The 54,568-nt window shown below is 64.0% G+C and carries 61 protein-coding genes and 1 riboswitch (2 of these 62 only partly in view); of the genes, 21 read left to right on the plus strand and 40 right to left on the minus strand.

Annotated elements, in window-relative coordinates:
- Positions 1–329, minus strand: partial view of a TetR/AcrR family transcriptional regulator gene (locus LFT47_RS20220; RefSeq protein ID WP_236813542.1) — the start only. The gene continues 439 nt to the left of window position 1, outside the view; 329 of the gene's 768 nt are visible here — the first part of the coding sequence; the start codon lies at positions 327–329; its stop codon lies off the left edge, out of view.
- Positions 330–389: 60 nt separating this feature from the next.
- On the opposite strand from LFT47_RS20220, the gene LFT47_RS20225 reads away from it, so the two are divergent.
- Positions 390–788, plus strand: a complete 399-nt coding sequence (locus LFT47_RS20225) for a helix-turn-helix domain-containing protein (RefSeq protein WP_236813544.1) — start codon at positions 390–392, stop codon at positions 786–788.
- A 7-nt stretch (positions 789–795) separates the two neighbouring features.
- On the opposite strand, the gene LFT47_RS20230 is transcribed toward LFT47_RS20225, so the two are convergent.
- Positions 796–1,416 (minus strand): TetR/AcrR family transcriptional regulator, encoded by a 621-nt coding sequence (locus LFT47_RS20230; protein WP_236813546.1) that lies wholly within the window; start codon positions 1,414–1,416, stop codon positions 796–798.
- A 40-nt stretch (positions 1,417–1,456) separates the two neighbouring features.
- Here LFT47_RS20230 and LFT47_RS20235 point away from each other — a divergent pair, with 40 nt between their 5' ends.
- Positions 1,457–2,581, plus strand: a complete 1,125-nt coding sequence (locus LFT47_RS20235) for a flavin-containing monooxygenase (protein WP_236813548.1) — start codon at positions 1,457–1,459, stop codon at positions 2,579–2,581.
- 84 nt (positions 2,582–2,665) lie between these two features.
- A riboswitch (cyclic di-AMP (ydaO/yuaA leader) is annotated at positions 2,666–2,809 on the plus strand.
- A 21-nt stretch (positions 2,810–2,830) separates the two neighbouring features.
- Here the strand turns inward: LFT47_RS20235 and LFT47_RS20240 are convergent.
- Together LFT47_RS20240 and LFT47_RS20245 are read right to left on the minus strand one after the other, a co-directional pair.
- A complete protein-coding gene (locus tag LFT47_RS20240) occupies positions 2,831–3,838 on the minus strand; it encodes a hypothetical protein (RefSeq protein ID WP_236813550.1) in 1,008 nt (335 codons plus the stop codon).
- A 243-nt stretch (positions 3,839–4,081) separates the two neighbouring features.
- The gene (locus LFT47_RS20245; protein WP_236813552.1) at positions 4,082–5,296 is read right to left on the minus strand and encodes a PucR family transcriptional regulator; all 1,215 of its coding nucleotides are present in this window, start codon (positions 5,294–5,296) and stop codon (positions 4,082–4,084) included.
- Positions 5,297–5,516: 220 nt separating this feature from the next.
- Here LFT47_RS20245 and ald point away from each other — a divergent pair, with 220 nt between their 5' ends.
- Complete coding sequence (ald, locus tag LFT47_RS20250; protein ID WP_236813554.1) at positions 5,517–6,635, plus strand: alanine dehydrogenase; 1,119 nt, start codon at positions 5,517–5,519, stop codon at positions 6,633–6,635.
- Between the two features lie 73 nt (positions 6,636–6,708).
- Here ald and LFT47_RS20255 read toward each other — a convergent pair whose 3' ends face one another.
- From LFT47_RS20255 to LFT47_RS20275, 5 genes are all read right to left on the minus strand, one after another.
- Positions 6,709–7,464, minus strand: coding sequence for a hypothetical protein (locus tag LFT47_RS20255; protein ID WP_236813556.1), 756 nt, complete (start codon positions 7,462–7,464; stop codon positions 6,709–6,711).
- On the minus strand, positions 7,461–8,012 hold the full coding sequence (locus tag LFT47_RS20260; protein ID WP_236818729.1) for an RNA polymerase sigma factor: 552 nt from the start codon (positions 8,010–8,012) through the stop codon (positions 7,461–7,463). The genes LFT47_RS20255 and LFT47_RS20260 overlap by 4 nt, the downstream gene beginning before the upstream one ends.
- Before the next feature lie 133 nt (positions 8,013–8,145).
- Positions 8,146–8,808, minus strand: coding sequence for a hypothetical protein (locus LFT47_RS20265; RefSeq protein ID WP_236813558.1), 663 nt, complete (start codon positions 8,806–8,808; stop codon positions 8,146–8,148).
- 136 nt (positions 8,809–8,944) lie between these two features.
- Complete coding sequence (locus LFT47_RS20270) at positions 8,945–9,991, minus strand: Gfo/Idh/MocA family protein (protein WP_236813559.1); 1,047 nt, start codon at positions 9,989–9,991, stop codon at positions 8,945–8,947.
- A gap of 42 nt (positions 9,992–10,033) precedes the next feature.
- A complete protein-coding gene (locus tag LFT47_RS20275) occupies positions 10,034–10,645 on the minus strand; it encodes a TetR/AcrR family transcriptional regulator (RefSeq protein WP_236813561.1) in 612 nt (203 codons plus the stop codon).
- 123 nt (positions 10,646–10,768) lie between these two features.
- On the opposite strand from LFT47_RS20275, the gene LFT47_RS20280 reads away from it, so the two are divergent.
- The 3 genes from LFT47_RS20280 (at position 10,769) to LFT47_RS20290 (ending at position 12,697) form a co-directional block, all read left to right on the plus strand.
- Positions 10,769–11,335 (plus strand): NAD(P)H-dependent oxidoreductase, encoded by a 567-nt coding sequence (locus LFT47_RS20280; RefSeq protein WP_234751821.1) that lies wholly within the window; start codon positions 10,769–10,771, stop codon positions 11,333–11,335.
- A 90-nt stretch (positions 11,336–11,425) separates the two neighbouring features.
- Positions 11,426–11,824 carry a DUF1801 domain-containing protein gene (locus tag LFT47_RS20285; protein ID WP_236813563.1) on the plus strand — a complete coding sequence of 133 codons (399 nt, stop codon included), beginning with the start codon at positions 11,426–11,428 and terminating at the stop codon, positions 11,822–11,824.
- A gap of 180 nt (positions 11,825–12,004) precedes the next feature.
- Positions 12,005–12,697 carry a GerMN domain-containing protein gene (locus tag LFT47_RS20290; protein ID WP_236813565.1) on the plus strand — a complete coding sequence of 231 codons (693 nt, stop codon included), beginning with the start codon at positions 12,005–12,007 and terminating at the stop codon, positions 12,695–12,697.
- A gap of 9 nt (positions 12,698–12,706) precedes the next feature.
- Here LFT47_RS20290 and LFT47_RS20295 read toward each other — a convergent pair whose 3' ends face one another.
- Entirely contained in the window at positions 12,707–13,534 is an 828-nt protein-coding gene (locus LFT47_RS20295) for an isocitrate lyase/PEP mutase family protein (protein WP_236813567.1), read from the minus strand.
- Positions 13,535–13,648: 114 nt separating this feature from the next.
- Between LFT47_RS20295 and LFT47_RS20300 the strand changes: the two genes are divergently transcribed.
- The 3 genes from LFT47_RS20300 to LFT47_RS20310 all read left to right on the plus strand — a co-directional run bounded on the left by LFT47_RS20300 (position 13,649) and on the right by LFT47_RS20310 (position 15,875).
- Positions 13,649–14,956, plus strand: coding sequence for an aminotransferase-like domain-containing protein (locus LFT47_RS20300; protein WP_236813569.1), 1,308 nt, complete (start codon positions 13,649–13,651; stop codon positions 14,954–14,956).
- Positions 14,953–15,381 carry a universal stress protein gene (locus LFT47_RS20305; RefSeq protein ID WP_236813571.1) on the plus strand — a complete coding sequence of 143 codons (429 nt, stop codon included), beginning with the start codon at positions 14,953–14,955 and terminating at the stop codon, positions 15,379–15,381. Before LFT47_RS20300 ends, LFT47_RS20305 begins: the two co-directional genes overlap by 4 nt.
- A 155-nt stretch (positions 15,382–15,536) precedes the next feature.
- Positions 15,537–15,875, plus strand: coding sequence for a hypothetical protein (locus LFT47_RS20310; RefSeq protein ID WP_113990649.1), 339 nt, complete (start codon positions 15,537–15,539; stop codon positions 15,873–15,875).
- Here LFT47_RS20310 and LFT47_RS20315 read toward each other — a convergent pair.
- The 5 genes from LFT47_RS20315 to LFT47_RS20335 form a co-directional block, all read right to left on the minus strand.
- A complete protein-coding gene (locus tag LFT47_RS20315) occupies positions 15,872–16,486 on the minus strand; it encodes a phosphatidic acid phosphatase (RefSeq protein ID WP_236818732.1) in 615 nt (204 codons plus the stop codon). The two genes, LFT47_RS20310 and LFT47_RS20315, sit on opposite strands and share 4 nt — an antisense overlap.
- Positions 16,487–16,538: 52 nt before the next feature.
- The gene (locus tag LFT47_RS20320) at positions 16,539–18,098 is read right to left on the minus strand and encodes a dihydrolipoamide acetyltransferase family protein (protein WP_236813573.1); all 1,560 of its coding nucleotides are present in this window, start codon (positions 18,096–18,098) and stop codon (positions 16,539–16,541) included.
- A gap of 56 nt (positions 18,099–18,154) precedes the next feature.
- Complete coding sequence (locus LFT47_RS20325) at positions 18,155–19,135, minus strand: alpha-ketoacid dehydrogenase subunit beta (RefSeq protein WP_236813575.1); 981 nt, start codon at positions 19,133–19,135, stop codon at positions 18,155–18,157.
- Positions 19,135–20,343: a pyruvate dehydrogenase (acetyl-transferring) E1 component subunit alpha gene (gene pdhA / locus LFT47_RS20330; RefSeq protein WP_236813577.1), complete on the minus strand. Its 1,209-nt coding sequence runs from the start codon at positions 20,341–20,343 to the stop codon at positions 19,135–19,137. Before pdhA ends, LFT47_RS20325 begins: the two co-directional genes overlap by 1 nt.
- A gap of 144 nt (positions 20,344–20,487) precedes the next feature.
- The gene (locus tag LFT47_RS20335) at positions 20,488–21,606 is read right to left on the minus strand and encodes a histidinol-phosphate transaminase (RefSeq protein ID WP_236813579.1); all 1,119 of its coding nucleotides are present in this window, start codon (positions 21,604–21,606) and stop codon (positions 20,488–20,490) included.
- A gap of 89 nt (positions 21,607–21,695) precedes the next feature.
- On the opposite strand from LFT47_RS20335, the gene LFT47_RS20340 reads away from it, so the two are divergent.
- The gene (locus tag LFT47_RS20340) at positions 21,696–22,121 is read left to right on the plus strand and encodes a phage holin family protein (protein ID WP_236813581.1); all 426 of its coding nucleotides are present in this window, start codon (positions 21,696–21,698) and stop codon (positions 22,119–22,121) included.
- A gap of 54 nt (positions 22,122–22,175) precedes the next feature.
- Here LFT47_RS20340 and LFT47_RS20345 read toward each other — a convergent pair whose 3' ends face one another.
- Positions 22,176–23,546: a hypothetical protein gene (locus LFT47_RS20345; RefSeq protein WP_236813583.1), complete on the minus strand. Its 1,371-nt coding sequence runs from the start codon at positions 23,544–23,546 to the stop codon at positions 22,176–22,178.
- Positions 23,546–23,854 carry a hypothetical protein gene (locus LFT47_RS20350; RefSeq protein ID WP_236813585.1) on the minus strand — a complete coding sequence of 103 codons (309 nt, stop codon included), beginning with the start codon at positions 23,852–23,854 and terminating at the stop codon, positions 23,546–23,548. Before LFT47_RS20350 ends, LFT47_RS20345 begins: the two co-directional genes overlap by 1 nt.
- A 192-nt stretch (positions 23,855–24,046) precedes the next feature.
- On the opposite strand from LFT47_RS20350, the gene purB reads away from it, so the two are divergent.
- The 3 genes from purB to LFT47_RS20365 all read left to right on the plus strand — a co-directional run bounded on the left by purB (position 24,047) and on the right by LFT47_RS20365 (position 26,831).
- Positions 24,047–25,489 carry an adenylosuccinate lyase gene (gene purB, locus LFT47_RS20355; RefSeq protein WP_236813587.1) on the plus strand — a complete coding sequence of 481 codons (1,443 nt, stop codon included), beginning with the start codon at positions 24,047–24,049 and terminating at the stop codon, positions 25,487–25,489.
- Positions 25,490–25,543: 54 nt separating this feature from the next.
- Positions 25,544–26,203 (plus strand): histidine phosphatase family protein, encoded by a 660-nt coding sequence (locus tag LFT47_RS20360; RefSeq protein WP_236813589.1) that lies wholly within the window; start codon positions 25,544–25,546, stop codon positions 26,201–26,203.
- Between the two features lie 124 nt (positions 26,204–26,327).
- The gene (locus LFT47_RS20365; RefSeq protein ID WP_234751783.1) at positions 26,328–26,831 is read left to right on the plus strand and encodes a GNAT family N-acetyltransferase; all 504 of its coding nucleotides are present in this window, start codon (positions 26,328–26,330) and stop codon (positions 26,829–26,831) included.
- Positions 26,832–26,860: 29 nt separating this feature from the next.
- Here the strand turns inward: LFT47_RS20365 and LFT47_RS20370 are convergent, their stop codons facing one another.
- Positions 26,861–27,754 carry a cytochrome c oxidase assembly protein gene (locus LFT47_RS20370; RefSeq protein WP_236813590.1) on the minus strand — a complete coding sequence of 298 codons (894 nt, stop codon included), beginning with the start codon at positions 27,752–27,754 and terminating at the stop codon, positions 26,861–26,863.
- A 228-nt stretch (positions 27,755–27,982) separates the two neighbouring features.
- Between LFT47_RS20370 and LFT47_RS20375 the strand changes: the two genes are divergently transcribed.
- Positions 27,983–28,417, plus strand: coding sequence for an acyl-CoA thioesterase (locus LFT47_RS20375; protein WP_084784486.1), 435 nt, complete (start codon positions 27,983–27,985; stop codon positions 28,415–28,417).
- 103 nt (positions 28,418–28,520) lie between these two features.
- Here the strand turns inward: LFT47_RS20375 and LFT47_RS20380 are convergent, their stop codons facing one another.
- Genes LFT47_RS20380 through LFT47_RS20400 form a run of 5 tightly spaced genes read right to left on the minus strand, consistent with a single transcriptional unit; the run spans position 28,521 to position 33,247 of the window.
- The gene (locus LFT47_RS20380; protein ID WP_078107213.1) at positions 28,521–29,270 is read right to left on the minus strand and encodes an SDR family oxidoreductase; all 750 of its coding nucleotides are present in this window, start codon (positions 29,268–29,270) and stop codon (positions 28,521–28,523) included.
- Positions 29,271–29,326: 56 nt separating this feature from the next.
- A complete protein-coding gene (locus tag LFT47_RS20385; protein ID WP_236813591.1) occupies positions 29,327–30,667 on the minus strand; it encodes an MFS transporter in 1,341 nt (446 codons plus the stop codon).
- A gap of 57 nt (positions 30,668–30,724) precedes the next feature.
- A complete protein-coding gene (locus LFT47_RS20390; protein WP_236813592.1) occupies positions 30,725–31,738 on the minus strand; it encodes a biotin-dependent carboxyltransferase family protein in 1,014 nt (337 codons plus the stop codon).
- Positions 31,735–32,457 carry a 5-oxoprolinase subunit B family protein gene (locus tag LFT47_RS20395; RefSeq protein ID WP_236813594.1) on the minus strand — a complete coding sequence of 241 codons (723 nt, stop codon included), beginning with the start codon at positions 32,455–32,457 and terminating at the stop codon, positions 31,735–31,737. The genes LFT47_RS20390 and LFT47_RS20395 overlap by 4 nt, the downstream gene beginning before the upstream one ends.
- A gap of 1 nt (position 32,458) precedes the next feature.
- Positions 32,459–33,247 (minus strand): LamB/YcsF family protein, encoded by a 789-nt coding sequence (locus LFT47_RS20400; RefSeq protein ID WP_236813596.1) that lies wholly within the window; start codon positions 33,245–33,247, stop codon positions 32,459–32,461.
- Positions 33,248–33,760: 513 nt separating this feature from the next.
- On the opposite strand from LFT47_RS20400, the gene LFT47_RS20405 reads away from it, so the two are divergent.
- Positions 33,761–34,693 carry a LysR substrate-binding domain-containing protein gene (locus tag LFT47_RS20405; RefSeq protein WP_236813598.1) on the plus strand — a complete coding sequence of 311 codons (933 nt, stop codon included), beginning with the start codon at positions 33,761–33,763 and terminating at the stop codon, positions 34,691–34,693.
- 134 nt (positions 34,694–34,827) lie between these two features.
- Positions 34,828–35,049 carry a hypothetical protein gene (locus LFT47_RS20410; RefSeq protein WP_236813600.1) on the plus strand — a complete coding sequence of 74 codons (222 nt, stop codon included), beginning with the start codon at positions 34,828–34,830 and terminating at the stop codon, positions 35,047–35,049.
- Between the two features lie 182 nt (positions 35,050–35,231).
- Here the strand turns inward: LFT47_RS20410 and LFT47_RS20415 are convergent, their stop codons facing one another.
- Together LFT47_RS20415 and LFT47_RS20420 are read right to left on the minus strand one after the other, a co-directional pair.
- Positions 35,232–35,906, minus strand: coding sequence for a 4-carboxy-4-hydroxy-2-oxoadipate aldolase/oxaloacetate decarboxylase (locus tag LFT47_RS20415; RefSeq protein ID WP_059388748.1), 675 nt, complete (start codon positions 35,904–35,906; stop codon positions 35,232–35,234).
- Positions 35,907–35,951: 45 nt separating this feature from the next.
- The gene (locus LFT47_RS20420; RefSeq protein ID WP_236813602.1) at positions 35,952–37,160 is read right to left on the minus strand and encodes an aspartate transaminase; all 1,209 of its coding nucleotides are present in this window, start codon (positions 37,158–37,160) and stop codon (positions 35,952–35,954) included.
- Positions 37,161–37,453: 293 nt separating this feature from the next.
- Between LFT47_RS20420 and LFT47_RS20425 the strand changes: the two genes are divergently transcribed.
- Entirely contained in the window at positions 37,454–37,984 is a 531-nt protein-coding gene (locus LFT47_RS20425) for a hypothetical protein (RefSeq protein ID WP_236813604.1), read from the plus strand.
- Positions 37,985–38,087: 103 nt separating this feature from the next.
- Here the strand turns inward: LFT47_RS20425 and LFT47_RS20430 are convergent, their stop codons facing one another.
- The 7 genes from LFT47_RS20430 to LFT47_RS20460 all read right to left on the minus strand — a co-directional run bounded on the left by LFT47_RS20430 (position 38,088) and on the right by LFT47_RS20460 (position 45,247).
- Positions 38,088–38,522 (minus strand): hypothetical protein, encoded by a 435-nt coding sequence (locus LFT47_RS20430; RefSeq protein ID WP_236813606.1) that lies wholly within the window; start codon positions 38,520–38,522, stop codon positions 38,088–38,090.
- 117 nt (positions 38,523–38,639) lie between these two features.
- Positions 38,640–39,488: an HpcH/HpaI aldolase family protein gene (locus LFT47_RS20435; RefSeq protein WP_236813608.1), complete on the minus strand. Its 849-nt coding sequence runs from the start codon at positions 39,486–39,488 to the stop codon at positions 38,640–38,642.
- Entirely contained in the window at positions 39,473–40,258 is a 786-nt protein-coding gene (gene hpaH, locus LFT47_RS20440) for a 2-oxo-hept-4-ene-1,7-dioate hydratase (protein ID WP_236813610.1), read from the minus strand. The genes LFT47_RS20435 and hpaH overlap by 16 nt, the downstream gene beginning before the upstream one ends.
- 53 nt (positions 40,259–40,311) lie before the next feature.
- A complete protein-coding gene (hpaD, locus tag LFT47_RS20445) occupies positions 40,312–41,415 on the minus strand; it encodes a 3,4-dihydroxyphenylacetate 2,3-dioxygenase (protein WP_236813612.1) in 1,104 nt (367 codons plus the stop codon).
- 117 nt (positions 41,416–41,532) lie between these two features.
- Positions 41,533–43,059, minus strand: a complete 1,527-nt coding sequence (gene hpaE / locus LFT47_RS20450; protein ID WP_236813615.1) for a 5-carboxymethyl-2-hydroxymuconate semialdehyde dehydrogenase — start codon at positions 43,057–43,059, stop codon at positions 41,533–41,535.
- 54 nt (positions 43,060–43,113) lie between these two features.
- Positions 43,114–43,788, minus strand: a complete 675-nt coding sequence (locus LFT47_RS20455; RefSeq protein ID WP_236813617.1) for a GntR family transcriptional regulator — start codon at positions 43,786–43,788, stop codon at positions 43,114–43,116.
- Positions 43,781–45,247 carry a fumarylacetoacetate hydrolase family protein gene (locus tag LFT47_RS20460; protein WP_236813619.1) on the minus strand — a complete coding sequence of 489 codons (1,467 nt, stop codon included), beginning with the start codon at positions 45,245–45,247 and terminating at the stop codon, positions 43,781–43,783. Before LFT47_RS20460 ends, LFT47_RS20455 begins: the two co-directional genes overlap by 8 nt.
- Before the next feature lie 200 nt (positions 45,248–45,447).
- On the opposite strand from LFT47_RS20460, the gene LFT47_RS20465 reads away from it, so the two are divergent.
- A complete protein-coding gene (locus LFT47_RS20465) occupies positions 45,448–47,352 on the plus strand; it encodes an FAD-binding monooxygenase (RefSeq protein ID WP_236813621.1) in 1,905 nt (634 codons plus the stop codon).
- Positions 47,353–47,427: 75 nt separating this feature from the next.
- A complete protein-coding gene (locus tag LFT47_RS20470) occupies positions 47,428–48,132 on the plus strand; it encodes an alpha/beta fold hydrolase (RefSeq protein ID WP_236813623.1) in 705 nt (234 codons plus the stop codon).
- Here LFT47_RS20470 and LFT47_RS20475 read toward each other — a convergent pair.
- The 4 genes from LFT47_RS20475 to LFT47_RS20490 all read right to left on the minus strand — a co-directional run bounded on the left by LFT47_RS20475 (position 48,129) and on the right by LFT47_RS20490 (position 50,375).
- Positions 48,129–48,530, minus strand: coding sequence for a hypothetical protein (locus LFT47_RS20475; RefSeq protein WP_236813625.1), 402 nt, complete (start codon positions 48,528–48,530; stop codon positions 48,129–48,131). The genes LFT47_RS20470 and LFT47_RS20475 overlap by 4 nt on opposite strands.
- Positions 48,531–48,577: 47 nt before the next feature.
- On the minus strand, positions 48,578–48,883 hold the full coding sequence (locus LFT47_RS20480; protein ID WP_236813627.1) for a winged helix-turn-helix domain-containing protein: 306 nt from the start codon (positions 48,881–48,883) through the stop codon (positions 48,578–48,580).
- On the minus strand, positions 48,880–49,323 hold the full coding sequence (locus LFT47_RS20485) for a hypothetical protein (protein ID WP_236813629.1): 444 nt from the start codon (positions 49,321–49,323) through the stop codon (positions 48,880–48,882). Before LFT47_RS20485 ends, LFT47_RS20480 begins: the two co-directional genes overlap by 4 nt.
- A gap of 119 nt (positions 49,324–49,442) precedes the next feature.
- Positions 49,443–50,375 (minus strand): NAD-dependent epimerase/dehydratase family protein, encoded by a 933-nt coding sequence (locus tag LFT47_RS20490; RefSeq protein ID WP_236813631.1) that lies wholly within the window; start codon positions 50,373–50,375, stop codon positions 49,443–49,445.
- A 300-nt stretch (positions 50,376–50,675) separates the two neighbouring features.
- On the opposite strand from LFT47_RS20490, the gene LFT47_RS20495 reads away from it, so the two are divergent.
- Positions 50,676–51,713, plus strand: coding sequence for a hypothetical protein (locus tag LFT47_RS20495; RefSeq protein WP_236813633.1), 1,038 nt, complete (start codon positions 50,676–50,678; stop codon positions 51,711–51,713).
- A 62-nt stretch (positions 51,714–51,775) separates the two neighbouring features.
- Positions 51,776–52,219: a tautomerase family protein gene (locus LFT47_RS20500; protein ID WP_236813635.1), complete on the plus strand. Its 444-nt coding sequence runs from the start codon at positions 51,776–51,778 to the stop codon at positions 52,217–52,219.
- A 48-nt stretch (positions 52,220–52,267) separates the two neighbouring features.
- Here LFT47_RS20500 and LFT47_RS20505 read toward each other — a convergent pair whose 3' ends face one another.
- The 4 genes from LFT47_RS20505 to LFT47_RS20520 form a co-directional block, all read right to left on the minus strand.
- Complete coding sequence (locus tag LFT47_RS20505) at positions 52,268–52,582, minus strand: carboxymuconolactone decarboxylase family protein (RefSeq protein WP_236813637.1); 315 nt, start codon at positions 52,580–52,582, stop codon at positions 52,268–52,270.
- Positions 52,583–52,603: 21 nt separating this feature from the next.
- A complete protein-coding gene (locus LFT47_RS20510) occupies positions 52,604–53,479 on the minus strand; it encodes a helix-turn-helix transcriptional regulator (protein WP_236813639.1) in 876 nt (291 codons plus the stop codon).
- A 44-nt stretch (positions 53,480–53,523) separates the two neighbouring features.
- Positions 53,524–54,249: an SDR family oxidoreductase gene (locus tag LFT47_RS20515; RefSeq protein WP_236813641.1), complete on the minus strand. Its 726-nt coding sequence runs from the start codon at positions 54,247–54,249 to the stop codon at positions 53,524–53,526.
- Positions 54,250–54,363: 114 nt separating this feature from the next.
- On the minus strand, positions 54,364–54,568 hold the final stretch of the coding sequence (locus LFT47_RS20520) for a hypothetical protein (protein WP_236813643.1). 338 nt of this gene lie beyond the right edge of the window; only the last 205 of its 543 coding nucleotides appear in the window; its start codon lies beyond the right edge, outside the window; it ends in the stop codon at positions 54,364–54,366.

Here is a 54,568-nt window from a genome sequence, read left to right on the forward strand (position 1 = left end):
ACTTGATGCAGAAGTTCGTAGCGGGCAACGGAGGTCTTCCGGTTGCCCATGTGGTGGCCAAAGACCAAGAGCGCGGCATCCACGACGGCGTGCAACGGATCCGCCGTCGTTCCCGCAAGGAAGTCCTGGACCTGCGCCAGAATACGGTCGTGATCGGCGAAAACGATGTCCTCTTTGGATCCGAACTTGCGGAAAAACGTGCTTCGGCTGATCCCGGCAGCGTCGGCGAGGTCGTCCACGGAGGTCGCGTCGTAGCCTTGCCGCACCAGTAGCTCGATTGCCGCGGCCACGGCAGGGCCTGGATCCGGAGTGGCGGGGTAGTTGACCATAGGCGTGAATCTAACACGGCGGCGTCAGCGCGCAGCCTCGAGCGCGGCTAGGCTTCTGCCATGGCATTGATAGCTCCCCGCGTGACCCCTGGCTTGGCCGCGGACGACGCCCGGAACCTGGCGCGCTCACTCCAGGACAGCAACGACATCACCGTCTTCGTGGACGGCACGGTCCACCGGCTGCCGGATGAGGCGAGGGACGCCGTCGTCGACCTCCTCGGCAGGCTGGGCCGGGGCGACGCGGTGACCGTGAGCAGCGTGGAGGAAATGCTCACGACGTCCCGAGCGGCCGAGCTCGCGGGAATCTCGCACACCTACCTGCGGAACATGACCGACCGTGGCGAAATCCCGGTGGAATACCGCGGGACACACCGCCGCATCAGGCTCGCTGACATCATGGCATGGCGGGAAAACCAGAAGAAGACGTCCGCGATCAACGAGGAAACCACCGGCGAGTAGCCGCAGGCTACGCGAGGGCCGCCCTGAGCGCCGCGTGGACCCAATCCCGGTAGCGCTCCAGTCCCCAGGCGAAATCCAACACGAGTGACCGGTAGGTGTCCGGGTGACCCACCGACCAGATCACGGCAGCAGCTTGCTCGTCGCTCATGCCGGAAGTCAGTGCCCCGCGCCGCCTGAGCGCAGCCGCTGCTTCCGCATAGTTCCGCAGCCGGATTTCGGCCCGGTCCCGCTCCACTTTTGCCGCTTCGGCGTCGACGGCGGAGGCCTGCCTCATGACGCTGAACAATTGGCTGCTTCGCGGATGTACCTCGGCGAACCAGTCTGCCAACAACGCCAGGACCGCCACGGCGTCGGCGGCTGCGGCAGTCCGCTCGCGCATCGTCTCCGGGACCGAGCGGGGAGCATCCGGGCCCGCGGCGGTCGCGTCAACCACGGCCGAGAGCAGCGCAGCCTTGTTACCCACGGAGTTGTAGATGGTCTGGATAGCCACGCCTGCTTGCTCCGCAACGGCCCCGATGGTCGTGGCCACGTATCCCCTGCTCAGAAACAGCTGCCGAGCGGCCTCCACCACGGCGGCCTTGGTTGCGACAGCTTGAGCTAGCCGCCTGTCATTGTGCCGGATTTCCACGCAAAAAGAATAGCATTCTAGTGACTGGAATGCTATTCTAATGACCTCGAACACCTCAGGAGGCTTCGCGATGGACAGCAATGAGCCAGTGGACACCGTAGTTGTTGGCGCCGGGCAAGCAGGGCTCGCCACCGGATTCCACCTCAAGAAGCACCGGCAAGACTTCCTCATCCTGGACTCGCAGGCCCGCGTGGGCGACGTGTGGCGGAACCGGTGGGATTCCTTGCGGCTCTTCACCCCGGCGCAGCATGATTCCCTTCCCGGCATGCCGTTTCCGGCCGCCCGAGGCAGCTTTCCCGGCAAAGACGCCATGGCCGAGTACCTCGAGGACTACGCCAGCCGCTGGGAACTCCCGGTGCGTCACGGTGCCCACGTCGTCGGGATCGAACGGGAGGACGGCCGGTTCCGAGTGCAGTCGAGCTCCGGGTCGATCCTGGCCAAGAACGTTGTTGTTGCCACCGGTCCGAACGCACAGCCGAGGATTCCGGCGTTCGCAGAGGAGCTGGATCCCGGCATCCACCAACTTCATGGAGCCGAATACACCAACCCGGACTCGGTTCCGCCCGGAGATGTCCTGGTGGTCGGCTCCGGCACCTCCGGCGTCGAAATCGCCCTGGAGCTCGCACCTACCCACCGCACCTACATTGCCGGAACCCCTCCGTTCCACATTCCGGGCCCGGTGACGCGATACGCCGGCGGGGCTTGGTGGCTCTTCATCCACAAGGTGCTGAACAGGTCCACCCCTATCGGCCGCAAAGTCGCGGTCGGGTTCACCAAGCACGGCGCGCCGCTGATCCGGGCCTCCACCCGAGAGCTCGACGCCGCGGGAGTCACCCGCTTGCCACGCGTGACGGGCACGCGCGAGGGAAAACCCCGGACCGATCAGGGCCACGCGATCCCGGTGTCCACAGTGATCTGGGCTACCGGCTACCAACCGGACTTTGGTTGGATCCAAGGACTTCCCACGGATGGGGACGGCTGGCCGCTCACGTGCCGGGGCGCCGTGGAACAACTCCCCGGACTGTTCTTTGTGGGCATGCCCTTCCAATACGGGTTGACCTCTGGCCTCGTGGGCGGGGTCGGCCGCGACGCCGAACACGTTGCCGGACTCATCGCCGGGCAGGCCGGGCAAAAACGGGTCACTGCGCCCGTTATTCAAATGTGACTTTGCATTCCGGCTGTTGTAACGTCGAGGGGCGACCCAGTCCCCAACCGGGCCGCTTCCGGGTTGACGCCGAGCTCTGCCGCAACCCGGAATCCGCCAGACCCGCGGCAGAGACGGGGGACCCAGAGTCTCCGGGCCCAATTCGGGCCCTTGGGGTGAAGCCGCCATGCGCGGCCGGACGGCCTCGTCCGAACCCGACAGCTAACCTCGAAGGCGTTGAGAGGCAGTCACCATGTCCCCAACCATGGATCAGCCTCGCCGTGCCCAAGTGGCGGGCGAGAGCACCAAAGCAACCGGACGCCGTCGGGCCAAAGACAGCGAACCGTTCATCGCTGCACCGGCTTCTGAACCTTTGAGTTCGACGGCGGCACCCACCCCCGCGGCACCCACCCCCGCGGCAACCCCGACGACGGCGGCACCCACCACGCGCGCGGCCGCCCGCGCGGCCGAACGGAGGCGAGCTTCCCAAGCCAGCGAAACCGCAGCCATACCGACGGTGGCTGTCCCAGCAGTGGCCCCCTCGTCGTCAGAACCCGCCACCGCAGCCATTCCAACGGTGTCTGCTGCGACCCTGGCTCGCGCCACAGCTGAGTCGGCCAAAGCCGAGAACGCAGCCGCGACGGTACTTCCCGCGGCGCCCCGTCCCGGCGTCGGTCCGGCGTCGTTCACCGGTTCGTCCTTCAGCCGCGAACCACACGCCGTCCTCAAGAAGGCCGCCGCCGTCCGGACCATGAGCAACCGAATGGCAGTGGTGACAGGCGCGTTAGGCATCTTGTTGGCCGCTGGCTCCCTTGGCCAAGCCCTCGAGTTGCCCTTCTTCGGCCAGCAATCCCGCGCCCAGGACGCCGCCAGCGCAGATAGCCAAGGCTCCACCCAATCCGGCGCTCCGTCCGCGCCGGCAAGCACGTCCCCCAGCGCTGCGGCATCACCTTCAGCAGCTACGCCAAGTGCCAAGTCCGGCCAGACCGCCGCGGACCCGGCGCAACATTCGCCGCAAGGACCCGCCGCCGTCGAACCGTCGAGTGTCCCGGCGCCGTCGATCTCCGTCCAGGTCCCTGCCGTCCCGTCAGCACTGCCCCCAAGCCTCACCCCGGTGCCTGTTCCTTCAACGCCGGTTCCGGCCCAGCCTGCACCGGCTCCCAGCCCGGTTCCAACAGGGCCAACTACCCCCACGCCGACTCCACCCCAGACCGGCACGCCCTCCCCTGCGCCCACAGGTTCTTGGAAGCCGCGGACCCCGGCCAGTCCTACTCCCACGCCACAGCCCACGCAGCCAGGCGTTGATCTTGGGTCGATTTTGGACGCAGCAACCAAGGCCCTGCAATGAGGATGGGACAGCATCGAACATTCGCCGTCGAATGGCACGGGCGGTGCTGCCGACACACTCGGACGCAGATGATTCAGTACCGGCCGGACCGCTGGCGCTGCAGCCTTCAGTTGAGGCAATTCAACAAGTAGGCCAGCGCGCCTCCGCTACCAGCGGCTTCCGCTACCAGTGCTTCAAATCCGCGGGCGGCCCGCCCACCGGCGCGCTTTGAGCGTTGCGTGGAGTTCGAGGCGGATAGCGCCATTCAACGGATCAGCACCGATAAGCTGGCGGACCCTTGCCAGCCGGTTGTAGATGCTGCTCCGGTGCAAATGCAGCTTCGTGGCCACGTCCTGGACCGAACCGTCGCTGTCGTAAAGCAGTTCGAGCACGGGCAGCAGCTCGCCATTGCGGTCCGCGTCCTCGATCTCCTGAAATTGCGCCGAGCCCGAATCATCCCAGCCCCCGGGCGCCTGCAGCCGTTCGAACAATTGGTAGATCCCGGCCGAGCGGCTGTCCACGAGCTCGCCCAGTGGAGGATCGACGGCGGCAGCCTGGGCCGCGAGCTTCGATTGCCGGTACGCCCGGCCCAGCTGGCGGATGACCGAAAACGGCTCGCTGATGCCGAGAATGACCCGGTCCACCTTCCGGCCGGCGCGCTTGGCGAGTTCCAGCTGGTAGTGAACCAAGACCTGGGCATGCTCCGCCCGTCCGCCGGTTTCGCGGAACAACAAGACCGAGTGCGTCTCCGTGCCGGCGCTGAAAAGCACGGAATCGACACCGATAGTGGCCTGAAGCGCGGCGGAACGGTGCGTCAGGGTCGCCGCGATCGGATCCGAGACTCCGCCACTGTCCTCCGCGTCGAGCACGGTAACCAGCTGCCACGGTCCCCGGCCTTGGATCTCCTTCCATCCCGCCACGGCCGCCACCGCATTGGACTCACCCTGGCATGCAGCCAGGAATTCCTGCTCACGGCGGCGCCGGAACTCCGACTCGGCCGTATTGGAATCGAGCAGCAACCCCGCGAGGAGGTCCAACTCGTCCCGGACGCCCGGCAGCTCGGCGAGTATCGCCGTCGCGGTCTGCTCGTCAAGGTCCTGCTGGACCCAGAGGTATCCGACGCGGAATCCGCGCACCAGAAGCGGAACGCAGACACGCCCCACCATCCCGAGTTCCTCATTGGCGGGCACGACGACGGGACGCACCGCGGTAGCGATACCGTGCGAGAGCTGCCACGCACTGACGTCCACGGGAACCCGCTTGCTCAGGAGAAAATTCACGCGCACGCGGTCCGCGTGGGACTGGTTGGAACTGTAGGCGAGCAGTACGCCGTCGAGGTCTTCCAGGGAGAGGCCGCGGCCCAACTTGAGTGCGACGTCCTCGACGATTTTCTCCACGTCTTGCTGCATGGAGAAAACACTACTTTGCCCCACGAACATCAGGCGACACCTGACGCTCTCAATATCGACAAATGTCGAGTCGCGAGCGGCAAAAACCCCGGAATTCCGGGAATGTCAGCGACGGCGGCGATCGCCTTTCCTGTCGCCTGGCTCACAGCGGATTTATTCTGGAATCACAGTCCCCCGCAGAGAAAAAGGCCGTTGAAGCCTTTCGAAGATGGAGCCCAAAATGATCATCGGTGTCCCCAAAGAGATCAAGAACAACGAATTCCGCGTTGCCATCACGGCCGCGGGCGTTCACGAGTTCCGCACCCACGGCCACACCGTGCTGGTGGAACGCGGCGCAGGCCTGGGCTCCGGCATCACGGACGAGGAATACGCGGTTGCCGGTGCGGAGATCGTGGTTGAGGCCGACGACGTCTGGGCCCGCGCCGACATGGTCATGAAGGTCAAGGAACCCATCAGCGCCGAGTACCACCGCTTCCGCAAGGGCCTCATCCTCTTCACCTACCTGCACCTGGCCGCCGAGCCCGAGCTGACCCAGGAACTCATCAACTCCGGCGTCACCGCCATCGCCTACGAGACCGTCCAGGACGGCCGTGCCCTGCCCCTGCTGGCACCGATGTCCGAGGTCGCCGGCCGCCTGTCGGTTGTCGTCGGCGCTTCCTCCCTCATGGCTCCGGCCGGCGGCAAGGGCGTGCTGCTGGGCGGCGTCCCGGGTGTCCGCCCGGCCAAGGTCGTTGTCCTCGGCGCCGGTGTTGCCGGTACCAACGCCGCCGCCATGGCCCTCGGCCTGGGAGCCGATGTCACCATCATGGACATCAATATCAACCGCCTCCGCGAACTGGATGCCCTCTACCAGGGCCGCCTGAAGACCGTCGCGTCCAACGCGTACGAGATCGAGAAGTCCGTAGTCGACGCCGACCTCGTCATCGGTTCCGTGCTGATCCCGGGCGCCAAGGCCCCCAAGCTTGTCACCAACGAGCTCGTCTCCCGCATGAAGCCCGGCTCCGTGCTGGTGGACATCGCCGTGGACCAGGGCGGCTGCTTCGAGGACACGCACCCCACCACGCACCAGGAACCCACGTACAAGGTCCACAACACGATCTTCTACTGCGTCGCCAACATGCCGGGCGCCGTTCCGAATACCTCCACGTACGCGCTGACCAACGTCACCCTGCGCTACGCGGTGTCACTGGCCAACCTGGGGGTCAAGGCCGCATTCGACCGCGACCCCGCCCTGGCAGCCGGCCTCAACATCGCGGCAGGCAAGGTCACGCACCGCTCGGTCTCCGAGGCGCACAACCTGCCCCTCGTCGCCGACTGGCACAACCTGGTTTCGGCCTAGTTTCTCCATCGACTGCTCCGTAACTGTCGTTTTGAGCCTTCAGAACGACAGTTACGGAGCAATCGATCACCGGTTACGGTTTGACCGGGTTTCCCGGGAGGATCTCGGAGGGAACGGGCTGAGGCAAGGGAAGCGTGGGCGTTGGGACCGCCGGCGTCGGGATCGTGATAGGTCCCGGGCGGCCCTTGGCGATGTCCTGCAATTCTTTACGCGCATCCGGCTCTGACCCGGGGGTAGTGCTGGGCGTGGCATGCTGCGACGGACGTGTGTTCTTGTTTTGGGCGCCGGGGCTGGAGGACTCCGGCGAAGGCGACGCGGGATTGCCCGTCCCCTGGGTGGGCATCGGAACTAGCTCCGGGTGCGTTCCCTGCTGTTGCGGAGCGTTGCCGCCAGACCCAGGGGTGAGCTGGGAGACGACCGACCCCACTACGGCGCCCAAGTGTTCAATCGTTCCCGGAATGCCGCCCTCGGACGCAGCCGCTGCGGTAGCTCCGGCGGCAAGGGAAGCCGCAACGGCAACAGCGGCGAAGGTCAAACGGGCCTTTTTGCGGCGACGGGCGGCCAATTCGTCGATAGGTGCAGCCGCGGCGGCGGAAGCCGCCTCAAAAGGCGCAACAGCCTCAGCCGCCTCAACAGCTTCAACCGGCGCGGTCGCGACGCGGGCAGATACCATCAAGGCTTGCACAGCCGCCGAGGGCTGTGGCCGGGTGCTCGCAAGGGCGCGGAGTTCCAGCAGCTCGGTCCGGATCTCGTATGCTTCGTCGAGCCCGGCTTCAGCAAGCAGGCGGTCAACGCCTTGCTCGCCGCAGGATGCGGATTTTTCGCTCATGATGTGCCATTCCTTAGTAGTGCACGTTCTCTCAGTGCACTCAATGCCCTGCGCTGCAACTGCTTCACGGCTCCTTGGGATTTGCCCATGATGTCCGCTGTTTCTTCCAACGACAGGTCCGCCACGACCCGTAGTGCCAGGACCTCCCGATAGTCGGGGTTAAGGTCGGCCAGTAGCTCGGTTACGCCCAGGCCTTCCCCATGCCCGAATGCCTGGTCCTCGGCGGAAGGCGCGCGCCGCGAATCCAGATCGGATTCGTAGGGCGCGGAATCAGGGGTGCGTTCCCGCTTGCGATAGTGATCCACCATTCGCGCATGCGCTATGGAGAAGAGCAGGGTCTTGGCCCCCTGGAGACCTCCGTGGAGGGAATCCAGTTTGGGATAAAGCGCCAGGAACACGTCCTGGGTAACCGCCTCCGGATCGTCTACGCCGCGGGCGCGTAGGTATCCAAACACCGGTCCGGAAAACTCGTTGTAGGCAGCTGTGAAGAGCAGTGCGGGATCTTCCTCGTCCGCCTGCAAATATTCATCAGCCAAAGGGTCAAGCACCCGCGACCCCTCCATCCCACGCAGCGCGGTCATCGTCCCTGGCCTGGGAAATGACCACTGCCGCAGTCTGTTGCGTCGCGGGGCTCCCTGTCATTTAGCCAAGGAGCCCCGCCGTTCCAGCGTAGCCGCAGTGTTACGGGCGGACAGAATCGGACGGCACGTGCACAGGTACGGTCGGCACCTGGGACGGTACAGCAGGGACGGCCGGTGCGGACGGCACTGCGGGAACAGCCGGCACGGCAGGCGTAGCAGGCAGTGCGGCGTTTCCATCGGCGTCGGCCTTGGCGGAAGCGGATCCGTCAGCCTTCAGTCCGGCAGCCTTGCCTTCGCTAACTACAGTTGCGCAGTGAGCGTTGACGTTGGCTTCGCCGCCAGCGGCAACAACCAGTGAGGAGTAGCCGGGCACCTTGGCGTCAGCCTTCAGGCCGCCGTTGAGGAGAGCGGTGCAGAGGCCGAACGCCTCCGGTGAGGTGGCTTTGGCCGATTCGGCGGCTGCGGTGGCCTTGGACTTTGCGTCGTCGACGGCGTCAGTGGCCTTGGACTTAGCGTCGGCAGCGGCGTCAGTCGCCTTGGACGTGGCCGTCTGGGACGCCTCAGCCGTCTTGGACTGTGCGGACTCGGCGGCTTTGGAAACGACCGGAGCCGGGGCTCCGAGCAGCTCGTGGGCACTCTTCTGCATATCGTTGGGAAGCGCTCCGTTGAAGGCTGCGACGCCGGTTCCGCCAACCGCTACAGCTCCGGCGGCAAGGACGCTAGCGGCGATTTTGCTGGTGGCAAGGACAGTGAACAAGGACATGAAACCCTCCGACAAACGTTTTGGGACTGCTCCGGCAGCGGCTTTGTCGCTACCGGATGATCAGTGCGGACGTTGTCCACACTCCCCTTACATCGTTGAGGGTCCCGGCGAGGTTACGCCCGACCCAAAAAAACTTTCAGGCCAGCGCCCTGGCCTGCTCAATCAACCTGAGTACCTCGACGGGCCCGGCGGGATCCACGGGGAGCGGCAAGGCGGACGCGGCACCGCCGTCGGCGATCTTCTCGCCAAGGATCCGGTAGAACTCCTGGTAGGCGCCGCGCTCGGTGGGTACCGTGGTCCGCACGCCGTCGATTTCCAGGGTGCCGTAGTAGTGCGGATCGTCGACGCCGTAGGCACCGTCTGTGGGCAGCCCGCCCGCCAGGATGAACGGTTCCTGAGGATCGATCCCGAACTTCACGAATCCGCCCTTGCTGCCCAGGACGCGGAAGCGCGGAGCGCGAAGCTGGCTGTTGACGTTCATGGCGACGTGGCTCGTCACACCGGAAGCATGTTTCAGGACCAGGAAGACGTCGTCATCGGCTTTTTCTTGCGGCCGTCGCGCCAGTATTTCTGCGTGGATGACTTCGGCGGGACCGAACATCTGCACGGCCAGGTCCAACAGGTGGGTCCCCAGGTCGAAAAGCAGCCCGCCGCCGTCGTCTGCCGTGGCGCCGGCCTTCCACGCCTTGCTGATTTCGGGCGACCACCGCTCCATTGAAGCCTCGCAGCGCATGACGTCGCCCAGCGTCCCGGCGTCGAGCAGCTTCTTCACCGTGAGGGCGTCGCCGTCCCAGCGGCGGTTTTGGTACACGGTGAGTACCCGGCCCAGACTCGCGGCCAGTTCGATCAGCTCCTGCCCCTGCGCGCTGCTCACGGCGAATGGCTTGTCCACGACGACGTCGACCCCGGCTTCCAGCGCGGCCTTTGCGAGCGGGTAATGGGTCGCGGGCGGCGTGCCGAGCACCACGAGGTCCAGCTCCGCGGCAAGCGCCAAGACGTCTTCCGGAGTGTCCACGATCCTCGTGCCGGGATACCGTTCCTGCGCGCGGGCCTTGCGGCCCGCGTCCGAAGTAGCGATGACGTCAAGGGAATAGGCGGGATTGGCTGCGATGAACGGCGCGTGAAAGACGCTACCGGAAAGGCCATAGCCGACGACGGCGGTGCGGATCGCTTTGTGGGTCATGCCGCTACGCTACCGGGCCAAGGCAGCCCGGCGAAGGTTTTGTCAGCTGTCTTTCAGCAGGCGGGTAACGAGCTCGCGCCACGACGCCACCAGGCGCTCCGGCGCGATCCCGTGAGCGCGAAGGGAATGGAGCATGCGCTCGGGATCCAGGGTGGCGCCGAGGGAAAGAGCCAGAAGCCAAGGATCGCGGTCGAGACCCGCTTCCCGCAGCAGCATCTCGATGTGCCGGTGCCACAACACCACCGGCGGGGCGTCGTGCCGGTTTTGCGGGGAATGCTCCGCCGCGGCACGGGCCAGCTCGCCGTATTCTTCGACATATTTGATGCGCGCTTCACCGAAGGCAATGAGGCGTTCAAGCGGGGGCGCTCCCGGTCCCAGCGGCGGCGGACCGAAGATGAACTCGCGCTGGAATTCCGCTTCGGCGTCGCTCAAGAGAGTCATCATGAGTCCGGCCCTGCTGCCGAAACGGCGGAAGACCGTTCCCTTCCCGACGTCGGCCCTGCACGCGAGCATGTCCATGGTGACAGCGTCCACGCCATGTTCGGCGACGAGATCCCTGGCAGCTTGGAGAAGCCGTTCGCGGTTACGCGCGGCATCGCTGCGCTCAGGCTGCGCCCCGAAAGGCGACCCGGGCCGGATGGGGATGAGGCTCACAAAAACATTCTAGCCTTGGGAATATTAAGCGGACCGCAGTCCGTTTAGAATCTACGAAGGCAGCAAAAGCCTCCAAAACCGAGCGCCTGCGGCACCGTCCGCGGCCAGACCCAAGGAGTTCCCATGTCCAAGAACACCGTTCTCGCCCTTGTTGGCAGCCTCCGCGCCGATTCCCACAACCGCAAGCTCGCCGAAGCCATCCAGCTCAACGCCCCCGAAAACGTCGAAGTACAGATCCACGGCTCCCTCGGCAATATCCCGTTCTACAACGAAGACATCGACGTCGAGGGCCAGGTTCCGGCCGAAGCCGCAGCCCTCCGCGCTGCTGCCGCCGCAGCCGACGCCATCCTGCTTGTCACACCGGAACACAACGGCACCATGCCGGCATCCCTCAAGAACGCCATCGACTGGCTGTCCCGCCCGTTCGGCGCCGGTGCGCTGGCAGGCAAGCCGACCGCCGTCGTCGGTACCGCTTTTGGCCAGTTCGGTGGCGTCTGGGCGCAGGACGAGGCCCGTAAGGCAGCCGGCATCGCGGGCGCCAAGGTCCTCGAGGACGTCAAGCTCGCCGTTCCGGGCTCCATGATCCGCTTCGCTGAACTGCACCCGAAGGACGACGCGGAAGTTGTCGAGCAGATCAAGGGCATCTTCGAGCCGCTGACTGCCTTCCAGGAAGCTGAAGTAGCAGCCTAGTCCCTGCGGTTCGCCCCGCGCGACGCGAGAGTGCGCCTGTCCCGCCCTTGAGGCGTGGGCGGGGGCATTCTTTGTCGGTACGATGGCGGCATGGCCGACTACAACCGCCATCCCGACGTCGACGCCTACTTTGAGGCCCTCCCGGATTGGCAATGCGCGATCGCCGAGCAACTACGCGACCTCATCCATGACGCCGAGCCTGAAATCGTCGAGACCATCAAGCGCCGCACGAGGCCTTACTTCGTCCTTGACGGCAACGTTTGCGCGCTCCTCGCAGCCAAGGACCACGTCAACCTGTTCCTTTACGACGGCGCGATTGTCCCCGACCCGGACAACATCATCACATCGGGGCACGGCAACAAGACCGCCCGCACGATCGCCTTCCACCAGCACGACGAGATTCCCCGCGCACCTCTCACCACCATGCTCCGGCAGATCGCTGCGAACAACCGCGCCGGCGGCTGGCGGAAGGTCAAGGGAACGGACTAGCCGGAACGCCCCTCGAAACGGAAGCAAGGCGGCACCGCATCGCTACCATTCCGTGACTGAGCTGAGGCCGAACCGTCATGGACCGAGCGGTCCACACCCGGGCGGCCAGCCGTAACGTTGAGCTACAGGCACCAGGGGTCATCAGGGCAGGAGCGGGCTGTCATGCGGGTCGGACACGGCATGAAAGGCACGACGGAGGCGGTCGCCGCGCTGTGCCTATCCCTCGCGCTCTGCCTCGCTGGCTGCGCTTCCCCCGTCGGTGGCGCTCCGGGCGAGGCCCGCACCACACAACCGGCCTCACCAGGCTTCGTCCAGGCGACGCAGGAGCCTGTTACCGGGCCGATTCCGATGCCCCTTCCGGCTCCTCCCCCGCATGTCAACCCGCCTACCGCGGCACCGCGGCCAACCACTGCGAGCCCGCTGGCACCCGCAGCCCTTCCAGTTCCTGCACCCCTCCCGACCGCAGGCGAATCGACTGGAACCACTGTGTATTTCGTGGCGATCGGCGACGGCGGCAGCCGCGGTGTGAGGTTCGGCTGCGACGACAGCCTTGTAGCTGTGCACGTCGCCGCCCCTCCGGGCAGCGACCCACTGTCCGTGGCAATGGGTCAACTGCTGGCGCCCGATGGAACCGCGTCCCGGGCAGGTTTGTACAACGCGCTCTCGGGCTCGGCGCTGCGATACGTTTCGGGCTACCTCGACGGCACCACAGCCGTCGTGAACCTGAGCGGGTCACTTCGTCCCGGAGGCGTGTGCGACCAACCGCGGATCGAAACCCAGCTGGCGCAGACCGCGGTGGCGGCTACGGGAGCATCCCAGGCCGCGATCTACATCGACGGGAACACCCTGGCGGACGTCCTGAGTTTGCGCTGAGCTGGCCCGTCACTCGAAGAGCGCGTCCATGTCCGCATAACTCAGGGATCCGGCGAGGCCCGACCAGTTTCCGTCGCCGAGAACTTCCCTTGCCAGCCTGGAGACCTTCGCATAGGCCGCCCTGGCAGTACTGCCGCCGATGCTGATTCGCCGCACACCGACGTCGTGCAATTCTCCTGGCGACGGCGAACCCAACCCGGCCAGGGCATTGAGCGGCGCGCTGATCCGCCGGGAGAGATCGTGCAGAACATGGAGATCCGTCAAACCCGGCACGAAAATTCCGTCTGCCCCGGCCCGCTGATAGGCATCCGCACGGCGCAGCGTTTCCTCATACGCAGTGTCCGGAAACTTTCCAGACCAATAAGTGTCCGTACGCGCATTGATGAACAGTCCGACGCCCGCATCCTCGGCCGCCTGTCTGATCAGCGCGATGCGCCTGGATTGTTCAGCGATCTCGCTCAGCGGTTGGTCCGCCGAGTCCTCGATATTGATCCCGACGGCGCCCGCGTCCAGCACCGCTCGAACGGTGGCCTGGAGTTCTTCGTCTGTACGCCCGTACCCGGTCTCGATGTCCGCAGTCACGGGCAAGCGGGTGGCCTTTGCTATCCGGGACAGCGCTTCCATCGCGAGTTGCCGCGGAAGGTGGTCCCCGTCCCGGTACCCCAGGCTCCAGGAGACTGCCGAGCTGGAGGTCGCCACCGCCGTCGCTCCCGCTTCCTCAACCATCCGCGCAGATGCCGCATCCCACGCGTTCACCAGGACCAACGGCGCATGTGGCACGGCATGGAGCTCGTGGAAGCGGACAGCCTTGGATTCGAGCTCGGGATGTGTCGTCATGGCTCTATTCCAGCCTTCCTCCGTCACTACGTAAAGCGCTTCGCACCGCGAATCCAAAATTTGGGATGAAACATCCGTTGCTCAATTGGCAACTCCGGGGAGTATCCTTTCAATGTGACCCACGAAACATTGGATGCCGGGCCCGAGTTGCCCGCGGAAGCAATCGACGCAATAGAGCGAGCAGCAACTGCCGCCCACCGCCACGAGGAACTTTTCTCGGAGCGCGCCGCCAACATCAAGCAATCCGCCGTGCGTGACGTCTTCGACATTTCAATGCGGCCGGGACTCGTCTCCCTCGCCGGCGGAAATCCTTATCTGCAGTCCCTGCCCCTCGAGAAGCTCGGCCAAACCGCGGCACGCATCATCGCGGAAGAAGGCATGACGGCGCTGCAGTATGGTGGCGGCCAAGGCACCGAGGAACTACGCACCCAGATTTGCGAGATCATGGCCGCGGAGGGCATCTTGGACGCCCGGCCGGAGAACGTGGTGATCACGGCGGGTTCGCAGTCGGCCCAGGACGTGGCCACGAAGGTCTTCTGCAACCCTGGCGACGTCGTCCTCGTGGAAAACCCCACCTATGTGGGCGCACTGAACACCTTCGAGGCGTACCAAGTCCAGGTTGAGACAGTGGACATGGACGACGACGGCTTGGTCCCGGAGCTCCTGGAAGCGAAGATCGCGGCGCTTCAGGCCGAGGGCAAGACCATCAAGTTCCTCTACACGATCCCCAACTTCAACAACCCCTCCGGCATCACACTCGCTCCGGCGAGGCGTCAGCGAATCGTCGATATATGCCGCAATGCGAATATCCTTGTTCTCGAGGACAACCCCTACGGCCTTTTGCGCTTCGACGGCAACCCGCTGGAACCAATGCGGGCCGCGAACGAGCATGACGTCATCTACATGGGCTCGTTCTCCAAGATCTTTGCCCCCGGACTGCGAATCGGATGGGCCCTGGTACCCGAGCATTTGCAGCGGCGCTTCTACCTGGCCTCTGAAGCAGTGACGCTGTGTCCTCCCACCCTGAACCAGATGATCATCTCGGCATATCTTCGGGATTACGACTGGCGCGGGCAGATTGACACTTACCGGGCCCTGTACGAGGAACGCTGCAACGCCCTGCTGGTGGCGTTGGAAGAGCACATGCCTTCCGGCCTCAGCTGGACCAGACCCGAGGGCGGCTTCTTCGTCTGGGTCACCCTGCCCGACGGCGTCGACACGTATCCACTGCTCAAGAAGGCAATCGAGGCAGGGGTCGTGTTCATCCCCGGCGCGGCGTTCACGCACTCTGACGAACCATCCAACAAACTGAGGTTGGCTTTCAGCGCAGTGCCACCGGAGTCCATCGCCGAAGGCGTCCGCCGATTGGCGCCGGTTTTGCAAGAAGCCATTGATGTCATCAGCAAAGGAGCAGATATATGAGCGGAATAGTCCTCGTCGGAGTCGACGGCAGCGCAACAGCAAGGCGGGCCGCCGATTCGGCAAAGAATTTGGCGACCGCACTGGGCGCGGAACTGCGCGTCATCACCGCTTTTGAAGGCGCCCACGTGGAGGTCGTCGAAAGCGGAGGCGACAAGTGGATTCTCTCCGACGCCGACGCGGCGGAGAAGGTCGCCAGCAAAGTTGCCGCGGAACTCGCCTCCGAGCAATTGACCACCAGCTACGGAGCCGTCTTCGGAAAAGCCGGAGAGGCCCTGGTCAAGGAAGCCGAACGAGTGGGTGCCCAAGTGATCGTGGTCGGCAACCGCCGCATGCAGGGACTGGCCAGGGTCCTCGGCAGCGTTGCCAACACGGTGGCGCACAACGCGCCGTGCGACGTCTACATCGCCAAGACGGACGAACCTTAAGGGACTCCCCGGCCCCGGGGCTTTGACGGGGATCACGCGTTGTGGTGGGCGGTCTCACCCCGATTTTGGCCGTGCGGCTAGGACGCCGCCGGTAAAATTGAGGTGGCCCCCAAGGGCGCGAGCCGCCCATCACAACAACCCGTAGGGGATCCCTTTTGCTTACTCTGCAGCCGCGCCAACGCGTCGGACACGACATTCTGCTCGCCCGCCATGGCAACCACATCAGCTCCATGCGCTTCGACCGGGCAAATGACCGCATCGTGGCACTTCTCGACGACGGCTCGGTAGACAGCGCTCCGAACATGATCTCTCCGCTGCTCCAGATGCCGGAGACGTTCCGAAGCATCCTACGCTCCGACTGGAAACTGTTGCTCGTGGTTGCTTCCGCGATGCTCGCCGTCGGAGCCCTGGCCATGGTGCTGTCCTTTGGCATGATCGGCAGCATGAGCGACCAGCAACTGCGCGACCTCGCGCTCAGCTACACGTCCTACTAGCTCAACCAACCGCGGAGGACCCACCAAAGTCCTGCGATGACCACCCCGCCGAACAACGAACCGGCGATGACCTGGCCGCGGGTATGGTCCCGTAGGACGACGCGGGACCAGCCGACGGCCGGAACCAGAAGCAGTAGCGGCAACCAAGCCGGCCCGAACATGAGGGCCACCATGACTGCCGCCGCGGAAATTGCCGAGGCATGGCCGCTGATTTTCCACAGAAGGCTGACTGCGGCCAACACCGTGATGCCGCCAATCAGGGCAAGGATCATCACTGAAACGCTCGTCGGGGCGTGGATCAGATTGAGGACCAACAGCCCCACGACCACGGACACGAGCGCTAGCATCAGCAAGGGCGCACGTTCCTTGCGATCGCTGACGTGGTGGTCGCTGAGTTTGCCGAGCTTCACCATAAGCAGGACGTAGGCCAGCGGCAGCACACACACAAAGAGCGCCGCCAGGACACCGAACCATATCGTCCCCGGGAAACCCGGCTGCACCGCAGGGCTGATGAGCAGCAAGGCGGTCACGACGGCGGGCGGCTGGAAGACTTCCGTCAGGACCCTGGCAACACGGCGCCGGGCCCCAACGCCGCTCTGCTCTCCCCCAATGCCGCTCTGCCCTCCCCTTATGCCGCTCTGCCCTCCCCTTATGCCGCTCTGCTTAGTCAAGCAGCAGAGCCGGCTCTTCGAGAATGGACGCGACGTCGGCCATGAAGCGGGCAGAGAGGTCCCCGTCCACCACCCGGTGATCGAACGAGCCGCCGAGCGTTGTGATCCAGCGGGGGATGACCTCGCCGTCGAGCACCCAAGGCTTTTGCTTGATGGTGCCGAATGCGACGATCGCCACCTCGCCCGGGTTGATGATGGGCGTTCCGGTGTCGATACCGAGGGCGCCAACGTTCGTGATGGTCAGCGAGCCGCCCTGCATCTGCGCGGGCTGGGTCTTGCCCGCGCGTGCCGTACTGGCCAGCTCGTTGAGCGCGAGGGCCAGTTCCTTGAGGGAAAGGTCCTGGGCATCCTTGATATTCGGCACCATGAGCCCGCGCGGGGTTGCTGCGGCAATACCGAGGTTCATGTAGTGCTTGACGTGGATCTCCGCATTGCCGTTGCCGTCGGCGTTCTCTACCCAGGTCGCGTTAACGCTCGGATTGCGGGCGGCCGCCCAAATCACGGCCTTCGAGAGGATCAGCAGCGGCGATACCTTGATGCCCTCAAAGTCCCTGGAGGCCTTGAGCCGCTTGACGAATTCCATGGTGCGGCTGGCATCGACATCAACGAAGATGCTCACGTGCGGTGCTGTGAAGGCCGACTCCACCATGGCCTTGGCTGTAGCTTTGCGGACGCCCTTGACGGGGATCCGTTCCACCCGCTGATCCTGCGGCTTCTTGGACGCACCCCAGAACCTGTCTGCCTGGTCCACCTCGGCGTCGCGCTGCGACTGGTAGCTGACCAAGTCCTCGCGGGTCACTTCGCCGCGGGCTCCCGTGGGAACGACGTCGGCCAGGTCAATCCCGAGTTCACGGGCGATCTTGCGCACCGGAGGCTTGGCCAACACCCGATTGACGAGGCCACTGACCGTTGCACCAAGGCCGGTGAGACCCGGTGCTTGGCTTGCAGGTGCCTGGCTTGCGGCTCCCCGGCTAGCCGCGGGCTGCTGGGCGGCAACAAGCGGTACCGCCGGAGCAGTGGGCTCGACGACGGCGGCAGCTGCGGGTGCCGAGCTCGGGGCGGCCGCGGTGACGGCGGTAGCGCCTTCCGGGCGCTTGCGCGGGCGGCGCTTGACGGCGTCGGCCTTGGGGCCTGAGCCGACCAGCGGGCCGCCGGCTAGACCGCCGTCGGAGGTTCCGGCGTCGGCGGGCAACTTGCCGTACATCGAGGCTTCGAAGACCTGTTCCGCTGCGGGCGCGGCAGGCGGCGCGGAGGATGACCCGGCGGCGCTCGGAGCCGCCGGCGCCTGGGTGGGCTCCGGTCCTCCCGGCGCATTGTCCGAAATACCGATAATCGCGGTCCCTACTTCAACCGTGATGCCTTCGGCAACGAGCAGCTCCGCCACCGTCCCGGCATACGGGGACGGCAATTCCACGAGGGACTTGGCGGTCTCGATCTCGCAGATGACGTCGTTGATGGCCACGGTGTCGCCGGGCTTGACCTTCCAGGAGACGATTTCCGCCTCGGTCAGGCCTTCGCCGACATCCGGCAGGTTGAATTTCTTAACAGTCACTTGTGTCCTCGATCTCGGCTGGCCCGTCCGCTTGGCGGCGGGTGCAATCAGGGCGGCTAGTAGGCCAGGGAACGGTCCAGGGCTTCGAGGATCTTGTCGATATCCGGCAAGTAGTCCTCTTCCACCTTGGCCACGGGATACGGCATGTGGAAGCCGCCCACGCGGATTACCGGAGCCTCAAGGTGCAAGAAGGCACGCTCACTGATCCGGGCAGCGATCTCGCCGCCGATCCCCCCGAATGTCGGGGCTTCATGGGCAACGATCAAGCGGCCGGTCTTCTTGACGGAAGCGGTGACGGTGTCGAAGTCGATGGGGGAAATCGAGCGCAGGTCGATCACCTCGATGCTTCGCCCGTCCTCTTCCGCGGCGGCTGCGGCGGCCAGGGCGACCGGCACCAGCGGACCGTAAGCCACGATGGTGGCGTCGGAGCCTTCGCGCAGGACGTGCGCCTGGAACGGGTCCGACGCCGGTCCCGGGTTTTCGATGTCCACCTCGCCCTTGAGCCAGTAGCGGCGCTTGGGTTCGAAGAAGATGACCGGGTCCGTGCAGTCAACGGCCTGCTGGATCATCCAGTAGGCATCGTGGGCATTGGACGGGGTGATGATGCGCAGGCCCGCGGTGTGGGCGAACAGCGCTTCCGGTGATTCCGAGTGATGTTCGATCGAGCCGATGCCGCCACCGTAAGGAATGCGGATGACCACGGGAACAGTCAGCTTGCCTCCGCTGCGCGAGTGCATCTTGGCCAATTGCGTGGTGATCTGGTTGAAACCGGGGAAGACAAAACCATCGAACTGGATCTCGCAGACGGGACGGTAGCCCCGCAAGGCCAGACCAATGGCAGTGCCGACGATACCGGACTCAGCCAGCGGGGTATCAACCACCCGGTCTGCGCCGAACTCCCTAATGAGTCCGTCGGTCACGCGATAGACACCGCCCAGCGGCCCGATGTCTTCGCCCATGAGCAAGGACTTGGGGTTGTTGGTGAGCGACGCCCGAAGGCCTTCGTTGATGGCCTTGGCTATGGTCATGGTGGTCATCAGTTGCCTGTCCCCTCTTCCTCGTCGCCTTCGAATCCGGCGGAGTATTCCTCGAACCAGGCAAGTTCCTCGGCCACCAGCGGGTGCGGTTCGGCATAGACCCCGGCGAACGACTCACGGAAGTTCGGGCCCCGCAAATTTTGGGTGGTGCTACGGACATGGGCAGCGAGTTTGTCGCCGTCGGCCCTGACTTGCTCAAAGAAAGCTTCGTCGGCCAGGCCCTCGTTGCGGAGGTACTTCTCCAAGCGATCCAAGGGATCCTTGCCCCGCCACGCGGTTTCTTCGGCGGATTCACGGTACTTGGTGGGGTCGTCCGCCGTGGTGTGGGCACCAACACGATAGGTATATGCCTCAATGAGCACCGGACCGCGGCCTTCGCGTGCGTGTTCAAGCGCCCACTCAGTGACCGCATGGACGGCGATGACGTCGTTGCCGTCCACCCGGATACCCGGGAAGCCGTACCCCTTGGCCCTGTTGAACAGCGGAACCTTCGTCTGGACTTCGGTGGGGACTGAGATGGCCCAGTGGTTGTTCTGGCAGAAGAACACCACGGGAGCGTTGTAGGACGCCGCGAACACCATGGATTCGTGGACGTCGCCTTCGGAGCTGGCACCATCGCCGAAGTAGGCCACGACCGCAGCCTTCGGATCGTTGGAACCATTGGCTTCCGCGAGCTTCTGGTCCCGCTGGATTCCCATGGCATAACCAACGGAATGCAGGGTCTGCGCCGCAAGCACGAGGGTGTAGAGATGGAAGTTGTTCTCGGTCGGATCCCAGCCACCATTGGAAATTCCGCGGAACAGCTTCAGGAGTTCCGCCAAGTCCACATCGCGGGTCAATGCAACGCCATGTTCCCGGTATGTGGGGAAAATGTAATCCTGCCGTTGAGTGGCGCGTCCGGAACCGATCTGGGCTGCCTCCTGGCCGGTGAGGGGAACCCAAAGCGCCAGCTCGCCCTGGCGCTGAAGGGCTGTGGCCTCCTGGTCGAAGCGGCGGACCTTGGCCATGTCGGCGTAGAAGCCCCGGAGCTGCTCAGGATCAAGGCGCTTGGCGTAGTCCGAGAAGACGGGATCTGTCCCTAGCTTGCCGTCCGGCCCCAGCAGCTGGATCATCTCGGCAGCGGGATCGCCTGAAGCGCCTCCCGCAGGAGACTGCTGACCCAGTCCTGTTCCGTTGATCCCGGGGGTGGGCAATTCAGTTGCGCCCATTCCGTCTCCTTGCCTGCCGCAGCCCGATGCTGAGCAATATTCGCTGATATATGCCGATTTCGGAATGCATTCCGGAATCGGCATATCTTGGCTTTCGTCCCTTACTTTATCCGCAGTAAGGGACGCAGGGGCATTTGTTAACCGCTAGGAAGGTTGCGGCGCTTTTGTATAGGACGCACAGAGTTCCAGGAATCGGGTATTGGCCTCGACTTCTCCGATGCTGACCCGGACGCCTTCGTTGCCGAAGGCCCGTACGGACAACGCCCGCTCGCCTGCTAGTCCGGCAAATTCGGCGCTATTCTCCCCAAGATTCAGCCACACGAAGTTGCCTTGGGCCTCGGGCACGAACCATCCCAGCTCCCGGAGTCCTGCGGTAACCCGGTCCCGCTCGTCAACCAGGCTTTGTACCCTCTCCACAACCTGGTCGAAATTCTCCAACGAAGTAATAGCGGCACGTTCGGCAATCTGCGAGACGGCGAACGGTGTGGCAGTGACGCGCAGGTGCTGGGTGAGGTCCGGACCGGAAACGCTGTATCCAACGCGCAGCCCCGCCAGGCCGTGAGCCTTGGAAAACGTGCGGAGGACCACGACATTGGGGTACTTGCGGTACAGCTTGATGCCGTCAACGGCGTTCTCGTTCCTGACGAACTCCTGGTAGGCCTCATCGATAACAACGACGACGCCCGCCGGCACTGACTGAATGAACCGCTCGGTTTCCTCGGCGGTGAGGATGGGACCCGTGGGGTTGTTCGGCGTGCAAAGCAAAATCACCTTGGTGCGGACGGTGACGGCGGCCGCCATCGCCTCGAGATCGTGGCGCCCGTCGGAAAGCAACGGGATCTGGACGCTGTCGGCCCCGGCCAGCCCCACGCAGATCGGGTAGGCCTCGAACGAGCGCCAGGCATAGATAACCTCATCGGCCTTGCCGTCGTGGTTTTGGCCGGCGAAGGTGGCAAGGATCTGGTTCAGGGCACCGAGGCTTCCGGCTCCGGTGACGACGTCGTCAGCGGGGATTCCCAGGAAGTCGGCGAGCGCCGTGCGCAGCTTGGTGGACAAGGGGTCCGGGTATCGGTTGATGTCCGACTGATCAGCGATTGCCTGCAGCACCGCGGGAATCGGGGGTAGCGGGTTTTCATTGGACGACAGTTTGTAACTGGTCAGGCCCTCTATTGCTACGGGAGGCTTCCCTGCAGCATATTTGGGGAGCCTGTCCACAACCGGGCGGGGACGCACGCCCTCCGGTGCGTTGTCAGAAGAATTCATGGCACCAGCCTACTTGCAGGGCTTCGGGCCGTGCTGGAAGCCCTCCGGCCTGTGCACGTGAAAACCGGCGCATGTGAAAGCATGGGCGTATGGGTTCATTCATTGTGCGCGTCCTGATCAACGGGCTGGCCCTCTGGGTTGCCAGCTGGATTCTGCCTGGGATGGATATCTCCACTTCGGCAACCACCAACGCAGTAGGCAACGCGGGCGTGACTCAAGGCGGCGACACGTTGGGCGTGATTCTTGCCTATCTCTTCATAGGACTCATTTTTGGCATCGTCAATGCCTTTGTCCGGCCTTTGGTCAAGCTACTCTCCCTTCCGATCACGATCCTCACTCTCGGCCTGTTCACGATTGTCATCAACGCGGCCATGTTGTCCCTGACAGCATGGCTCAGCAGCTACACGCCGGTACACCTCACCATCGACCGTTTCTTCTGGACCGCAGTTCTCGCCGCGATCATCATCAGCCTGATCTCCATGGTGGCCAGCTGGATTCCAGGTGGTAGGCGGTAAGGAGCGTTGGCAGGCGGTAGCAGGCATCCCACCAGCATGTTCGAACGCTTATTGTCACCTCCCTCCCGGCGGCGCCGGGGGTGCTTCGCGGTTCAGCTTGAAGCGACTCACCTTGACCGCTCCTCCAGCGCCCAGGATCCCGCCCAGGGTGGCTGTGGAAGCGGCTAGTGAAGGATCGGAACTGAGCTGCACCAGCCTCGCCCCTTCCTCATAGCGTGAGAGCTTATGCGCCGGCCCGATTCCCGGGTCTTCGCCGGGTTCCAGGATCACCGGGTTAGTCATGGTCACCGTGACCCTGTCCTTGGTGTCCGGATTCGCTTTGCCTTCCGCACCGGGAACCCAATCCTGTTCGTGTTCCAAGTGCAGGCTCCCGATGCCGGCCTGCGGGGTGATCCCGCCGACGGGTGATCCAGCTGTCACAACAAACTTGAGGTCATACTCCGCGAGGAACGCCTTGTCCTTGCTCAAGTTCATGGCATGGATTCCGCCTTGGCTGTGGCCGACTGCCACCACCGCCTCGCCGGCCGCGGCACCTGCCTCAAGCAACGCCTGACGGATGGCCTTGCTGGTTTCCATCGAGTTGTAACCCAGCGCTTCGGCAATCCCGGCTTCATCCAAAGGATTGCTGCCTCCTGGCGGATTGCCCGGCTGGGTGCCCGGAATCAAGACCACCCACGCCCGCGCTCCGTCCCGATCTACCTGCACCACTTCTATTTCGGCATCTGAAGTGGCAACGACGTGATCCAGTTCCCTGAGCATTCCTGCTGCCGACAGGTCAACGCTCTTGGTGGCGATCTCTCCCCGGCTGACCGAAACAGGACGGGGCCTGAGGAAAGCCAATCCGGGGACCGCCACGATCGCTCGCAGGACGGCACCGACATCAGTAGGCCCGACCGTCGCCCCTGAAAGGTTCGCCGCTGCCGGGGGTAGCCCCATCATCAGCGCCAACATCCGGGTCAGATCCCGGACGGCTCCTTCCGTGGCGCCCCTCTGGCCAAGGTCCAGGGGATTCGGACCAGTCGCAAGGACTGGCATTCCCATGCCCATCCGAAGCCTGATCGCCGCGTGTGATTCGGCAAACTCGTATTCACGATGGCTTGCCCTCACATCGTTGCCGATCCGCTGAAGCTGTTCGCGGACCCGTCCAATGTCCCGGCCGCTCTCACCGACGGCAATGATGGCGTTGCTTCCACCCGTGTAGGACGAGGCCTGATGCGGGAAGAGAGCCACCCGCACAGCTTCAGCCTCGACTTCAATTGCCTGCAGCTGAAGCACCAGACCGTCCATCGCGGCAGCGCCAGCAAGCAGCTCTTCGAATTGAAAGCGGATTCCGCCGACTCCGCCGCGTATCCGCAATGTGCCATCCGGCTCGGGTGTTCGAGGGTGGGGAGTTCCGCCCGCCCCGACAGGAGCGACCTCGGCCATCAGAAGCCAGGGTGGAGTTTCGTCGCCACATTCTGGGCATGGCGGAGGGTCACTGCAGCGGCCTCACGCAAGGCATCACGCCCCCTTCGAAGGGAGGCGGCCTGCAAGGCCAGCGTGGTCCGGTAGGCGCGGCCGGCCGGCGACTCCCATTGCTCCAGTTGCAACTGCGCCAGCCTGGCAAGGACGGCGTCGGCTTGGTCAGCGCAGACGCTCATCCGCCATCCGAGCTTCTGGATCTCCGCGCCTTGCGAAATACATTGCAGCGAATCCAGGTCCGCGCCTCCGGCCGCCATAAGAATGCCGCTCATGACGTTGTCCTCCTCCGTGTCCATTGATGTTGTGGCAGCGACGCTACGTCGTGCTCCGGTGATGCGGAACCGCCGTGATCGGCTATGTGGATAACCTGCCGGAAATGCGGCCGGGAAGAGGATGCCGCGATGTTATGCACATAGTGAAGTCCGGCTTAATGGCGCGAGCCGAGTTCATGAAAGAATTGCCTCATGCCTGAAACCGTCGCCGCCGCTGTTCCCCGTACGCCCTCTGGACGCCTGGCTCTCGCCGCGTCGCCGGAGCCGATCGCCCTGGGCCCGCTGGACGGCCGGTACCAGTCCGCCGTCGCTCCCCTGGTCGACTACCTGTCAGAAGCCGCCCTCAACCGCGACCGCGTGGCCGTCGAAGTCGAGTGGCTCATCCACCTGACCAGCAACAACGTGCTTCCTGGCGCCGGCCCACTGACCAGCGAACAGCAGGAGAAGCTGCGCGCCATCGTCACCGAGTTCGACGCCGCTTCGGTCACCGAACTCGCTGAAATCGAAGCCGTCACGGTCCACGACGTCAAGGCCGTTGAGTACTACATCGGCCGCCGCCTCCCCGCGATCGGTATCGAGAACCTGACCGCCATGGTGCACTTCGGCTGCACATCGGAAGACATCAACAACCTTTCCTACGCCTTGGGCGTCAAGGGTGCCGTGGAAGATGTCTGGCTCCCTGCAGCGCGTGCCTTGGTGAAGCAGATCGAAGCGATGGCCGAGGAGAACCGCGCCGTCCCGATGCTTTCCCGCACGCACGGCCAGCCGGCCACTCCCACCACTCTTGGCAAGGAACTGGCAGTCATCACGCACCGCCTGAGCCGCCAGCTGGACCGCGTTTCCAAGACCCAGTACCTGGGCAAGATCAACGGCGCTACCGGCACGTATGCCGCACATGTCGCATCCGTTCCCGGTGCCGACTGGGAGGCCGTAGCCCAGTCCTTCGTTGAAGGCCTGGGACTGACGTGGAACCCGTTGACCACCCAGATCGAGAGCCACGACTGGCAGGCCGAGCTCTATGCCGACGTCGCCCGCTTCAACCGCATTCTGCACAACGTCTGCACGGACATCTGGAGTTACATCTCGATTGGCTACTTCCGCCAGATCCCGGTTGCCGGCGCCACCGGCTCCTCCACCATGCCGCACAAGGTCAACCCGATCCGCTTCGAAAACGCCGAGGCCAACCTGGAGATTTCCAACGGGCTGTTGGACACCCTGGGCGCCACGCTCGTTACCTCCCGCTGGCAGCGAGACCTCACCGACTCTTCCTCGCAACGCAACATCGGCGTCGCATTCGGGCACTCGCTCCTTGCAATCTCGAATGTTGCCAAGGGCCTGAAGGCCCTTGACGTTGCCGAGGAGGTACTGGCCGCCGACCTCGACACCAACTGGGAAGTCCTGGGCGAGGCGATCCAGATGGTCATGCGCGCCGAGGCCATCGCTGGCGTCGAAGGCATGGAGAACCCCTACGAGCGACTCAAGGATCTCACCCGCGGTCAGCGCGTCGATGCCGTCCGCATGCAGGAGTTCGTCTCGAGCCTGGGATTGTCTTCCGAAGCCGAGGCACGCCTCCTGGCACTTACTCCGGGCAAGTACACCGGTATCGCGGACCAGTTGGTGGACCACCTGAAGTAGAACGCGGCGCTGCGGACCCGGCGTTTCCGAATCGATGTAAGGAACTGTGTCAGCATGAGGCTCTTGCTTATCCGCCACGGGCAGACCCCCGGAAACGTCCTGGGGCAATTGGACACGGCGTTTCCCGGTCCGGGACTGACTGAACTCGGCGAACGTCAGGCCGCTGCGCTCCCGGAGTCCCTCGCCAACGAGGACATCACGGCGATCTATGCGTCCACGCTGGTTCGCACCCAACTGACGGCCGCCCCGCTTGCAAAAGCCCTAGGGCTCGAGGCCACCGTGTTGCACGGCCTGCAGGAGATTGAGGCCGGGGCCTTGGAGAAGCTCACCGACCACGAATCGCACCACCGGTACATGAGCACCGTTTTCGCCTGGACCGACGGTGAACTCGACCTCCGCATGCCGGGAGCGGGTGATGGCCACGAGTTCTTCGCCCGCTACGACGCTGCCATTGCCAAGGTGGCAGCGTCAGGCGACGAAACCGCCGTCGTGGTCAGCCACGGCGCAGCCATCCGCTGCTGGGCAGGTCGCCGTGCCGCGAATGTTGGCCGGGAGTTCGCCGCCACCCACCAGCTGCAGAACACCGGAATCGTGGTGCTCGAGGGCGACGCGGAGATCGGCTGGCGCCTGCTCCACTGGGACCAGACCCCGGTAGGCGGACTTGGCTTGGCCGACCGGACGGTCGAAGATCCCACCGGCGACGCCGTCGAATGACGGCTGCTTGAGACGAACGCCAATGCACCGGTATTTCTCCGGACGCTTACGCGTAGGAAACACCGCGGTAACCCCCGCTTCTTAGGCTTGATAGGCATAACCCCCTCCGGCGAAAGAGGTTCCGATGCAGACCAATCCGCGGCTAAACATCAGACAGGTCACCTGGGCTAACCCGGTGGGTGCAGACCTCCGCGCGGCTCAGCAGGCTGAATTGGACGCACGTTTCGGCAACTCGGACCACGAGCCCGGACCCGCACCATCGGAAGCGGATACTGCTGTTTTCGTCGTTGCCTACGAAAAGTGCTCCGGCCAGCCCCTGGGTTGCGGAGGGCTAAGGATTCTGGATGCCGAAACGGCGGAAATCAAGCGTCTATACGTCGTCCCCTACGCGAGGGGCTCAGGAGTGGCCAGCTCCATCCTTGCGGCGCTGGAAGCGCAGGCACATGCCCACGGGTTCAGCATGATCACAGCGGAAGCCGGTTCGGCCCAATCGGACGGCCGCAGCTTCTACGAGAGCGCGGGCTTCGCCGCAGTGCCCAATTTCGGCCCCTACATTGGCGTCAGCCACTCGCAGTGCTACGCCAAGCCGATCGATTCACACAGCGCCTCGCACACGGCGATGGCGTAAGGACAGGCTGCCCCACCGGCCACGCCGGATCACTCCAGGCTGCGTCCGCCCTGCCCTAGATGGGCCCGGTTCAGGGCTTCGATTTCTTCATCGCTCAAGTCGTCGAAGCTCTTGGCCTCGTGCTTGTCGCTGCGGGAAAACCGGACGAACATCAGGATGATGAGGGGAAGATCCACGATCTCTGCGAGGAACCACATCAGGTCTCCCGCTAGTTGCTGGTCGCGCAGTGGCGAGGGGAACCAGGCTGGCTGATTGCCCAATACCGACGTGGCGCCGTCGAGAATTCCCGGGCTCAGTCGCATCAGGACCCCAGGCACCGCGTCAGCAAGAAGCTCGATAAATACAAAAATGAACTCGACCACAATGAGCGACGAGGTGCGCCCAGCGCCGTCTTCCATGATCGGTACGGTCATGAGGAGTCCCATGACCGGTACCAGCAAAGTCAGGATGACGTCGGAGGCCGGACTGGTCCGGAGCACGTAGAAGAACGGGGTCAGGAACAGCGTGAACATGGCGAGCCCCAGCAGTGCAGCCACGAGCGTGTTGCTCAGCATCCTCACGAGCCGGTGCCCGAGGACTGCTTCCACCCTTGCAGCTCCCACGGGCCCAAGGGTCTGCCGTGCAAGGGTTAGTGGCTTGCCCAAGCCAATCAACAGCGGGACCACAAACAGATAGGACGTCACCTTGAGGGTGAACGCCCACCGCAGATCGTGGCTGTAGGTTCCCGGGAATCCAAAGCTCAGGGCGGCGAAACTGCCCAGGCCAAGGACGAAGAAGGCGAACGAATTCCACAAAGGCCAGCGGATATCCCGGCGCTTGGCGGCAATCAGGCCCTTTGCATAGAGGGCGACTGCGGCAACAAGAATGACAAGGGCGGGCCAGTTCATCGACCACGCGCCCAGCACTGCGTCCAACGGCGGCATGGTCAGTGGTCCATGTCGGAAGGCCGGGCGCCGAGCCCAGCGCTACGGTGGGTTTTTTCGATCTTCATGGTGTTCCTCCAGCGCGTTCCCGGCGTGCCGCATATGGTGCGCGAATCGGCGTGTCGTGTTGTGCCCTGAACCGGGTGCACCGTATCCATGTTACGGAGTCGCGCCGAGCATGGCACGCCGCAGGAGACGCGGGCGGGCGGCCTCGGCTAATCTCGCATTATGGAAAAGGCTGACATCACGTTCCGGACCCGCAAATGGATACGTCCGGAGGACCTCAATGCCAACGGCACGCTGTTCGGTGGAAGCCTGCTGAAATGGATCGACGAGGAAGCGGCAATCTACGCCATCCTCCAACTTGGCAATGGCCGCGCCGTCACCAAGTACATCTCCGAAATCAACTTCGTCAGCTCAGCCGTCCAGGGCGATCTAGTGGAGATGGGCCTGACCGCAGTCCGCTTCGGCCGGACGTCACTGACCATGCGCGCGGAGGTGCGCAACATGATCACCCGCGACAGCATTCTGACCATCGAGGAAATCGTGTTCGTCAACCTCGGGCACGACGGCCGGCCGGAACCGCACGGCTACACGGAAATCACCTATGACCGTGACCGCATCCCCACGCACCACTTGACCCAAGCGCTCCACGAGGACTGAGCGCCCGACGTCGGGCCCCTCCTAAAGCGGCAGGCCCCCTAAAGCTTTCCCCCGGAGACGGGTGCTGGCGGCCGCGAAGTTCGCGGCCGCCAGCTTGCTGCGATCAGCGCCTGTCGAAGGTCAGACCTCCGGGGACCTGGAACGTCGGCATGAGTTCCAGCATGCCCACATTGACGTGGCGCGGGGTTTCGATGGCGTAGTCGAGGGCGTTGACGATGTCGTCAGTGGTCAGCGACTCGTAGCCTTCGTAGTAGGTCTTCCACGCTTCTTCCATGGCTTCAGGCGTGCCGCCCATGTTCCGGCCGAAGATCTCGGTTTCCACCCTGCCGGGGCAGATCTCGGTCACGCGGATACGCTTGCCGACCGTGTCGTTCCTCAGCTGGCGGGAGATCTGGTGCACGGCTGCCTTCGTGGCGTGGTAGACCGTGTGGCCGTAGAAGTTGTACACGCCTGCGATCGAGCTGATGTTGATGATGTGGCCGAGATCGCGCTCCACCATGCCCGGCAGGACCAGCCGCGTGAGCTGAAGCAGGCCGCGAAGGTTGACGTCGATGAGCTCATCGATGTCCTGCTCGGACGAGTCCAGGAGGTTGCCTGGCCTGGAAACTCCGGCGCAGTTGACCAGGACGTCGACCTTCAGTTCGCTCACGACGGCGGTCAGCGCCGCTGTGTCGGTCAGGTCAACTACGTGCGGGATAGCACCCGTACGATCGGCCAGTTCGCTGAGGCGTTCCTCGTTGCGCGCCACGGCGTGAACGGTCAGGCCTCTTTTGGCCAGGCGCTCCGTGATCGCGGCGCCCATACCGGTTGACGCTCCGGTGACGAGGGCGGTGTTGTAGTCGGAAAAAGACATCGGTTCTCCAAAGAGTGGAAATGGAAGGCACGAAGCGTGCCGGAGGTCAGCGGCGCCTAAGCGTCGCGCAGGGGTTCGTGGGCCCGGTCCTTGACCGTGCTCACGGCCGCAAGCGTGCCAAGTGCCGTGATGACTGCGTAGAAGGCGGGCATGTAGATGTTGCCGGTGCTGCTGATGAGCCAGGTCATCAACAACGGGGCCGTTCCGCCGAAGAGCGCGGAGGAGATGTTGTAGCCGAGGCCGTAAGCGGAGTACCGGACCCGGGTGGGGAAGAGTTCAACGATCAGGATGTGGATGACGGCCGTGTGGCCGGCGAAGACGATGGCCATGATCGAGGCGCCAAGGATAGCCAGACCCATGTTTCCCGTTGCGATGAGGGCGTAGGACGGGATGCCCAGGATAGTCATGGCGATGGCAGAGCCGGCGATGACCTTCTTGCGGCCGATGCGGTCGGACAGGGCACCCATGAAAGGAATGGCGATGCAGATGACAACCAGGCTGCAGGCGGTGATGAACAGTGCCTCGCCGATGGTGAAGTTGAGCTGCTTGCCCTTGAGGAACGTAGGCATGTAGGAGAACAGGACGTAGTAGCCGGAACCGTTCATGAGCGGGATGAAGAGGGCCAGAACCATGGCCCGGCGGTGCTCAGCTGACTGGAAGGCTTCCTTGAGCGGGTTCTTGGACAGGCCGCCTTCTTCCTTGAGCTTTGTGAAGTTGGGGGTGTCCGCGATGGCCTTGCGAATGTACCAACCGATGACGCCCATGGGGATGGCGACCAGGAACGGAATGCGCCATGCGAAAGCGCCGAAGCCGCCGCCGTCGATCGCCGACTGGGTGAGCCACGGGGACATGGAGAACGCGACAAGGGTACCGGTGAGCAGTGCTGCGAAAGAAGCGATCTGTGCGTAGGAGGTGATGATGCCGCGCTTGCCTTCAGGGGCGTGTTCAGCGAGGAAGGTCATGGCGCCGGCGGCCTCGCCGCCGACCGAGAAACCCTGCAGGAGCCGCAGGAGGACCAGCAGTATCGGCGCCGCGATGCCGATAGCCGCGTAGGTGGGCAGGATTCCGATACCTGCCGTGGCAACACTGATCAGCAGAATGACGAAGACCAGTAGCTTTTGCCTGCCGATCCGGTCGCCCAAGTAGCCACAAACAACTGCGCCAAGGGGCCGGACGAAGAACGAGACTGCGTAGCCGGCGAACACGAACAGCAGGGCGTTGTCCGGGTTGCCCGGGGCAAGGAACACCAGGGCAAGTGTTCCGGCCATGAAGGCGAAGATGCCGTTGTCATAGAGTTCCACGAAGATGCCAACGCAGCCTGCGGTGACAACCTTGCGCGTTTGACGGCCTGTGAGCCGTTCATGCTGCACTTGCGCAGCGTTGGTGTTAGCGGTCATGACATTTCCTTCTTGATGTTGAGCGTAGCAACGCCTCTTGGTTTTGACGACGGGTTTTTAGCTGCATGCCGCAACCGGGAGGTCCTGCCACTGGGGTCGGCATCCAATGCCAAGTAGTCCGAAGACTGTGTTGACGGATTCGCGGAGGGTTTCAAGCTGCGCCCGCGAGCGCCGGTGGCCTGAAGTTGCCTCCACCACTGTTGTTTTCCTGAAGCGGACCTTGTCGCCCGGGCGGGCTTGGGCAAGGACGTCCAGGCCATTACTGGTGACCACTGCGAGGACCGGATATCCGGCCGTGACGCCGCGTCCCCGATGCAGTACCAGCAGTTCTTCCCGCGAAGGAACCTCAACGGCGCCCACCGGGACCCCGCGTGAAAGCACTTCGCCACTCGCGGTTCTTTCCGGAAGTTCGCCGCCTAGCCTCAGGCCGATGTGATTGCTCCGGCCACTCACGGCGTACTCCGAGGTGAAGAGCAACTCGGCGGAATCGCCAAACTCGGCGACATCCGGACCGTCGGTCACATCGACCATCAGTTCCTGCCCCATGTCCGGCCGTTCAAGACCAAGCCGGAAGAGCGGAAGGTCGAAGTACGGTTGGCGAACCGGGCGCACGCTGCGGCGGGTGAGGAGTGTGGTTCCCTCCTTGAGCTGCAGGCCGAAGCCCACAACGGTGTCCGGAGCACAACTACCCAGCAGCATCGGCGCCTCCACGGAGCCGTGGATGGCCAGGTAGGCACGGAGGCCCCGGTTGATTCCCCGGATGGCTACCGTCTCGCCCGCACGGACCGAAACCGGTTCCCACTGGCTGCTCGGACGCCCTCCGACGGTGAGTATCAGGGGTGCCCCCGTGACGGCGATCAGGATGTCGGACTGCGCCTTCATCCTGAAGTCGAGGGCCGTGATCTCCACCAGCGGGTCATTGTCGAGGTTGCCGGCCAGGATGTTGGCGGCCCGGGCTGAGTACTGGTCCAAGGCGCCGTTGACCGGCAGTCCAAAACGCGGTCCCCGGAAACGGCCAAGGTCTGTGACCACGGAGTTACCCGGTTGCTGGATGAGGATGTGCCCGTTCATGGCCTTGCTTCCAGTTCCATGCCGAGGTATGAGTCGAAATCTCCGGCTTCGATCCGCCGGAACCGGAGAATATCTCCGGGCTTGTAGGGGACCAGTGGTTCGCGACGAATGTTCAGGACGGTCAACGGGGTTTGGCCGATGACGCACCAGCCACCGGGTGCCACAGCGGGTGCGATGACGGCCTGGCGGCCTGCCACTGCCACTGCCCCTGCCGGGACGCTGAGCCGGGGATCCTTGAGGCGCGGCACGGGCTTGGGGAACGCGGGGCCGTCCATCATGGGCGAGCCGGCCGGCGCACCCAGGCAGCGAACGGTGTAGGTCTTCTCCGTGTGGAGGCGGATGACTTCCCCAATGGAGATGCCCTGTTGCTCGGCTACTTTCTCCAGGTCGGGACCGTATTCGCCGCCGTAAACCACCGGGACGTCAAATTCACGGGGTGCTGCTGCGGTGCCTGCTGACCGGCCCATTTCAAGGAGTCCCAGCTTCACGAACGCGCGCACCTGGCGGGCAGACACCAGGACGGAGTCGAATTCCACCAGCACGGAATCGTAGGTGGGTACCGCGCCATGAAGGCCCTCGGCGCCACAGCTCTCCAGCCAGTCGGCAAGACGGTGGACCGTGAGCCAGTTGTCCTCGCTTGCTTCAGCGAGGGCGACAACGCGCAATGCGGAGTCTCCGGATTCGTAGATCTCGGTGGGAGCCGCAGTGTGAACGGACATGTCAGGCCGCCTTCCTCTTGGCATCCATGACTTCGGTCAACGGGGCGATACGGACCCCGGCCGAAATGAGCTCCGAGCGAACGAGCCGGGCGAGCTCGACGGCGCCGGGGTTGTCTCCGTGAAGCAGGACGGTGTCCGTGGAGATGTCGATGTCAGTGCCATTGGCGCACCGGATCTTGCCCTCGCACACCATGCGGACGGTTCGCTCGACAATGGCCGAGGGATCGTGCAGTACGGCGCCGGGCTGGCTGCGCGGGACCAGGGTTCCGTCTTCCTGGTAGGCACGATCGACGATGCCGACAATGGCTACATCCAGGCCGGCGGAACGTGCCGCCTTGGCCAACTCGCCCTCCTGGGCGACCACGATGAGTTCGTTGTCCACGCGGGCGGCGGCCTCGGCTACGGCCTCAGCGTAGTCCGCTCGGACGGCGACGAGATTTCCCAGCCGGCCGTGCGGCGCAATGTGGGTCACCTTGGTTCCGTGGAAGGCCGCGAAGCCGTTCAGGGCCCCCAACTGGTACAGCACATCCGCGCGCACCTCGTTGGCAGTGAGGCCCATGTCCCTGCGGCCGAAACCACGCAGGTCCGGGAAGCTCGGGTGGGCTCCAATACCCACCCCGCGGCGAACGCATTCAGCAACGGTCGCGTCCATGATGTCGGGATCGCCGGCGTGGAACCCGCAAGCGATATTGGCGCTTGAAACGATCTCCAGAAGATCGGTGTCGCTGCCCATGGTGTAGGCACCGAATCCCTCTCCAAGATCCGCTACAAGATCAATTATCGGGTTCACGTGGTTCTCTTTCCGTGGTTCTGCATCGGGGTCCGGTAATTCCATACGAACGGCAGGAATATCCGGTAAAATCAGTCGCCTTTTCGATTGAAAGTGTTTAGCTAAAATTCTTCAATCCGGCGAACTGTCGGTAATTCTTTGGTGATAGAAGTCTCGCACCCACGAACTTCGGGCACAAAGACCTATTCGCTATCACGGGATAGCTCCCGGTTATGACCTAGGGCACACATGCCGCCGGCAGGGACCGCGTGGCGCCGGACCGCCGTCGTCGTCCTCCTTGTTGGAGGTCGACGACGGCGGGTCGTCAAATGCGTCTATATTTGGGTATCGGGACAATTTGGTTGATGGGGAGTCAACGAACTGTCAGTAAATGGTTGGGAAACGCCACCATGGGGATGTGGATCTCAAATTAGTCGCTGAGAGACAGGTCACACAAAGACGGATTGTGTGTCCCTACATAGAATTTCCTTATGGCATCCAGGCCCCAATGAGGACCTGGAGGAAGGCAGACCCATGGATACGCGGAAGCTCTCGTATTTTGTAAAGATCGTCGATTCGGGGAGCATCACCAAGGCCGCCGCAGCGCTCCACGTTGCCCAACCCGCCCTCAGCCAGCAGGTGTCGGCGTTGGAAAGCGACTTGAAGCAGCGCCTGCTGATCCGCAGTAAGCAGGGAGTCGAGCCAACCGCCGCGGGACACACCCTCTATCGCCACGCCCAGACCATCCTGCGGCTCGTGGAACAAGCCCGGCTGGACGTAGCGGCGTCCGGGGCCGCACCGTCGGGCAGGGTGTCCATCGCCATCGCACCGTACAGCATGGCCTCGAGCCTCACGCCGCAGATCATCCGCGAGGTTGGCCGGCGTTACCCGGACATTGTGGTGCACCTGACGGAGATCTTCGGCGGCGTGCTGAGCGAGGCAATCAAGAACGGCCGCCTCGACATGGCCCTGATCTACGAGCCGGGGAAGATCCGTGGAGTGCAGTTCACCACCATGATTGTGGAAGACCTGCACCTGGTGACCCATGAGGACGTCGATGTGGCCCAGGGTCGAACAACGGTCACCCTCGAAGAAGCCAGCAGCCTTGGGCTGTTCCTCCCCGAAAAAAACCACACCCTGCGCCAGATCATCGAGAAGGGACTGGCTGACCACGGGTTGCCCCTGCGCCTTGTTGGGGAAGTGGAATCGGTTCCGTCACTGGTTCGACTCATCCGCGCAAACCTCGGGGCAACCGTGCTGCCGAAATCGGCCGCTGATGCGCTCTTCCCTGATGAGAACTTCAAGGTCCTGCGGATCGTCGAACCGGCCCTGCAGAGCAAGATTGCCCTGTGCACCCCTGACCATGAGCCGCTGTCCGAGGCAGCCTCTGCCGTGCTCATCCTGGTCAAGGAGATGCTCCAGCAACAATTGATCAGCAAGTACGCGGCCGATCCAGCCGAAGCGTGATCGATCCATAACATTGCCTTATCCGGACAGACATCTTTGGTCTTATTCACCGACGTTTTTATTTCCTACTATCGAATTAGCAAGTAATTCGAAAGCGGTTCGCGGACTCCGTGAACCCAATCAAAGGAACAGCGGTGAAAAAGATCAGCCAGACCCGGTGGGCTTCGAATCCAACCCTCGGAGCGATCAGTGCACGGACCGGATTCCACTGCCCAAGGAACGGTTTCTGGCGTCCAGTAGGCGGGCTGGGCGAACCCCTCTTCGTCTTCGAAGGAAGCCTCATGCCGGCCCACGCTGGACACAGCATCGAGTGGTACCTGGTCGACGCACGGCCAGGACACCCTGGGCTGGACTGACTCGGCTAACCACGCCGTACCGCTGCCCCGGCAGCCCGCCGTCGTCGGCTTCCCGCTCCATCGCACCACTCAAGGCGCCTTGCCCCAGGCAAGGCGCCTTCGTCGTGCGCGGAAACGTGCCTCGGGCAAGGCGCGCAAAAGGCCGGCCACCGCATTCGGTGACCGGCCTTAGAGCAACACAATCAGTCTTCGACCAGGAGCCCCTTGGCCTTCAGCTTCTCCGTTAGCCCGCACAACTCGATGGTGGTGCCTCCGGCGTGGTAGGCCTTGATGAGCTCGCGTTCGGCGTCGTCCCGGGCCTGGGAGAGCGCAATGACCTCTTCAGCTTCTTCACGGCGGACCACCACGACGCCGTCAGCGTCACCGCGGAGGATGTCGCCGGGGTAGATGATCTCATCGCCGAAGACGAGCGGGTGGTTGATCGGCCCAAGGGTTTCCTTGACCGTTCCCTTGATACACACGCTGCCCGAGAACACCGGGAGGCCGAGTTCGATGAGGTCCTGGGTGTCCCGCACGCCGGAATCCGTCACCATCGCCGCGATGCCCTTGGCTTTCATGGCATTGCCCAGGACGTCGCCGAAGGTTCCGGCGTCGGAAAATTCCTGGGCACCGACCAAGACGACATCGCCGGCCTGGGCGTAGTGGATGGCGACCTGGAGCATGAGGTTGTCCTGCGGGGCACAAGCCACCGTCACGGCCGGCCCACAGAAGGACATGGAGCGGTCGATCGGCTTGATCTTGGAGCTCAAGGCGCCCCGGCGGCCTTGGGCTTCGTGGATGGTCGCGGAGGAGAACGCCGCAAGGCGGCTGACGACGTCGGCGTCCGGCCTCTGGAATTTGGTCTTAACGTGGATCATTTCCTGAATCTTTCTCTTGGCTGGCTGCTGGGGTGCCCGTAGGGCTTAGTTGAGGGCGCTGACTGCCTTGCGGATTGAGTCCACGCCGGCGTTGATGGTCTCCAGCGATGTGGCGAAGGAGATCCGGAAGTACGGGCCAAGCCCATAGGCCGAGCCCTGGATGACGGCAACCGCGGCCGCGTTGAGGAGGTACAGCGTGAAGTCCTGGTCGTTTTCGATGACGGTGCCGTCCGGGGCGGTCTTGCCGATGACACCGCTGCAGTTCACGTAGGCGTAGAAGGCGCCTTCGGCAGGGGCGACGGACAGTCCGTCAATGGCGTTGAGGCCTTCGACGGCGACGTCCCGGCGCTTGCGGTACACCTCCACGCTGTCCCGGACGAACGATTGGTCACCGTTCAGCGCGGCTGCCGCGGCCGCCTGGCTGACCGACGACGGGCAGGACGACGTCTGCGACTGCAGCTTGTTCATAGCAGCGATCAAAGGCGCCGGGCCTACGCCGTAGCCAAGGCGCCAACCGGTCATGGCGTACGCCTTGGAGACACCGTTGACCAGCAGGATGCGGTCACGCAGGGAAGGAACCGCCGTAACGAGGCTCGTTACCCGCCCGTCGCCGAAGTGGATTTCGTCGTAGATTTCGTCGGTGAGGATGTAGACGTGCGGGAATTCCTCAAGCACGTCACCAAGTGCCCGCAGTTCTTCGCGTGAGTACACGGCCCCCGTCGGGTTGGACGGAGCGTTGAGGATAAGCCACTTGGTCTTCGGTGTGATGGCTTCGCGGAGTGCGGCCGGGGTGAGCTTGAAGCCGGTGTCTTCTCCGCAAGCGACGATCACGGGCGTGCCGTCGTTGGCGAGGACCATGTCCGGGTATGAGACCCAGTACGGTGCCGGGACGATGACCTCGTCGCCCTCGTTGAGCGAGGCCATGAGCGCGACGTAGATGACTTGCTTGGCTCCGCCGCCGATGGTCAGCTGGTTCGCTTCGTAGTGCACGCCGGTGTGGCCTTCAACCCGGCGGAGGATAGCGGTCTGCAGCTCAGGCGTTCCGGTCACCGAGGTGTATTTGGTCTGGCCGGCGTTGATCGCTTCGATCGCGGCCGCCTTGATGTGGTCAGGGGTGTCGAAGTCCGGCTCGCCGACGGTCAGGTCGATGATCGGAATGCCTTCGGCTCGTAGTTCACGGACGCGGGCGGCGGCCGCAACGCTCGCTGAGGACTTGATGCGTGTGACCCTCGACGCCGGCAGGTACTCGGACATTGTCTTCTCCAGAATCGTGAAACCCAGGATTCGGGTGTCGAATCCCCAATTTCGAGACTAGGCACTGACGGGCGCCGTGGATAAGACCTAATGTGCGTGGATCAATAAGAGACCCTTATGACCGCCTGATGCATATAGGCATTCTGTGGTCATTTAGGGACATTTCAACTCCATTTAGGAATCTTCCATGCACTTTCCTTATGGGTTCACGCGGTATTGGTATTTCCGCGGCTCTGCGGATGCCGCCTAGATTTCATAGATCAGAAGTTCGCGAAGAGTCCGAAAGGGATCCAATGCCAGCCCAATCCGGGTCCCTTCGGGGCACGTCAGCCACCGGCAGGTACACCTACCGGGCCAAGGTTCCAGTCCGGCCCCAACCCGTGGGCAAAGGAGATCGTGCCAAGCTCATGCACGCCCTCGCAGCCCATAAGCAACTCCTATCTCAAGCGACAAGCGCCATCCGCTCATTGACCGCTGTCCGCAACGAGATGATCGCCCAGGCCCTTGAAGACGGGCTCGCCCTGGCCACAATTTCCGCGGTGACCGGGGAGAACATGCGTGCCGTCCGGACTATCGGTTTGGCTTATGACGACCTTCACCCGAGTGGGCTTCCGCGAGGCGCACATGTGGATGGCCTGAGGGCGAAAAGCGAGCAACTCAAAGCAGCCGAAAGGCACCGCGACCAGATCGTTAATCAGCGGGAAGCGTTGATTGTCACGGCGCTCCGCACCCAAGCTTGCGATGACCTTGAACTTGCCTCGCTGACCGGCCTCACGCCCGAGCATATCCGCAGGTCAACGAGGGGCGTCGCGCGCTCCGCCTAGCTTCCACGGGCCAGCCCAGACGGCGCATCTAACCCAACTGACTGACAGTTGTTGTCGTTATGAGGCGTCAAAACGACAACAACTGCGAGTTAGTTGGGAGTGCTTACTTCGTTGCCTCTTTCCTTGCCGGCGGCGTCCTGCAGCTAAACAGTTCCTGTGTTCCCGTTTTCCTGGTGATGAGCACCGTCAATGCGCGGGCGGACGCAGAGATCGGTTCAAAATGTTGGATCGACCGCGCACCAACGTTCCAGATGCGCTTCACACCCAGCACCCGGTCGTGCTCATCCGTGGCAACCAAGGGCGGACTTCCCTGCCCTGCCATGGGCCTGCGTTTCCAGCACAGACTGACTACCGTCGCGTGCTCCCAGAATTCCACGGCGGTGACAAAGAATTCGCGCCCCTCATCATCCAGGAACAGCCCGGACTGCGGGACGTAAACAGCCCGCAGATCGTACTCCACGGGGCCTGGACGCCTTGCAGCCGGCGATTCGGCGATGGCTGCGGCTTGTTGAGGATTGAGATCTGGTTGCGGGACCACGGCATGCTCCATTGAAATTGCGGTCGACCCCCTCCTCGACCGCCCCCGAGCGGCCTCGGGATATCCAATGTAGCTCCGTCCAAGGACCTCCGGAAGAGTACCGACTACCTACCTAATTCAGTAGCTCGACGGCGTGTCACCTGTCCCGCCAGAGGGCGCTCCGCCGTCGGGGGCTGCCGGGATGAACTTGTCCGCGAGGGCTTCCGTGCCGCGTGCCAGCAGCGCGACATCCGCGCCGACCAACACGAACGACGCCCCGGCGTTCATATAGGCGCGCGCCGTGTCTTCGTTGAAGGCGTTCACGCCGGCCGGCTTGCCCGCGGTCTTCGCCGCGGAAAGGCAGTGCTCGACGGCGGCACGCACCTTCGGGTGTTCCTGCTCGCCGAGAAGGCCCATGGACGCGGCGAGGTCGGAGGGCCCGAGGAAGATGGCGTCGACGCCGTCGACCGCCAGGATCTCCTCCACGGCGGCGACGGCGGTCTCGGTTTCGATCTGGACCGTGACGCTGACGGTTTCGGCGGCCCGGGCGAGGTAGTCAGGGATGCGGTTCCAGCGCGAGGCGCGGGCCAGGGCCGAGCCGACGCCCCGGACCCCGTGCGGCGGGTAGCGGACGGCGGCGACGGCGGCCTTGGCTTCTGCGGCGGAGTTGACCATGGGGATGAGCAGGTCCTGCACTCCCATGTCCAGGTATTGCTTGAGGAGCACGGTGTCGTTGACCGGCGGACGGACCACGGCCTGGACGGGGTAGCCGCGGACGGCCTGGAGCTGGGCGAGGATGGATTCGAGGCCGTTGGGGCTGTGTTCGGCGTCGATCAGGAGCCAGTCCAGCCCGGCCCCGGCGCACAGTTCGGCGATCAGGGGGCTGCCGGAACACACCCACATCCCGACGAGGGGCCGGCCGGCAGGGCCGGTTTGGTTCCGCAGGGCGTCGCGGAACGTACGGTCTGGTTCTACTCGAACCGGCATGTGACAACTCCCAAGGGTCCGTAGTCGGCGTGGACGGTATCGCCTTTGTACACCCACAGCGGGCGGGTGAAGGAGCCGGCCAGGATGATCTCCCCGGCTTTGAGCCCGTCCCCGTGCGGGGCGATCTTGTTAACGAGCCAGTGCACGCCGTTGGCCGGGTGGTCCAGGACGCCCGCGGCGACGCCGGTCTCCTCGACGGTCTGGTTCTTGTACAGGATCGCCGATACCCAACGGAGGTCGACGGCGTCCGGGCGGACCGGGCGCCCGCCCACCACCATGGCACCCATGGCCGCGTTGTCCGAGATGGTGTCCACGATGGTCCGGCCTTCCATCTCGATCCTGGAATCCAGGATCTCCAGGGCCGGAACCACGTAATCGGTGGCGTTCAGGACGTCGAAGATCGTGCAGCCCGGCCCGGACAGGTCCTTCTTCAGGACGAAGGCGAGTTCCACTTCCACCCGCGGATGCGTGTACTGGTCCCATGGAACAGAGCAGCCGGTTTCCAGGACCATGTCGTCGAAGATGGCGCCGTAGTCCGGTTCAGTGATGCCCGTGGCAGCCTGCATGGCCTTGGACGTCAGCCCAATCTTGCGGCCCACCAGCGTGCGTCCGGCGTCCTCGTTGCGGCTACGCCACAACTGCTGCACGGCGTAGGAATCCTCCACCGTCATCTCCGGGTAGCGGGCAGTCAACCGCGGAACCGGAGTCCGGCTCCGGCCAGCTTCCAGCAGTTCATTCGCAATGGTTTCTATCGTCTTCGGGTCAAGCATCTCCACACTCCGTTCGGCCATCCTGCGGTCAGCATACGTTGAGGGCTGCAGGCCTAGAGCTGCGAGCCGACCTTGAAACCCATCTTTTCGCCGGCGGGTCCGCCATCGGGTTGGCGCGTGTAGGAGAAGCCATCGGCGCCCACGGTCACGGCCATCTCGCTCTTTTCCTCACGGACGATGACGGGCTGGGGGTTGCCGTCCAGGTCCAGGACGAGGGAGGCCTCGGTGTACCAGGACGGGACCACAGGGTTGCCCCACCAGTCGCGGCGCTGGTTGTCGTGGACGTCCCAGGTGACGGTGGGGTTGTCCGGGTCCCCGGTGTAGTAGTCCTGGGTGTAGATCTCGATGCGGTGCCCGTCCGGGTCCAGGATGTACAGGTAGAAGGCGTTGGAGACGCCGTGCCGGCCGGGGCCGCGTTCGATCCGGTCACTGATGCGCAGGGCGCCCATCTTGTCGCAGATCTGGATGATGTTGTGCTTCTCGTGCGTCGAGAACGCGATGTGGTGCAGGCGCGGCCCGTTCCCGCCGGTCAGGGCGGTGTCGTGCACGGTCTGCTTGCGGTGCATCCACGCGGCGTACGTGACGCCGTCGGAATCCTTGATGTCTTCCGAGACGCGGAAGCCGAGGTCTTCGAGGTACTTCCGGCCCCGCGGGACATCGGGGGTGACCTGGTTGAAGTGGTCTAGGCGGACCAGTTCCCCGGCGGAGTAGAGGTCGTAGCGCTGGGTGAGCCGTTCGACGTGCTCCACGTCGTAGAAGAACTCGTAGGGGAAGCCCAGCGGGTCCTCGACGCGCACTGAGTCGCCGACGCCCTTGGTGAAGCCCTCCTTGCGGCGCTCCACCCGGCAGCCGAGCTCGCGGTAGTACGCCTCGGCGGCGTCCACCTCCGACGGGGACTTCACCCGGTATGCGAATGCGGCTGCTGCGGCCACCGGTCCCTTGCGCAGGACGAGGTTGTGGTGGATGAACTCCTCGAAGGAGCGCAGGTAGATGGTGTCTTCGTCTTCCTCGGTGACGTGCAGCCCCAGGAGGTCCACGTAGAACTCACGGGACTTGGCAAGGTCCGTGACCACGAGTTCAAGGTAGGCGCAACGGACGATATCCGGCGCCGGGACGGTAGGGGTGGGAATCGGGGGTGTGGGGACGAAGTTGGTCATGGGGTTCTCTCTTCTTTGAAAGGGTCTTTGGTGTTCGGTACCAAACTGACTCGCATTTGTTGTCGTTTTGGAGCCCCATAACGACAACTACTGCGAGTCAGTTGGGCTGCCCGGTGGTTAGGCACCGAATTTAGGAGTGTGGACGGTGCCGAGGGTGATGTGCACAGCCTGCTGGTCGGTGTAGAAATCGATGGAGCGGTAGCCGCCTTCGTGGCCCAGGCCCGAGGCCTTGACGCCGCCGAACGGGGTGCGCAGGTCCCGGACGTTGTGGCTGTTGAGCCACACCATGCCGGCCTCGACGTTCTGCGCGAAGTTGTGGGCTCGGGTCAGGTTCTGGGTCCAAATGTAGGCCGCCAGTCCGTATTTGGTGTTGTTCGCCAAGGCGAGGGCTTCGTCGTCGTTCTCGAACGGGGTGATCGCTACGACGGGACCGAAGATTTCCTCCTGGAAGATCCGCGCGTCGGGGGCGACGTCGGCGAACACGGTGGGCGCGATGTAGTTGCTGTTGTTGAGCCCTGCGGGCAAGTTTTCCGGGCGACCACCGCCGGCGAGCAGCCGGCCTTCGGACTTGCCGATCTCCACATACGAGGCGACCTTGGCGTAGTGCTCGGGGTGGACGAGGGCGCCGACCTGGGTCTTGGGGTCGTGCGGGTCCCCGACGACGATGTTCTTCGCGCGGGCCGCGTACTTTTCGCAGAACTCGTCGTAGATGGCGCGTTCGACGAGGATGCGTGAGCCGGCGGTGCAGCGTTCCCCGTTGAGGGAGAAGACCCCGAACAGTGCCGAGTCGATCGCTGCGTCCAGATCGGCGTCGGCGAACACGACGCACGGCGACTTGCCGCCCAGCTCCATGGACAGGCCCTTGAGGTTGGCGGCGGCGTTACGGAAGATCGTCTGGCCCGTGGTGGTCTCCCCGGTGAAGGAGATCAGCGGCACGTCCGGGTGCTTCACGAGGGCGTCGCCGGCTTCCTCGCCGAGGCCGTTGACCAGGTTGAACACGCCGTCGGGCAGTCCGGCGTCCTTGAAGATCTGGGCCCAGAGCGAGGCCGAGAGCGGCGTGAACTCGGCAGGCTTGAGGACCACGGTGTTGCCGGTGGCCAGGGCCGGGGCAAGCTTCCAGGACTCGAGCATGAACGGGGTGTTCCACGGCGTGATGAGGCCCGCGACGCCGATCGGCTTTCGGTTTACGTAGTTGATCTGCGAACCCGGTACCTTCATGGCGTCGTCGAACTGGGCCACGATCAGGTCCGCGAAGAAGCGGAAGTTCTCCGCCGCACGCAACGCCTGGCCCTTGGCCTGGGTGATCGGCAGGCCGGTGTCGAAGGTCTCCAGCTCGGCGAGGCGCTCTTCCTGGGCTTCGACGGCGTCGGCGATCCTGTTCAGGACGCGGGCGCGTTCGCGCGGCTTCATCTTCGGCCACGGGCCGTTCACGAAAGCTTCGCGGGCGGCGGCGACGGCAAGGTCGATGTCTTCCTTCTGCCCGGCCGCGGCGGTGGCATAGTTACCGTTGGAGACCGGGTCCAGGACGTCGAAGGTCTTCCCGGACACCGAGTCAACGAACTGGCCGTTGATGAAGTGCTGGATGTGGGTGGGAAGGTCGTTCGGGACGTAATGGGTGGTGGTTTCCGGTGCAGTGAACGTCATTGTTTCTCCTTTGCTGTTGCAACGCGGGGTCACTTACGGCCTATGTTGGGCCGCTTAATGGGCGCTAACTGACCCCGCGTTGCTTTGTGCGAGGTACGCGTCGAGGGTGGCGGAGCGGTGGCGCCGCGCGGCTTGTTCGATGGTGTCGGGGTCGGCGTTGCCTTCGATGAGCTGAAGCAGCGCCTCGTGCTCCTTGACGGATTCCTGCGCACGGCCGGGGACGAAGCGGAACGTCGAGGCCCTGATCGAGGCGAGCCGGTTCCAGCCCCGGTGCACGAGGTCCAGGATGTGCGGATTGGGACAGTGTTCAAAGAGCACGCTGTGGAAATCCTGGTTCAACGCAGTGAAGCGGACCGGATCGAAATGCTCCAGGCAGTTGCGCATCTCGGCGTTGACCGCACGGGCGCGGGCAATCGCCACCGAATCGATAAGCGGTGCGGACAACGCCGTCGCGGCCCCCTCGATAATGCTCAGGGTCTGCATCGTGTACAGGTACTCCGTGGGGTCGATCCCGGAGACCGTGGCGCCGACATTGCGCTCGAACTTCACGAGCCCCTCGGCCTCCAGGCGGCGGATCGCCTCCCGGACCGGAACCACGCTCACGCCCAGGTCCTCGGCGATCTTCGCCAGCACCAGCCGGTAACCCGGCGTGTAGGTGCCCTCCACGATCCGCGCCTTGACGGCCGCATAGGCCTGCTCGGACTTGCTCCCGACGGCGGTTTCAGTCACCTTGGGTTCCTTCCCACTCCTGGTAGCGGGCACGCCACTGCTCGTTCATCGGATACAAACCGTCCACGCTGTTGCCCTGCTTGACCATTTCGAAGATGAAGGATTCTTCCTTCTCCTGCTCGATGCACTCATCCACGAGCTCCCCGGCGATGGCCGGCGGGATCACCAGGATGCCGTCCGAGTCGGCCACGATGATGTCCCCGGGCTGGACCGTGGCCCCGCCGCAAGCGATGGTGATGTCCGTGTCCCAGGGGATGTGGCGTCGGCCCAGCACGGCGGGGTGCGGGTTGGCGAAATAGGTGGGCATGTCCAGTCCTGCCACCGCCGAGTAGTCGCGCACGCCGCCGTCGGTGATGATGGCCGCGGCACCGCGCATCTGGGCACGCAGCGCCAGGATGTCCCCGACAGTTCCCGTGCCTTTTTCGCCCCGGGCCTCCATGACCAGGATTTCGCCTTCGTTGACGGAGTCGATGGCCCGTTTCTGCGCGTTGAACCCTCCGCCGTGGGTTGCGAACAGGTCCTCGCGGTTGGGGACATAGCGCAGGGTCCGGGCGAGCCCGACCACGCGGCGGTCCGGACGCGTGGCCTGCAGCCCGTCGATACTCACATTGTTCAGCCCGCGCTTGCGCAACTGGCTGGACAAGGTCGCGGTGGCGACGCTTTCGAGTTTCTTCTTCAGCTCCGGGCTCAGGACAGGCGCCGGTTTTTCCAGCGGCGCCAAACCCGCGGCTTCGCGGGAACCGTATGCTTCCTCCCGCTGGGTGTCATCGGTCTTGGGCCGGGCACCGAAGTCCGCGAACGGCGTCGTACCCTCCGTGACTGCGGTGGTGAGGCGGCCGCTACTGAAACCACCCGCGGTCACTTCAACCTCGACGACGTCGCCGGGCTGGGCGACGGAGGCGCCGGCCGGGGTACCGGTCAGGATGATGTCGCCGGTTTCGAGCGTGAGGAGCTGGGAGAGATCGGCAACGAGGCGCGCGAAGGGAAACAGCAAGTCTTCGGTGGTGTCGTCCTGGACAAGTTCGCCGTTGTGCCAGGAGCGGATGCGCAGTCCGGAGGGGTCGACGTCGGCGGCCGGGATGAGCGCGGGACCCACCGGGGTGAAGCCGTCGCCGCCTTTGGACCGGAGGTTGGAGCCCTTGTCCGCGTAGCGCAGGTCATAGACGCCGAGGTCGTTGCTGGCGGTCACCCACTCGACGTGGCTCCACGCGTCCTCCATGCCCACGCGGCGGGCGGGCTTGCCGATGACCAGCGCGATCTCGCCCTCGTAGCCGAGGAGTTCGCAGCCGGCCGGGCGCTCTACCGCTGAGCCACTGAGCGCAAGGGAAGTCGATGGCTTCAGGAAGTATGACGGCTGCTCGGGGGTACGTCCGCGCTGGGCCGCCCGGCTGGGGTAGTTGATATGCACCGCGATGACCTTGCGGGCCGCGGCCAGGATGTGGTCGGTGACCTGTTCCAAGATTTACTCCTCATCGAGTACGAAATCGTATACGATAACTATGACCCGGGAGCTTCGGGACGTCAACCCCCGGCTTTCAGGCTGCGAGGGCCTTGTAGCCCACGTCACCCCTGCCGTACAGTATGAATCCAATTCTGGGTTCATATAGAGAATTCACAGTTCTATAATTGAACAACCACACGATGAAGTGAGGAAAGCCCATGCAGTTCCACCACCACGGTTACGTGTCCGGCGACCCCCGAGTCCAAGCGGCCGCCGGCGTCGGCATCGACAGGCCCGCCGAACTTCCCAACGAGGTCGACGTGCTCATCGTGGGCAGCGGACCCGCCGGCATGCTCGCCGCCGCGCAGTTGTCACAGTTCCCGGGCGTCACAACCCGGATCGTGGAGCGCCGCCCTGGGAGGCTCGCGATCGGCCAGGCCGACGGGATCCAGGCCCGGAGCGTGGAGACCTTCCAGGCCTTCGGATTCGCCGAGCGGATCATTGCCGAGGCGTACCGGATCACCGAGATGGCGTTCTGGAAGCCGGACCCCGCGGATCCCTCGCGCATCATCCGGACCGCCCGCGCCCTCGACGATCCGACAGGAGACATCAGCGAATTCCCGCACCTCATCGTCAACCAGGCGCGCGTGCTCGACTACTTCGCCGAGTTCATGGCGAACTCCCCCACCCGCATGACTCCCGACTACGGCTACGAGTTCCGCGGCCTCGAGGTCAGCGGTGAGGGCGACTACCCCGTCACGGTTACCCTTCTCCACACCGCGGGACCCAACGAAGGCCGGGAGCGCATCGTCCGGGCCAAGTACGTCGTGGGGGCGGATGGCGCCCGGAGCAAAGTGCGGGAGTCGATCGGCTGCACGCTCGCCGGCGACCAAGCCAACCACGCGTGGGGCGTCATGGACGTCCTTGCCGTCACGGACTTCCCTGATATCCGCACGAAATGCGCCATCCAGTCGGGCACCGGCGGCAGCATCCTGCTGATTCCGCGCGAAGGCGGCCACCTCTTCCGCATGTACGTCGACCTCGGCGAGGTGGACCGGAATGACAACCGCTCCGTGCGCAGCACCACGATCGAGCAGATCATCGCCAAGGCGAACGAAATCCTCCACCCCTACACTCTCGATGTCCGCAACGTCGCCTGGCATAGCGTTTACGAAGTGGGCCACCGCCTCACCGACCGGTTCGACGACGTCCTGCCGGACGAACGCGGCACCCGCACGCCACGCGTTTTCATAACCGGCGACGCCTGCCACACCCACAGCGCCAAAGCCGGGCAGGGCATGAACGTCTCCATGCAGGACGGCTTCAACCTCGCCTGGAAGCTCGGGCACGTCCTCGAAGGCCGCAGCCCGGAGAGCCTACTGTCCACTTACTCCGCAGAGCGCCAAGTCGTTGCCAAGAACCTCATCGACTTCGACAAAGAGTGGTCCACGCTCATGGCGAAGAAGCCCGAGGAATTTGAGGACCCCACCGAGCTGGAGAACTTCTACGTGAGCACGGCAGAGTTCCCCGCCGGCTTCATGACCCATTACGCCCCCTCGCCGCTCGTCGCCGAACCAACTCACCAGGACCTGGCCACAGGATTCACCATCGGCAAGCGCTTCAAGTCCGCGCCGGTGGTGCGCGTCTGCGACACCAACCCGCTACAACTCGGCCACCAGGCCAAGGCGGACGGACGGTGGCGCATCTACGTCTTCGCGGACAGCGCACCGGCCGGTTCCTCCGGAGCTGTGGCGGACTTTGCCGAGTGGATCGCGAACTCGCCGGACTCGCCGCTGGCCTCAACGCCGTCGGGCGCTGACTGTGACGCGTGGTTCGACGTGAAGGTGATCTACCAGCAGGAACACACGAGCGTCGACATCGGGGCCGTGCCGGAGGCATTCAAGCCGCAGGTGGGACCGTTCAAGCTCACGTACCTCGAGAACGTCTACGGCACCGACCCGTCGGCGGACATCTTCGAGTTGCGCGGCCTCGACCGCGGCGGCGTCGTTGTTGTGGTGCGGCCTGACCAGTACGTGGCGAACGTCTTACCCTTGACCGCGACGGCGGAACTCGCCGCGTTCTTCGCACCCCTCCTTCGATCGGGACGAACCGCGGAAGTGTGAGCTGTTGGCGCGTTCTCGCCTGCGGGACCAACACAAGGGTTCATTACTGTCGGTGGCCCGTCGTAGGGTACCGGCATGGACATCATCTTGGTTCCCGGATTCTGGTTGGACGCTTCTTCGTGGTCGGAGGTCACGCCGCCGCTCGTTGCTGCGGGGCACACGGTCCACCCGCTCACACTGCCTGGGCTGGAGGCCGTTGATGCCCCAAGATCCGGCATCGGCCTCAGGGATCACATCGAAGCAGTAGTGGCGGCCATCGACGCCGCGGGCAATCCCGTTGTGCTGGTGGGCCACTCCGGCGGAGGTGCCATCATCCACGGCGCCGTCGACGCCCGCCCGGACCGCGTGGTCCGGGCGGTGTACGTGGACAGCGGCCCACTCGGCGAGGGCGGCGTCATCAACGACGAACTGCCTGTTGAGGGAGATTCCGTGCCGTTGCCGCCATGGGAGCTTTTCGAAGATGAGGACCTCGTGGACCTCAATGACGAACTGCGGGCTGCTTTCCGCGCACGTGCCATCCCGGAACCAAAGAACGTGACCACCGATAAACAGCGCTTGCACGATGTCCGCCGCTACGACGTCCCGGCCACCATCATCGCGTGCGAGTTCCCCTCGAGCCTGCTCGGAGAATGGATCGAATCGGGCCACCCCTTCGTGGCCGAGCTCGCGCGCATCAACGACGTCGAATTCATGGATGTGCCCACCGGACACTGGCCCCAGTTCACCAAGCCGATGGAGCTCGGGAAAGCAATTCTTGCGGCGGTTGAGCGGAAGGGCTAGGGCTGTCTATCCAGCGCAACCGTCGGGTCGACGACTTCGACGACGAATAGCGGTTGTCCTGTCTGGGATTGACCGGGAACCCAGACCCGGGCCTCGGCGCCGATGCCCGGGACCTGGGACTGCAGGAGGTCCGGACTGCCCGCTGGTGGCTTCCATCCAGCTTCGAACGATGCGATGCCCGGCTCGCCCGTTCTGATGGTCAGGGCGAATGACGACACTCCCCCGTCTTCCGAGAGCCCTACATTCCTGGACGCAACGGTTCCGCGAACTGGCCGGACGGTGGCCCGCATCCAGTTCCAGTTGCCCTGCGCCGCGCGTTCCGGTGCGGCATCTGGACTAATCCGAGGGACGAGGTGGACGAGGTGGACGCCCGGGCTGTTTGGAACGCGCGACTCCATGCGCCGATCCTAGCAAGCCGGAGAGCTGCCAGAGGCGGCCCCAAGCACTAGCCACCCGCGATGTCCCGCAGGGTTTGCAAGTGTCCGTTCCAGGCTTCGCGTCCGTGAGGGGTCAAACTTGCCGACGTTCGCGGCATTTTCCCGGCAAAGGACTTCCTGATCTTCACGTAACCAGCCTTCTCCAACGCCGCCAGTTGCTTGCTGAGCACGGAATCGCTGACCTGGATGGCGTCGCGGAGGTCCTTGAAGTCCAACGATTCAGCGCGGGCCAGCGCTGCCATGATGGAGAAGCGGACCGGAGAATGGATGAGTTCATTGAGCTTGTGGCGGGGATGCTCGGCGGAAAGGCTCATGCGCGCAGTTCGCGGAACGCCGCGGCCATGCCGACGCCAGCCAGGACGATGGCAGCCGGTATGTAGAACCACAAGTTGCCGTCGCGGAAAAGGCTGGCTCCGATTCCCAGCGCAACCCCATAGAGAGCGAAATAGGCGACGAGGGATGTCAAGAACCGCTTGGTGAACCCTGCTTTGGTGGACCTCTGGAACATGGGCCAGATGCATGCGGTCGCGGCGCCCCAAATGCCTACGGAAATGGCGAGCAGGGGCGCGCCGTACCCGGTGTAGGAAACGATCTGCATTCCGATCATCAGCATGGAGCCCAGGATGGCCAGGCTAGTGAAGACCATTGCCACCGGCCAGGCCGCAGCATTAAGCGAGGTGGCCCCGATCGAAGCGGCTCTGGCAAGGAGTTCCTGCGCCTCCGCCGGCGACGGACTGCCCGTTGTGTCGTCCATGAATGGGTTCCTCTCCCTGATGGCGTGCGCTTCCAAAAGCATAGGAAAGTACTTTCCATTTAGTCAAGTACTTTCCTTGGGGCGTCGTCCCATTCGCCCCCTCGCCTGCCTTAGTCGGCTTAGCTGCTCGTCGGAGGCTTTCGGTAGCTGTCCACTGTGGCCCCCAATGCCTCGTCCCAGGGTGTTGCCGTAACAGCCAGCATCTTCTGTGTCTCCGTGGATTCGATGACGAAGGGCATCGTGAATTGGTAGCTAGAAGCTGAGATCTCGCGCATCATGGGAACGACTGCGCCGAGGCCCAGAAGTAGCCATTGCGGGATCGAGGCGACCCGGCCATTCACGCCCCAGCGCTCATTTACCTGCCGCACGATTTCTGTGCGCGGGACGGACGCACTCGGCACATGCCAGGCACGCCCCCAATCGCCCGCGTGGTCTGCAGCAGCGATCAGCGTCGCGGCAATATCGGGAAGGAAGCTCCAACTGTGCTCGAGTGCGGGATTCCCAACGACGCGCGCCGTCTTCGAGGCCAAGAGTGGTTCGAAAAAACCACCGCCGAGGTGTGTCGACATCCCCGCAGCGCCAGGACCGAAGTAGTCGCTGGCCCGAACCTCCACGGCCCGGATTTCACCGCGTTCGTGCGCGGCGAGGACTTTCTCCCAACCCGCCTTACGCACCAGGCCCTTTTTCTCGGTGGTGGCGAGCCGTGAGTGCTCGGTCATCGGGCCGGCCGGCGGTCCGTACGCATAGAGGTTACCCATGAGCACAAGCGCGGCCCCGGAATCACGGGCTGCCGTGATCACGGCGTCGAAGATCGGCGGCCAGTCGGCTACCCAGTTGGTGTAAGGCGGGTTGGTGCAAACGAAGATCGTGGTGGCTCCGCGCGCAGCCTCTGTCACATCGGCCGGGCTGCTGGCGTCCAGCTTCACCGGAGTCGCACCAGGGATCGTAGTGCCACTGCGCGTGCCGAGTGTTACCTGGTCTCCACGGGCGGAGAGCTGCCTCGCGAGCGTCCCGCCTACCAGTCCCGCGCCGAGGATGAGATGGCTTGCCACGATGGTTATCTCCTGAGCTGTCCGGCCATGCGTTGCTGGGTGACACGGCACACCCTACAACACGACGGAACCCATCACCCTTGACAAGATCCGAGCGTGGAATGAATGATACGAGCCTCACCAGCTTTGTCCCTACCGGTGGTCAATAGCTGAATTGGTGTCCAACAATGTCGAAAGAGTGCATTGACAGTAATAGTGTGGGCGTGTTTTTCAGTCGGGTTGCTTGGGTTGCTCCTGAACTGGATGAGTGTGATCGGAACGCTGATTGTGCCACGTCCACTGCACAGCAACCTTTCACGGGTGACCCATTTGGTCACTGCGAAAATCTTCTTTGCCATCACAAAACCCGTCACCTCGTACGAAGCGCGTGATCGGATCCTTGCCTGGCAGTCTCCGATGGCGCTCTTCGTCCGCTTGCTGGTTTGGGTGATCCTGTTCGATCTGTCGTTCAGCCTCCTGCTCCTTCCCTTCGTCGACGGCGACTACTGGCAAGCCTCAAGCGAGGCCGGCTCCGCGATGTTCACCCTCGGCTACGCTGCGCCATCGAATGTCGGCAATACGGTGTTGGTTTACGTGGCCGCATATACCGGGTTGATTGTCATCGCTTTGCAGATCGGTTACTTGCCAACCCTCTATGCGGCCTTCAATAGGCGGGAGGCGGAGGTAACGCTCCTGGTATCGCGGGCAGGTTCACCCTCATGGGGACCGGAGCTTCTGGTGCGCACACGGTTTGGCATGGCCGCTCAAACCAGTACGAGCGAGCTCAGCGAGCTTTACCAAAGGTGGGAGCGATGGGCCGCGGATGTAGCCGAGTCACACAGCACCTACCTCACCTTGGTGTGGTTCCGTTCACCTTCACCGCAATCGAACTGGCTCAACTCGCTCCTCAGCGTCATGGACGCGGCCGCGTTGCAGCTTTCCTTGAGTCCGGGGTCGGCCCCGAGCACCCGGGCGCGGCTGGTCCTTCGGATGGGGTTCACCTGCCTGAATCAAGTGGCCCGGGCTATTCGTATCCCGGTCGAGGAAGACCCCGACCCCGATTCCGAACTCAATGTGACTTTCGAAGACTTTCAAGCGGCCGTGGAGCTCATGCGGACCGTCGACTACCCGGTTGAGGTGACGGCGGAACAAGCGTGGCCCCACTTCAGGGGCTGGCGCGTCAACTACGAAAAGGTCGCATACGCCCTCGCCTACGCGATCGACGCCCCGCCATCAATGTGGAGCGGCCCACGACGCTACGCTTCGGAGCCGATCATGCCGCACCGGCCGAAGAACCGCACCTCCAAGGACGTCAAGCCAGACGACCCGCAAATGATTGCCCAGAGGAAGACACGGTGACAGCACAGTGCAAGGATGGCACAACAAATGACGGTTGACCTGCATCGAAGAGGAGAAGCATTATGCCCATGATCGACGTGTACGCCACCACCGGGACCTTCGCCGACAAACACCAGCTCGCCGCTGATCTGGCGTCGACGGTGATGCGGGTGGAGCAGGTGCCGGATATCCCGATGTTCCGCAAGAACACGGCGGCATTCATCCATGAACTCCCCGAAGGGGATCTGTCGAATGTCGACGGCGACAGCAACTACGTGCGCGTCCAGGTGCTCACGAACGCGGGTGCATTGAACCGCGAAAAGCAGCTCGCTTTGGTGGAACAGCTCACCGCGCTCGTCGCGACGGCCGCAGGAGATCCGACGTTGCCCGAACGGACCTGGGTCCTGCTTACGGAAGCGCCCGACGGCGGGTGGGGCCTCAGCGGCCACGCCAACACCAATGAGGAACTCATCGCAGCCGCGCGCGCACAGATTGCCTCACTCCAAAGGCAAACCCCGCAGGCCTGACTTCGGGGCAGAAACCGGCAGCGGGGCGCCAAGCGCCCCGGACTTTGGCTACTCGGCGAACACCTGCTTGGCGACCGCCATGGCTGACATCGCCTTCGGCCAGCCCGCGTAGAACGCAAGGTGCGTCATCGCCTCGCTCAATTCGGCCTCGCTCAGTCCGTTGGCCTTCGCAAGACGCAGGTGCCCGAAAAGCTGTTCGGTGCTGCCGCTCGTCACGAGGCAAGCAACGGTGATGAGGCTCCGGTCACGCTTGGCAAGTTCGGGCCGTTCCCAGACGTCGGCGAAGAGAACGTCGTCGGTGAGTGAGGCAAGTTTGGGCGAGATGTCTCCGACGAGTTGCTGGGCACGGGATTGTTCGGTCATGGGGTTCTCCTTGTTATTGATTCATATACGGGGGGCGAAGGGTTTGCCTTCGACGCTCTCCACGGGTGCCCAGCTGTCGAGCAGCCGGAGGCCTTCCTCGGACCGGGAACCCGGTTCGGCGGCATAGATGAGGAGGGTGAGGCCTTCGTCGGTGGTCAGTTGCATGGCCTCGTACGTGAGTTCCAAATCGCCGACAACGGGATGCCGAAGGCGCTTGGTGCCGTTGCGGTGGACGAGGACCTCGTGTGAAGCCCAGAGCTGGCGGAAGGGTTCGCTGTGGGTCGCGAGTTCGCCGATGAGGTCGGTGAGGCCTTTGTCGTAGGGGTGCTTGCCGGCCTCGGCGCGAAGGGTTGCGACCATGCCGCGGGCCATTTCCGGCCAATCGGGATAGAAGTCCCCGGCGCGTGGGTCCAGGAAAAGGAATCGAGCGGTGTTTCCCGGCCGCCGGGGATCGACGAAGATCGGCACGTAGAGCGCCCGTCCCAGACGGTTGCCAGCAAGAAAATCGGCTTTGCCGTTCCTAACCCAGGCGGGAGCGACAATCGAGTCGAGTATGCGCTGCATAGCGGGGCGTACGTGGAGCGTCACCGGGCGTGCGCGGCGGGCCCCGCTGCTGTTGGCCGTGTTGGCGAGATCGTGGAGGTGGGCGTGCTCAACCTCGCTCAGCTGGAGGGTGCGCGCGACTGCGTCGAGAACACTCTCCGAGACACCGGAGATATTGCCGCGCTCCATGCGCACGTAGTAGTCCACGCTCACGCCGGCCAGCATTGCAACTTCCTCGCGACGAAGGCCCTTGACGCGCCGGTTACGCCCGTAGACGGGAATCCCGGCTTGTTCCGCGGTTACCCGGGCGCGGCGCGACGTCAGGAAGTCCTGCACTTCGGTCCTGTTGTCCATTCATTACCTTAGTTTCGACGACGGCGACTCACGGCTCCGCCGATTCAGGCCTGGCCGGCGGGCCGCAGCAGGATCTCGTTGATGGTGAGGTGCCGCGGGCGGTTGACTGCGAACGCGATGACTTCGGCGATGTCCTCGGCCGTGACAGCCACCTGGCTGTACATCGCTTCGGCGCCCTGCCGGGTTTGCTCATGCGTGATGTGGCTAGGAAGCTCTGTAGCAACCGCCCCGGGTTCGATGACCGTGACCCGAACCCCCGGCTGGAGTTCCTGGCGGAGTGATTCGGACCAGCCGTTCATTCCCCACTTGGTCGCGGCGTAGACGCCATTGCCGGGCCTGGCCGTCCTGCCGGCGACAGAAGAGATGTTGACCAAGTCCCCGCCACCATCGCGGAGCTGGTCCAAAAAGACCTCCGTCGCTGTGATCGCCCCGATCAGGTTGACTTCGATCATCTGGCGGTAGTCCTCCTGCTGATCCGAAGAGAACGGACCCAGCAGCATGATCCCCGCGTTGTTCACCAAGACGTCGGTCCCGCCGAACTCTGCCTTGACCCGCTCCGCGGCCGCGACCAGGGAGCTGCGGTCGGTGACGTCTGCCTCAATGGCAATGGCGCCGTCCCCGAGCTCATCAGCCAAGGCCTGTATCCGGTCGGACCTCCGTGCGAGCAGGGCGACCCGGTAACCATCTGCGGCGAGGGCCCGCGCCGTGGCGGCCCCGATTCCCGACGACGCCCCGGTGATGACGGCAACCCGTCCCTGTCCACTACCCATGATTTGTCCCTCTTTCGATGAAAGCTTGTCGGCTTGCTTTCAATCCTAGGAACGCACCTCGGAATGAGGCAGGGTCCGCTATTACCTGTTTCCCGCCGATTCCAGGGTCCGGGATTAGAGCAGCGGATATCTTCTGAGGCCCACCACTCCGCCCGCGGCAATCAGGGTTCCGCCGAAGGCCACCAGGATTCCAGCCACTGAGACGGTTGGAGCGATGGGATGGTCGCTCTGGGCGGGCGAACCGGGGTCGACCCGGGCGACGGCGGCAGCCGAGGCCGAATCTTGCGCCGAGGGACTCGGGCTGGAAACGGCCGGCGAA

The sequence above is a fragment of the Arthrobacter sp. FW306-2-2C-D06B genome, assembly GCF_021789175.1.
GTDB lineage: Bacteria > Actinomycetota > Actinomycetes > Actinomycetales > Micrococcaceae > Arthrobacter.

Excerpts from the sequence above, each read along its gene's own strand:
- pdhA (WP_236813577.1), bottom strand. The coding sequence starts at position 20,343 with ATGGGCGCAACTGAATTGCCCACCCCCGGGATCAACGGAACAGGACTG.
- LFT47_RS20335 (WP_236813579.1), bottom strand. The coding sequence starts at position 21,606 with ATGAATTCTTCTGACAACGCACCGGAGGGCGTGCGTCCCCGCCCGGTT.
- LFT47_RS20360 (WP_236813589.1), top strand. The coding sequence starts at position 25,544 with ATGAGGCTCTTGCTTATCCGCCACGGGCAGACCCCCGGAAACGTCCTG.
- LFT47_RS20475 (WP_236813625.1), bottom strand. The coding sequence starts at position 48,530 with ATGGAGTCGCGCGTTCCAAACAGCCCGGGCGTCCACCTCGTCCACCTC.
- LFT47_RS20235 (WP_236813548.1), top strand. The coding sequence starts at position 1,457 with ATGACCTCGAACACCTCAGGAGGCTTCGCGATGGACAGCAATGAGCCA.
- LFT47_RS20350 (WP_236813585.1), bottom strand. The coding sequence starts at position 23,854 with ATGAGCGGCATTCTTATGGCGGCCGGAGGCGCGGACCTGGATTCGCTG.
- LFT47_RS20480 (WP_236813627.1), bottom strand. The coding sequence starts at position 48,883 with ATGAGCCTTTCCGCCGAGCATCCCCGCCACAAGCTCAATGAACTCATC.
- LFT47_RS20285 (WP_236813563.1), top strand. The coding sequence starts at position 11,426 with ATGGCCGACTACAACCGCCATCCCGACGTCGACGCCTACTTTGAGGCC.
- LFT47_RS20390 (WP_236813592.1), bottom strand. The coding sequence starts at position 31,738 with ATGAACGGGCACATCCTCATCCAGCAACCGGGTAACTCCGTGGTCACA.
- LFT47_RS20255 (WP_236813556.1), bottom strand. The coding sequence starts at position 7,464 with ATGAGCGAAAAATCCGCATCCTGCGGCGAGCAAGGCGTTGACCGCCTG.
- LFT47_RS20405 (WP_236813598.1), top strand. The coding sequence starts at position 33,761 with ATGGATACGCGGAAGCTCTCGTATTTTGTAAAGATCGTCGATTCGGGG.
- LFT47_RS20435 (WP_236813608.1), bottom strand. The coding sequence starts at position 39,488 with ATGCCGGTTCGAGTAGAACCAGACCGTACGTTCCGCGACGCCCTGCGG.
- hpaD (WP_236813612.1), bottom strand. The coding sequence starts at position 41,415 with ATGACCAACTTCGTCCCCACACCCCCGATTCCCACCCCTACCGTCCCG.
- LFT47_RS20340 (WP_236813581.1), top strand. The coding sequence starts at position 21,696 with ATGGGTTCATTCATTGTGCGCGTCCTGATCAACGGGCTGGCCCTCTGG.
- LFT47_RS20470 (WP_236813623.1), top strand. The coding sequence starts at position 47,428 with ATGGACATCATCTTGGTTCCCGGATTCTGGTTGGACGCTTCTTCGTGG.
- LFT47_RS20245 (WP_236813552.1), bottom strand. The coding sequence starts at position 5,296 with ATGCAGCAAGACGTGGAGAAAATCGTCGAGGACGTCGCACTCAAGTTG.
- LFT47_RS20225 (WP_236813544.1), top strand. The coding sequence starts at position 390 with ATGGCATTGATAGCTCCCCGCGTGACCCCTGGCTTGGCCGCGGACGAC.
- LFT47_RS20420 (WP_236813602.1), bottom strand. The coding sequence starts at position 37,160 with ATGTCCGAGTACCTGCCGGCGTCGAGGGTCACACGCATCAAGTCCTCA.
- LFT47_RS20510 (WP_236813639.1), bottom strand. The coding sequence starts at position 53,479 with ATGGACAACAGGACCGAAGTGCAGGACTTCCTGACGTCGCGCCGCGCC.
- LFT47_RS20290 (WP_236813565.1), top strand. The coding sequence starts at position 12,005 with ATGAAAGGCACGACGGAGGCGGTCGCCGCGCTGTGCCTATCCCTCGCG.
- LFT47_RS20515 (WP_236813641.1), bottom strand. The coding sequence starts at position 54,249 with ATGGGTAGTGGACAGGGACGGGTTGCCGTCATCACCGGGGCGTCGTCG.
- LFT47_RS20425 (WP_236813604.1), top strand. The coding sequence starts at position 37,454 with ATGCCAGCCCAATCCGGGTCCCTTCGGGGCACGTCAGCCACCGGCAGG.
- LFT47_RS20280 (WP_234751821.1), top strand. The coding sequence starts at position 10,769 with ATGTCCAAGAACACCGTTCTCGCCCTTGTTGGCAGCCTCCGCGCCGAT.
- LFT47_RS20465 (WP_236813621.1), top strand. The coding sequence starts at position 45,448 with ATGCAGTTCCACCACCACGGTTACGTGTCCGGCGACCCCCGAGTCCAA.
- LFT47_RS20380 (WP_078107213.1), bottom strand. The coding sequence starts at position 29,270 with ATGTCTTTTTCCGACTACAACACCGCCCTCGTCACCGGAGCGTCAACC.
- LFT47_RS20345 (WP_236813583.1), bottom strand. The coding sequence starts at position 23,546 with ATGGCCGAGGTCGCTCCTGTCGGGGCGGGCGGAACTCCCCACCCTCGA.
- LFT47_RS20265 (WP_236813558.1), bottom strand. The coding sequence starts at position 8,808 with ATGTCCTTGTTCACTGTCCTTGCCACCAGCAAAATCGCCGCTAGCGTC.
- LFT47_RS20295 (WP_236813567.1), bottom strand. The coding sequence starts at position 13,534 with ATGACGACACATCCCGAGCTCGAATCCAAGGCTGTCCGCTTCCACGAG.
- LFT47_RS20365 (WP_234751783.1), top strand. The coding sequence starts at position 26,328 with ATGCAGACCAATCCGCGGCTAAACATCAGACAGGTCACCTGGGCTAAC.
- hpaE (WP_236813615.1), bottom strand. The coding sequence starts at position 43,059 with ATGACGTTCACTGCACCGGAAACCACCACCCATTACGTCCCGAACGAC.
- LFT47_RS20370 (WP_236813590.1), bottom strand. The coding sequence starts at position 27,754 with ATGCCGCCGTTGGACGCAGTGCTGGGCGCGTGGTCGATGAACTGGCCC.
- purB (WP_236813587.1), top strand. The coding sequence starts at position 24,047 with ATGCCTGAAACCGTCGCCGCCGCTGTTCCCCGTACGCCCTCTGGACGC.
- LFT47_RS20500 (WP_236813635.1), top strand. The coding sequence starts at position 51,776 with ATGCCCATGATCGACGTGTACGCCACCACCGGGACCTTCGCCGACAAA.
- LFT47_RS20485 (WP_236813629.1), bottom strand. The coding sequence starts at position 49,323 with ATGGACGACACAACGGGCAGTCCGTCGCCGGCGGAGGCGCAGGAACTC.
- LFT47_RS20505 (WP_236813637.1), bottom strand. The coding sequence starts at position 52,582 with ATGACCGAACAATCCCGTGCCCAGCAACTCGTCGGAGACATCTCGCCC.
- LFT47_RS20395 (WP_236813594.1), bottom strand. The coding sequence starts at position 32,457 with ATGTCCGTTCACACTGCGGCTCCCACCGAGATCTACGAATCCGGAGAC.
- LFT47_RS20305 (WP_236813571.1), top strand. The coding sequence starts at position 14,953 with ATGAGCGGAATAGTCCTCGTCGGAGTCGACGGCAGCGCAACAGCAAGG.
- hpaH (WP_236813610.1), bottom strand. The coding sequence starts at position 40,258 with ATGCTTGACCCGAAGACGATAGAAACCATTGCGAATGAACTGCTGGAA.
- LFT47_RS20270 (WP_236813559.1), bottom strand. The coding sequence starts at position 9,991 with ATGACCCACAAAGCGATCCGCACCGCCGTCGTCGGCTATGGCCTTTCC.
- LFT47_RS20375 (WP_084784486.1), top strand. The coding sequence starts at position 27,983 with ATGGAAAAGGCTGACATCACGTTCCGGACCCGCAAATGGATACGTCCG.
- ald (WP_236813554.1), top strand. The coding sequence starts at position 5,517 with ATGATCATCGGTGTCCCCAAAGAGATCAAGAACAACGAATTCCGCGTT.
- LFT47_RS20385 (WP_236813591.1), bottom strand. The coding sequence starts at position 30,667 with ATGACCGCTAACACCAACGCTGCGCAAGTGCAGCATGAACGGCTCACA.
- LFT47_RS20415 (WP_059388748.1), bottom strand. The coding sequence starts at position 35,906 with ATGATCCACGTTAAGACCAAATTCCAGAGGCCGGACGCCGACGTCGTC.
- LFT47_RS20325 (WP_236813575.1), bottom strand. The coding sequence starts at position 19,135 with ATGACCACCATGACCATAGCCAAGGCCATCAACGAAGGCCTTCGGGCG.